Source organism: Pseudomonas sp. B28(2017) (assembly GCF_002113025.1).
Taxonomy (GTDB): Bacteria; Pseudomonadota; Gammaproteobacteria; order Pseudomonadales; family Pseudomonadaceae; genus Aquipseudomonas.
In genome coordinates, this window is sequence record NZ_NEJH01000003.1 from 55393 (window position 1) to 111833 (window position 56441).

At 59.4% G+C, this 56441-nt stretch carries 55 protein-coding genes (2 of these 55 only partly in view); 24 read left to right on the plus strand and 31 right to left on the minus strand.

From position 1 onward, the window contains the following. A protein-coding gene (gene ctaD, locus CAF65_RS09490; RefSeq protein ID WP_085716062.1) for a cytochrome c oxidase subunit I crosses the window boundary here: on the minus strand, positions 1 to 135 show its start. It extends 1458 nt beyond the left edge of the window; the window shows 135 of its 1593 coding nt (coding positions 1-135); the start codon lies at positions 133 to 135; the stop codon falls past the left edge of the window. Between the two features lie 82 nt (positions 136 to 217). Further along, positions 218 to 1345, minus strand: coding sequence for a cytochrome c oxidase subunit II (coxB, locus tag CAF65_RS09495; protein WP_008018431.1), 1128 nt, complete (start codon positions 1343 to 1345; stop codon positions 218 to 220). 370 nt (positions 1346 to 1715) lie between these two features. Here coxB and CAF65_RS09500 point away from each other — a divergent pair, with 370 nt between their 5' ends. After that, a complete protein-coding gene (locus tag CAF65_RS09500) occupies positions 1716 to 2366 on the plus strand; it encodes a hypothetical protein (protein WP_085716063.1) in 651 nt (216 codons plus the stop codon). A gap of 59 nt (positions 2367 to 2425) precedes the next feature. On the opposite strand, the gene CAF65_RS09505 is transcribed toward CAF65_RS09500, so the two are convergent. The 3 genes from CAF65_RS09505 to CAF65_RS09515 form a co-directional block, all read right to left on the minus strand. Continuing rightward, positions 2426 to 3952 (minus strand): SulP family inorganic anion transporter, encoded by a 1527-nt coding sequence (locus CAF65_RS09505; protein ID WP_085716064.1) that lies wholly within the window; start codon positions 3950 to 3952, stop codon positions 2426 to 2428. Between the two features lie 90 nt (positions 3953 to 4042). Beyond that, positions 4043 to 4774, minus strand: coding sequence for a carbonic anhydrase (locus CAF65_RS09510; RefSeq protein ID WP_085716065.1), 732 nt, complete (start codon positions 4772 to 4774; stop codon positions 4043 to 4045). A 243-nt stretch (positions 4775 to 5017) separates the two neighbouring features. Next, positions 5018 to 6076: a PA0069 family radical SAM protein gene (locus CAF65_RS09515; RefSeq protein WP_085716066.1), complete on the minus strand. Its 1059-nt coding sequence runs from the start codon at positions 6074 to 6076 to the stop codon at positions 5018 to 5020. Positions 6077 to 6284: 208 nt separating this feature from the next. Between CAF65_RS09515 and CAF65_RS09520 the strand changes: the two genes are divergently transcribed. Together CAF65_RS09520 and CAF65_RS09525 are read left to right on the plus strand one after the other, a co-directional pair. Continuing rightward, positions 6285 to 6536, plus strand: a complete 252-nt coding sequence (locus tag CAF65_RS09520; RefSeq protein ID WP_085716067.1) for a hypothetical protein — start codon at positions 6285 to 6287, stop codon at positions 6534 to 6536. A 57-nt stretch (positions 6537 to 6593) separates the two neighbouring features. Beyond that, positions 6594 to 7238 (plus strand): dual specificity protein phosphatase family protein, encoded by a 645-nt coding sequence (locus tag CAF65_RS09525; RefSeq protein WP_085716068.1) that lies wholly within the window; start codon positions 6594 to 6596, stop codon positions 7236 to 7238. 41 nt (positions 7239 to 7279) lie between these two features. Here CAF65_RS09525 and CAF65_RS09530 read toward each other — a convergent pair whose 3' ends face one another. Both CAF65_RS09530 and prlC read right to left on the minus strand, forming a co-directional pair. Continuing rightward, positions 7280 to 7567 (minus strand): YheV family putative zinc ribbon protein, encoded by a 288-nt coding sequence (locus CAF65_RS09530; RefSeq protein ID WP_085716069.1) that lies wholly within the window; start codon positions 7565 to 7567, stop codon positions 7280 to 7282. Next, positions 7564 to 9615, minus strand: coding sequence for an oligopeptidase A (gene prlC / locus CAF65_RS09535; protein ID WP_085716070.1), 2052 nt, complete (start codon positions 9613 to 9615; stop codon positions 7564 to 7566). The genes CAF65_RS09530 and prlC overlap by 4 nt, the downstream gene beginning before the upstream one ends. 88 nt (positions 9616 to 9703) lie before the next feature. On the opposite strand from prlC, the gene CAF65_RS09540 reads away from it, so the two are divergent. Together CAF65_RS09540 and CAF65_RS09545 are read left to right on the plus strand one after the other, a co-directional pair. After that, a complete protein-coding gene (locus CAF65_RS09540) occupies positions 9704 to 10249 on the plus strand; it encodes a gamma carbonic anhydrase family protein (protein WP_085716071.1) in 546 nt (181 codons plus the stop codon). Between the two features lie 27 nt (positions 10250 to 10276). Then, positions 10277 to 10927, plus strand: a complete 651-nt coding sequence (locus CAF65_RS09545) for an HAD family hydrolase (RefSeq protein WP_085716072.1) — start codon at positions 10277 to 10279, stop codon at positions 10925 to 10927. 55 nt (positions 10928 to 10982) lie between these two features. On the opposite strand, the gene CAF65_RS09550 is transcribed toward CAF65_RS09545, so the two are convergent. From CAF65_RS09550 to CAF65_RS09590, 9 genes are all read right to left on the minus strand, one after another. Further along, the gene (locus tag CAF65_RS09550) at positions 10983 to 11606 is read right to left on the minus strand and encodes an ABC-type transport auxiliary lipoprotein family protein (protein WP_085716073.1); all 624 of its coding nucleotides are present in this window, start codon (positions 11604 to 11606) and stop codon (positions 10983 to 10985) included. Beyond that, positions 11603 to 12541, minus strand: coding sequence for an MlaD family protein (locus tag CAF65_RS09555; protein ID WP_085716074.1), 939 nt, complete (start codon positions 12539 to 12541; stop codon positions 11603 to 11605). The genes CAF65_RS09550 and CAF65_RS09555 overlap by 4 nt, the downstream gene beginning before the upstream one ends. A 1-nt stretch (position 12542) precedes the next feature. Then, complete coding sequence (locus CAF65_RS09560; RefSeq protein ID WP_085716075.1) at positions 12543 to 13346, minus strand: ABC transporter ATP-binding protein; 804 nt, start codon at positions 13344 to 13346, stop codon at positions 12543 to 12545. Then, on the minus strand, positions 13343 to 14491 hold the full coding sequence (locus CAF65_RS09565) for an ABC transporter permease (protein ID WP_085716076.1): 1149 nt from the start codon (positions 14489 to 14491) through the stop codon (positions 13343 to 13345). Before CAF65_RS09565 ends, CAF65_RS09560 begins: the two co-directional genes overlap by 4 nt. A 54-nt stretch (positions 14492 to 14545) precedes the next feature. Further along, positions 14546 to 15574, minus strand: a complete 1029-nt coding sequence (locus CAF65_RS09570; RefSeq protein ID WP_085716077.1) for a DUF5924 family protein — start codon at positions 15572 to 15574, stop codon at positions 14546 to 14548. Between the two features lie 173 nt (positions 15575 to 15747). Further along, positions 15748 to 17124, minus strand: coding sequence for a pitrilysin family protein (locus tag CAF65_RS09575; RefSeq protein WP_085716078.1), 1377 nt, complete (start codon positions 17122 to 17124; stop codon positions 15748 to 15750). 56 nt (positions 17125 to 17180) lie between these two features. Then, the gene (locus CAF65_RS09580) at positions 17181 to 18839 is read right to left on the minus strand and encodes a Na/Pi cotransporter family protein (protein ID WP_085716079.1); all 1659 of its coding nucleotides are present in this window, start codon (positions 18837 to 18839) and stop codon (positions 17181 to 17183) included. Positions 18840 to 19126: 287 nt separating this feature from the next. Next, positions 19127 to 19894: a TerC family protein gene (locus CAF65_RS09585; protein WP_085716080.1), complete on the minus strand. Its 768-nt coding sequence runs from the start codon at positions 19892 to 19894 to the stop codon at positions 19127 to 19129. Between the two features lie 85 nt (positions 19895 to 19979). Continuing rightward, on the minus strand, positions 19980 to 21287 hold the full coding sequence (locus tag CAF65_RS09590) for a CitMHS family transporter (protein WP_085716081.1): 1308 nt from the start codon (positions 21285 to 21287) through the stop codon (positions 19980 to 19982). A gap of 320 nt (positions 21288 to 21607) precedes the next feature. On the opposite strand from CAF65_RS09590, the gene CAF65_RS09595 reads away from it, so the two are divergent. Then, complete coding sequence (locus CAF65_RS09595; protein WP_085716082.1) at positions 21608 to 22009, plus strand: GFA family protein; 402 nt, start codon at positions 21608 to 21610, stop codon at positions 22007 to 22009. Here CAF65_RS09595 and CAF65_RS09600 read toward each other — a convergent pair whose 3' ends face one another. Together CAF65_RS09600 and CAF65_RS09605 are read right to left on the minus strand one after the other, a co-directional pair. Beyond that, on the minus strand, positions 22010 to 22336 hold the full coding sequence (locus CAF65_RS09600) for a DOPA 4,5-dioxygenase family protein (protein ID WP_085716083.1): 327 nt from the start codon (positions 22334 to 22336) through the stop codon (positions 22010 to 22012). 61 nt (positions 22337 to 22397) lie between these two features. Beyond that, on the minus strand, positions 22398 to 23348 hold the full coding sequence (locus tag CAF65_RS09605) for a LysR family transcriptional regulator (RefSeq protein WP_085716084.1): 951 nt from the start codon (positions 23346 to 23348) through the stop codon (positions 22398 to 22400). A 114-nt stretch (positions 23349 to 23462) separates the two neighbouring features. Between CAF65_RS09605 and betC the strand changes: the two genes are divergently transcribed. From betC to CAF65_RS09620, 3 genes are all read left to right on the plus strand, one after another. Beyond that, entirely contained in the window at positions 23463 to 24977 is a 1515-nt protein-coding gene (gene betC / locus CAF65_RS09610; RefSeq protein ID WP_085716085.1) for a choline-sulfatase, read from the plus strand. A 16-nt stretch (positions 24978 to 24993) separates the two neighbouring features. Next, on the plus strand, positions 24994 to 25914 hold the full coding sequence (gene choX, locus CAF65_RS09615; RefSeq protein ID WP_085716086.1) for a choline ABC transporter substrate-binding protein: 921 nt from the start codon (positions 24994 to 24996) through the stop codon (positions 25912 to 25914). A gap of 137 nt (positions 25915 to 26051) precedes the next feature. Beyond that, positions 26052 to 27620, plus strand: a complete 1569-nt coding sequence (locus CAF65_RS09620; protein WP_085716087.1) for a SulP family inorganic anion transporter — start codon at positions 26052 to 26054, stop codon at positions 27618 to 27620. 77 nt (positions 27621 to 27697) lie between these two features. Here the strand turns inward: CAF65_RS09620 and aroE are convergent, their stop codons facing one another. After that, positions 27698 to 28519, minus strand: coding sequence for a shikimate dehydrogenase (gene aroE / locus CAF65_RS09625; protein WP_085716088.1), 822 nt, complete (start codon positions 28517 to 28519; stop codon positions 27698 to 27700). Positions 28520 to 28532: 13 nt separating this feature from the next. Further along, complete coding sequence (gene hemF / locus CAF65_RS09630) at positions 28533 to 29447, minus strand: oxygen-dependent coproporphyrinogen oxidase (RefSeq protein ID WP_085716089.1); 915 nt, start codon at positions 29445 to 29447, stop codon at positions 28533 to 28535. A 163-nt stretch (positions 29448 to 29610) separates the two neighbouring features. On the opposite strand from hemF, the gene CAF65_RS09635 reads away from it, so the two are divergent. Then, positions 29611 to 30588: an NADPH:quinone reductase gene (locus CAF65_RS09635; RefSeq protein ID WP_085716090.1), complete on the plus strand. Its 978-nt coding sequence runs from the start codon at positions 29611 to 29613 to the stop codon at positions 30586 to 30588. Between the two features lie 61 nt (positions 30589 to 30649). Here the strand turns inward: CAF65_RS09635 and CAF65_RS09640 are convergent, their stop codons facing one another. The 3 genes from CAF65_RS09640 to CAF65_RS09650 form a co-directional block, all read right to left on the minus strand. Further along, positions 30650 to 31207: an L-threonylcarbamoyladenylate synthase gene (locus CAF65_RS09640; RefSeq protein ID WP_085716091.1), complete on the minus strand. Its 558-nt coding sequence runs from the start codon at positions 31205 to 31207 to the stop codon at positions 30650 to 30652. A 54-nt stretch (positions 31208 to 31261) separates the two neighbouring features. Continuing rightward, entirely contained in the window at positions 31262 to 32368 is a 1107-nt protein-coding gene (gene dprA, locus CAF65_RS09645; protein WP_085716092.1) for a DNA-processing protein DprA, read from the minus strand. 81 nt (positions 32369 to 32449) lie between these two features. Beyond that, entirely contained in the window at positions 32450 to 33274 is an 825-nt protein-coding gene (locus CAF65_RS09650; protein WP_085716093.1) for a peptidoglycan-binding protein, read from the minus strand. Positions 33275 to 33461: 187 nt separating this feature from the next. Here CAF65_RS09650 and def point away from each other — a divergent pair, with 187 nt between their 5' ends. From def to CAF65_RS09675, 5 genes are all read left to right on the plus strand, one after another. Further along, complete coding sequence (gene def, locus CAF65_RS09655; protein ID WP_085716094.1) at positions 33462 to 33968, plus strand: peptide deformylase; 507 nt, start codon at positions 33462 to 33464, stop codon at positions 33966 to 33968. Between the two features lie 57 nt (positions 33969 to 34025). Then, positions 34026 to 34985 carry a methionyl-tRNA formyltransferase gene (gene fmt / locus CAF65_RS09660; RefSeq protein WP_085716095.1) on the plus strand — a complete coding sequence of 320 codons (960 nt, stop codon included), beginning with the start codon at positions 34026 to 34028 and terminating at the stop codon, positions 34983 to 34985. Next, a complete protein-coding gene (gene rsmB, locus CAF65_RS09665) occupies positions 34982 to 36292 on the plus strand; it encodes a 16S rRNA (cytosine(967)-C(5))-methyltransferase RsmB (RefSeq protein WP_085716096.1) in 1311 nt (436 codons plus the stop codon). Before fmt ends, rsmB begins: the two co-directional genes overlap by 4 nt. Positions 36293 to 36314: 22 nt before the next feature. Then, entirely contained in the window at positions 36315 to 37691 is a 1377-nt protein-coding gene (gene trkA / locus CAF65_RS09670) for a Trk system potassium transporter TrkA (RefSeq protein WP_085716097.1), read from the plus strand. A 174-nt stretch (positions 37692 to 37865) separates the two neighbouring features. After that, complete coding sequence (locus CAF65_RS09675) at positions 37866 to 38183, plus strand: tetratricopeptide repeat protein (RefSeq protein WP_178076684.1); 318 nt, start codon at positions 37866 to 37868, stop codon at positions 38181 to 38183. On the opposite strand, the gene CAF65_RS09680 is transcribed toward CAF65_RS09675, so the two are convergent. From CAF65_RS09680 to tag, 3 genes are all read right to left on the minus strand, one after another. Further along, a complete protein-coding gene (locus tag CAF65_RS09680) occupies positions 38184 to 38423 on the minus strand; it encodes a pilus assembly protein PilZ (protein WP_085716550.1) in 240 nt (79 codons plus the stop codon). A gap of 160 nt (positions 38424 to 38583) precedes the next feature. After that, positions 38584 to 39471: a lysophospholipid acyltransferase gene (locus CAF65_RS09685; RefSeq protein ID WP_085716098.1), complete on the minus strand. Its 888-nt coding sequence runs from the start codon at positions 39469 to 39471 to the stop codon at positions 38584 to 38586. A 40-nt stretch (positions 39472 to 39511) separates the two neighbouring features. Next, a complete protein-coding gene (gene tag / locus CAF65_RS09690; protein WP_085716099.1) occupies positions 39512 to 40069 on the minus strand; it encodes a DNA-3-methyladenine glycosylase I in 558 nt (185 codons plus the stop codon). A gap of 81 nt (positions 40070 to 40150) precedes the next feature. Between tag and glyQ the strand changes: the two genes are divergently transcribed. The 4 genes from glyQ (at position 40151) to CAF65_RS09710 (ending at position 44575) form a co-directional block, all read left to right on the plus strand. Then, positions 40151 to 41104, plus strand: coding sequence for a glycine--tRNA ligase subunit alpha (gene glyQ, locus CAF65_RS09695; protein WP_085716551.1), 954 nt, complete (start codon positions 40151 to 40153; stop codon positions 41102 to 41104). Next, positions 41101 to 43155, plus strand: a complete 2055-nt coding sequence (gene glyS / locus CAF65_RS09700) for a glycine--tRNA ligase subunit beta (protein ID WP_085716100.1) — start codon at positions 41101 to 41103, stop codon at positions 43153 to 43155. Before glyQ ends, glyS begins: the two co-directional genes overlap by 4 nt. A gap of 4 nt (positions 43156 to 43159) precedes the next feature. Then, a complete protein-coding gene (gene gmhB / locus CAF65_RS09705; RefSeq protein ID WP_178076685.1) occupies positions 43160 to 43705 on the plus strand; it encodes a D-glycero-beta-D-manno-heptose 1,7-bisphosphate 7-phosphatase in 546 nt (181 codons plus the stop codon). 90 nt (positions 43706 to 43795) lie between these two features. Next, complete coding sequence (locus CAF65_RS09710) at positions 43796 to 44575, plus strand: 1-acyl-sn-glycerol-3-phosphate acyltransferase (protein WP_085716101.1); 780 nt, start codon at positions 43796 to 43798, stop codon at positions 44573 to 44575. A 215-nt stretch (positions 44576 to 44790) separates the two neighbouring features. Here CAF65_RS09710 and CAF65_RS09715 read toward each other — a convergent pair whose 3' ends face one another. Further along, positions 44791 to 46323, minus strand: coding sequence for a sensor histidine kinase KdpD (locus CAF65_RS09715; protein ID WP_085716102.1), 1533 nt, complete (start codon positions 46321 to 46323; stop codon positions 44791 to 44793). Between the two features lie 172 nt (positions 46324 to 46495). Here CAF65_RS09715 and CAF65_RS09720 point away from each other — a divergent pair, with 172 nt between their 5' ends. Next, a complete protein-coding gene (locus CAF65_RS09720; protein WP_085716103.1) occupies positions 46496 to 47212 on the plus strand; it encodes a response regulator transcription factor in 717 nt (238 codons plus the stop codon). Positions 47213 to 47274: 62 nt separating this feature from the next. Here the strand turns inward: CAF65_RS09720 and gyrB are convergent, their stop codons facing one another. From gyrB to dnaA, 4 genes are read right to left on the minus strand one after another with little or no spacing between them, the layout of a single operon-like run. Beyond that, on the minus strand, positions 47275 to 49692 hold the full coding sequence (gyrB, locus tag CAF65_RS09725) for a DNA topoisomerase (ATP-hydrolyzing) subunit B (protein ID WP_085716104.1): 2418 nt from the start codon (positions 49690 to 49692) through the stop codon (positions 47275 to 47277). A 5-nt stretch (positions 49693 to 49697) separates the two neighbouring features. After that, complete coding sequence (gene recF, locus CAF65_RS09730; RefSeq protein ID WP_085716105.1) at positions 49698 to 50801, minus strand: DNA replication/repair protein RecF; 1104 nt, start codon at positions 50799 to 50801, stop codon at positions 49698 to 49700. 20 nt (positions 50802 to 50821) lie between these two features. Further along, complete coding sequence (dnaN, locus tag CAF65_RS09735) at positions 50822 to 51925, minus strand: DNA polymerase III subunit beta (RefSeq protein WP_007969885.1); 1104 nt, start codon at positions 51923 to 51925, stop codon at positions 50822 to 50824. Between the two features lie 39 nt (positions 51926 to 51964). Beyond that, positions 51965 to 53488 (minus strand): chromosomal replication initiator protein DnaA, encoded by a 1524-nt coding sequence (gene dnaA / locus CAF65_RS09740; protein ID WP_085716106.1) that lies wholly within the window; start codon positions 53486 to 53488, stop codon positions 51965 to 51967. Positions 53489 to 54054: 566 nt separating this feature from the next. Here dnaA and rpmH point away from each other — a divergent pair. The 4 genes in view from rpmH to yidC are tightly spaced (at most 16 nt apart) and all read left to right on the plus strand, a layout consistent with a single transcriptional unit that may run on beyond the window. Next, positions 54055 to 54189, plus strand: coding sequence for a 50S ribosomal protein L34 (gene rpmH / locus CAF65_RS09745; RefSeq protein WP_003213577.1), 135 nt, complete (start codon positions 54055 to 54057; stop codon positions 54187 to 54189). Positions 54190 to 54205: 16 nt separating this feature from the next. Beyond that, complete coding sequence (gene rnpA, locus CAF65_RS09750; RefSeq protein WP_218191720.1) at positions 54206 to 54607, plus strand: ribonuclease P protein component; 402 nt, start codon at positions 54206 to 54208, stop codon at positions 54605 to 54607. Next, on the plus strand, positions 54600 to 54845 hold the full coding sequence (gene yidD, locus CAF65_RS09755; RefSeq protein ID WP_010207715.1) for a membrane protein insertion efficiency factor YidD: 246 nt from the start codon (positions 54600 to 54602) through the stop codon (positions 54843 to 54845). The genes rnpA and yidD overlap by 8 nt, the downstream gene beginning before the upstream one ends. 2 nt (positions 54846 to 54847) lie before the next feature. After that, positions 54848 to 56441, plus strand: the 5' portion of a protein-coding gene (gene yidC, locus CAF65_RS09760; protein WP_085716108.1) for a membrane protein insertase YidC. It continues 86 nt past the right edge of the window; 1594 of the gene's 1680 nt are visible here — the first part of the coding sequence; it begins with the start codon at positions 54848 to 54850; the stop codon falls past the right edge of the window.

Consider the following 56441-nt stretch of genomic DNA (forward strand, 5'->3'; position numbering starts at 1 on the left):
GGAGAACGCAAACCACAGGTACAGCGTGCCAATGTCCTTGTGGTTGGTGGTCAGCACCCAGCGCATCAGGCCCTTGGCGGGGCCATGGGCGTGATCGGTGGCGGTATGAACATGTTCATCGATTACAGCAGTCATGTCCTGTCTCCTGCAAACAGATGGGCTGGGCAAGCCGGGGTGCGTAGCCCCGACCGGTTCCGTACGTGCGCAATAGACCGGGTCATTTGCTTTCCGCCTGTTTCAGCTCCAGCACTTCTTTAGGCGTGACCATGTCGCCTTTGTTGTTGCCCCAGGCATTACGTTCATAGGTCACGACCGCCGCGATATCGACTTCCGAAAGTTGCTTGCCGAACGCCGCCATCGCGGTGCCGGGCTTGCCATGGAAGACCAGGCTCAGGTGAGCCTCTTTCGGCCCGGTGGCGATTTTCGAGCCCTTGAGTGCCGGGAACATCGGCGGCAGACCCTGGCCTTCAGCCTGGTGACAGGCCACGCAGGTGGTGTGATAGACCTTGTCGCCGCGATCCTTGAGTTCGTCGAGCGTCCATTCCTTGCTGGTCAGCTCTTTGAGCTGCGCGACCTCGACCTTGCGATCAGCCAGCCATTTTTCGTAATCGGCCTTTTCCTTGACCTCGACCACGGTCGGCATGAAGCCGTGATCCTTGCCGCACAACTCGGCGCACTGGCCACGGTAGATGCCGGGCTTGTCGATGCGGGTCCAGGCTTCATTGACGAACCCGGGAATCGCATCGCGCTTGACCGCGAAAGCCGGCACCCACCAGGAGTGGATCACGTCGGCGGAGGTCACCAGGAAGCGCACCTTGGTGCCGACCGGCAGCACCAATGGCTTGTCGACTTCGAGCAAGTAGTGCTCGCTCTTGGCTTCCTTGTTGTGGATTTGATCTTGGGGGGTGGTCAGGTTGCTGAAAAACTCGACGTCCTGGCCCAGGTACTTGTAGTGCCACTTCCACTGGTAGCCCGTGATCTGGATATCGATTTCCGGCTCACTGGCGTCGTACATCCTGATCAGGGTCGCGGTAGCGGGAATCGCCATGGCCACCAGGATCAGGAAGGGCACGATGGTCCAGAGGATTTCAACGGTGGTGCTTTCATGAAATTTGGCGGCCACCTGCCCGGTCGAGCGGCGGTGGAGAATCATCGACCAGAACATGGCACCAAAAACGATGATGCCGATCACCACACAGATCCAGAAAATGGTCATGTGCAGGTCGAATACTGCGTGACTGATTTCAGTCGCTCCAGGCGCCATATTCACAGTCCAGGCCGCTTGCGCCTGGCTGAAAATCGACCACAACAGGAGGCCCATCCAGACATGTGGATGTCGCATCATTGCGGGTTCCCCTTATCGTTCTTGTTATCCCGCCGGCTTTCACCTGCGGCAAGGGAGCGGCTGCATCAGACTACGAACTTGAATCGCCGGGCCTTGCTGCACATGCAGTCGGGCGTCATCAGCTAACTCCATTCCACCCCGAGTATAGACAGCACCTCTGACCTCGCAATGCGAAGGCGTAAATCAACTGAAACAGCATTAACTTGCTTTGCAGGGCACGAATGGAGAAGGATGCAGACGAGTGGTGGCCAATCGATATAACGGGGTTGTCTCAAGGATGAAATAATTATGACAAATGCGTCTTAGCATTTTTCATAAGCCAGCTAAGTTATGTCTTCCCTATTTCATTGCCTTGTTTCCTGGAGTTTTCATGAACACCGCCGCATTGCGCGAGCAGATCCACAAAGCCCAACAACACGAAGCCGAGACCAGCCAGCTGACGCGTCAGCTGGAAAGTAAACTGCCTCATCTACACCCGGCGATCCAGTTGCCGGAAGTGGACGCCAATGGCGTGCTGACGCGTTTTGTCGCCGCTTACATCAATGAAGTGCCCGATCTGCTGGACGCAGCCAATGACGTCGCAAGGGAAGCGGGCATCGAGTCACAGATCAGACCGGTGCTGAAAATCGCCGAGCAGTACTTCCTCCAGCCACCAGCCATCATGGCCGGTCATGTCGGGCTCGACAGCCTGCTGGATGAAGCCTACCTGGCGCACCGGTTTGTCGAAGAGGTCAACGACCTGTACATCAAACATTTCGACCAGCCACTGATCCCCCTGGACATGACTGTCGCCAACCTGATTGCTCACCAATTGATCGGTGAGGAATTTGCCAACCAACTGGACGAGGCGGTGCATCACGCCATCGACGAGATGCTCGACGACGAAAGCTTCGCACTGGAATCTGTGGAAGCCTACCGTGAGAAGCTCAACAGCCCGGACACCGGTGCTGCGTGGAAACGCTGGCCATGCATGTCCCGCCGTTTGGGCGTAGGCCTGGAGCTGGATCAGCCGGCTGCCTGATCCATCGGTGAATAAAATTCCCCTGCAGGAGCGAGCTTGCTCGCTCCTGCACAGGAACCTCAGCCCGCCGCACCAATACCGATGTTGGTCCGCACCCGCCCCTCCAACCTTCGCTTCAATCCCCGCGATTCAATCAACAGCTTCGAGCCCTTGGCCGCATTTGCCCGCCCCCAATCCTCCAGCAGCTCCAGGCACGAGTGATCGATGTAACTCAAATTGTTGAGCGGCACATGCACCGTCATGCCCGGCGCAATGCTGCCTAGCACCTGGGTCAATGCCGGCACTTTGAGGAAGGTCGCCGCGCCCACCAGGCGCAATTCCATTTCCCCCTCCTGAGGCAGGTCGATCAGGCTGATTTTCAAGCGAGAGGCTTTCAGCGCCAGTTTCACCAGCGTCAGGCCGAAGCCAATCAACACGCCAGTCAACAGGTCCGTGAAAACGATGGCGAGCGCAGTTGCCGCGTAAGTGAACATCGGCGCCCGACCATACCGGGCCAAGCCACGAAAAACCTTGAGATCCACCAGTTTGAAGCCGGTGTACACCAGCACGCCCGCCAGGCTTGCCACCGGAATGCTTTGCAGCACGCTGGACAACAACAGCACGAACGCCAGCAGCCACAGGCCGTGGAAAATGGTCGAAAACCGCGTGGACGCTCCGGCCTGTACATTCGCCGAACTGCGCACGATAACGCCGGTCATTGGCAACGCGCCGAGCAGGCCACACAACATGTTGCCGACACCTTGTGCCGACAATTCCCGGTCGAAATCCGAGCGCTGGCCGCTGTGCATGCGGTCAACCGCCGCGGCCGAGAGCAAGGTTTCGGCGCTGGCGATGAAGGCCACGGCAAACGCGGCGATCAGCAAGGTTGGATCAGCCAGGTTGAGCAGATCCGCCGGCTTCAGCCAATCGATGGCCTCCGTCAGGTTGGCCGGCACCGCAACCCGTTTGACCTGCAATGCCAACACCAGGCTGGCAAGCGTGGCCAGACCGACACCGAGTAGCGCGCCCGGAATGAAGCGCAAGGATTGCGGACGGTATTTTTCCCACAGCCACATGACAGCAATCGTCGACAAACCGAGCAAACCGGCTTGCCAGCCAAACGTGGGCAACGCTTGAGCCAGCGCCGCCGGGAAAGCTGCCAGGTTGTCCAGGCCCGAGGGTTTGGGCACGGCATCCAGCATCACATGCACCTGAGACAGGACGATCAGCACGCCAATCCCGGCCAGCATGCCGTACACCACCGCAGGCGCCGTCACCCGAAACCAGCATCCCAGTTTCAAGCGACCGGCCATCAGTTGCAGAAACCCCGCCAGCAACAGAATCGGCCCGAGCATGGCTACACCATGCTGGCGGACCAGTTCAAATACCAGAACGGCCAGGCCTGCCGCCGGGCCGCTGACCTGCAGTGGCGAGCCGGCCAACCAGCCAACGACCAGACCGCCGATGATACCGGTGATCAGCCCCTTGGCCGGTGGCAGCCCCGAGGCAATCGCGATGCCCATGCATAGGGGCAGGGCGACCAGGAACACAACCACCGAAGCCAGCAGCTCCCGCGGCAGAACAGCTTTGAGTCGAGCAGCACGCATGGTGAGTCTCCCGAAGTTTTCTTCAGGCATGGCAAAGCCAGGCTGCCTGAACGGCAGCCTCGGTTAAACCACACAACGATTTAGGAGGATTTAGAAGCGCGCTTTGGGCGTCGCCACGGGAATTGGCAGGCTGCCATTGAGCGGCAGGAAACAACCTTGATCGGCGTCGTACGCTTTGATTTCGCTGGTTTCGATGTTGTAGACCCAGCCGTGGATAAACAGCTGACCGTTGGCCATGCGCGAGGCCACAGATGGATGGGTGCGCAGATGCTGCAATTGGGCGATCACATTCTCTTCGGTGAGGACGTGCATGCTTTCGCTTTCGTTAGCGCAGTTGCAGTTCTCCTGCACCATGGTTTTGGCCACTTCGGCATGACGCAGCCAGGCTTTGACCGTGGGCATTTTTTCCAGGCTGTCCGGGTTGAGCACCGCACGCATGGCGCCGCAGTCGGAATGCCCGCAAATGATGATGTGATGCACCCCCAGAGCCAGTACGGCGTACTCGATGGCCGTGGAAACACCACCGTTCATTTGCCCGTAAGGCGGTACGACGTTACCGACATTGCGGGTCACGAACAGGTCGCCTGGGGAGCTCTGGGTAATCAACTCGGGAACGATGCGCGAATCGGCGCAGGCAATGAACATCGCTCGTGGCCGCTGGGCCGTGGCGAGTTTCTTGAAGAGCTCTTCCTGCTGGGGAAAGACCTCATGATGAAAATGCAAAAAGCCGTCAACGATATGCTGAAACGCTGCATCGGCGGTTTCGGCCTCGGGTTGGGCTGAAGCCGACGCAGCCAACGGCTGTTTATCCTTGTCACTCATGATTCATCCTCATTGGCGGAGTCAGGGAGTCATCCCGTGTGGTTCCGTGTGAAGCCAGTGGCTGGTAAAAAAACATCCAGGTCGAGCATCTCGACCCATCAGTCACTCGGTGAACAAGGTAGCGGCCAAATCTTAATTCAAACTGAATGAACCGCTCTAGAACGTGCGTTCCAGGTCACAAAAAACGTGACCAGCGAAATGCGTGAGCACGCTCTCCAGTACTCAACCATAGGCCAATTGTCCTCAAATCAACGACATTTGGCGACCCGGCGGACAAAAGGCTTCGCAGTCCAGATTGAACCCCTCCCGGTGATTGAGTCCCAACCGTTTGATCGCTTTGGCAAAGCGCTGCGCCAACAAGTCCGCAAACGGGCCTTCACCACGCATCCGCGCACCAAAGCGGCTGTCATAGAGCTCACCACCACGGCTCTGGCGAATCAGGCTCAGGACATGTGCCGCCCGTTGAGGATAGTGGGTCGCCAGCCATTCCTCGAACAGCGGCGCCACTTCAAGCGGCAGGCGCAGCATCATGTAAGCGGCGCTCTGTGCCCCGACGCGGTGGGCCTCGACGAGCAGACTTTCGAGTTCGCTGTCGTTGATCATCGGAATCATCGGTGAACACAGTACCCCCACCGGAATGCCTGCATCGCGCATGGCCCTGATCGCCCGCAACCGGGCCTTGGGCGCTGCGGCGCGGGGTTCGAGGATGCGTTTGAGTTCGTCGTCCAGGGTGGTCAGGCTGATCATTACCGCCACCAGTCTTTGGCTGGCAAGCTCGGTCAGCAGGTCCAGGTCGCGAAGAATCAGCGAGCCCTTGGTGACGATGGTCACCGGGTGCCGGTAACGCAGGAGTACCTCGAGGGTTTGCCGGGTGATCTTGTATTCACGCTCAATTGGCTGATACGGGTCGGTGTTGGAGCCCAGGTTGATCGGAGCACATTGATATCCACGCCGGGACAGTTGTTCTTCCAGCACCTGCGCGGCATTGGTCTTGGCGATCAGCCTGGTTTCGAAATCCAGCCCTGGCGACATGTCCCAATAGGCGTGGCTTGGCCTTGCGTAGCAATAGATACAACCATGCTCGCAGCCGCGATAGGGATTGATCGAACGATCGAACGGCAAATCCGGCGAGGTATTGCGAGTGATGATGGTTTTCGCCGTTTCGATGCGCACCTTGGTGCCCTGGGTGAGCGGTACTTCCTGGTACCAGCCGTCGTCTTCGGCCACCGAATGGTTGGGGGCAAAGCGGTTGTGCGGGTTGGTCGCGGTGCCGCGACCACGTGGGGGCAATGGCGTATGCATGGAGAAGCCCTGATAACTGTATACACATACAGTACATCGGCACTGGCGGTGGGACTAGTGCCGTTGGGCACCTTCTCGGTTTTCGTTTGTTGCACGCCTGTATCGGCCAATCAAGATACACATATTAAATCTGGTCAAAGCTCTGGAAGTGTCATTGTTATTTTTTCGTAACAGTCAATTAACGGACATTAATTAAAAGACTTTGCATATGTCGTATTTCCATCGTCGTGGCATTTTTCTCCAAAAACTTGGCCCTACCATAGTCACCCCAAATGAAGTGCTGGTTTCCATGCAGTTCGCTCTGAAAGAGTCGGGCCAGGATGAAAACGGTGATACGACGGATAAACTGGTTGACTCGAGCACTTTCATTGCATCGTCTAACGATGGTGGTCAATCATTCAGTATTCGTAACGCCAGCATCATTTCACGTTTCATTGACGCCCCCCTCACAGGGCTTTGACTGTTAAGGACTGAATCTATACGCCAACATCTGCCTCCTCCTGAACGGTCACCAAGCATGTCCCTACCGCGCATTTTCCCTGCGATGTGCCTCTCGCTGGTCGCACTTCTCAACCTGATGCCAGCCTTCGCCGACGATGCGGTTTCTCCACGTCCGGCGGATTGGGCTCAACCGGTCGAGGTGCAGTACAACCTTTTTCAGATGTCTCCCACTCTCTATCGCAGTGCATTACCCGACAAGGAAGCGCTGCCGCTTCTGGAAAAGCTCAAGGTCGGCACGGTGATCAATTTCCTGCCGGAACCGGACTCACACTGGTTGTCTTCTCCTGGTATCGAACAGATACAACTGCCCTATCGCACCAACCATGTGGATGACGCAGACATACTCAAAGCCCTGCGCACCATTCAAACCGCCGAAGCCAAGGGACCGGTACTGATGCACTGCAAGCACGGTTCTGACCGGACCGGTTTGATCGCGGCAATGTATCGGGTAGTCGTGCAAGGCTGGAGCAAGGAAGATGCACTGAACGAAATGACCCGGGGCGGCTTTGGCGACAGTACCCACTTCAAGGACGGCATCCGCTACATGATGCAGGCCGATGTCGACAAACTGCGCACGGCGCTGGCCAACGGCGATTGCAGCACCAGCCCGTTCGCCGCGTGCTCAATGAAGAGCTGGTTCAAGTCCGCTCATATCGAATAAAAAAGCCCCCGTTGCATGGCGCAACGGGGGCTTTTTTTCACTCAGTGCTGTTCGTCGGGCTTTTTCTTCAGCTTCGGATTCGGGAAGAACTGAACCGTCTGAACCTTGGTGTCGGCTGGTTTGAGTGCGCTGGTGTTAACCCGCGTACCTAGTTCCTTGGGCACCGACAGTCCTTGCTCATTGAGTGTGTCGGAGTAACCGCAGGCCACGCACTCACGGTGCGGGACCTGGTCTTCACTCCACATCATCAACTTGTCCGGCTCGCTGCATGCCGGGCAGACCGCCCCGGCGATAAAGCGTTTTTTCGTAATCACGGGTCCCTCACTCATGCTGCTGCGTCCTCACTCAGGCCGCTGTGGCGCAAGAGTGCGTCAATCGATGGCTCACGGCCACGGAAGTCGACGAACAGCACCATCGGCTCCTGGGAACCACCGCGCGCCAGGATCGCTTCACGGAAGGCGCGACCGGTGTCGGCGTTGAGCACGCCTTCCTCTTCAAATTTCGAGAAGGCATCGGCCGACAGCACTTCTGCCCATTTGTAGCTGTAGTAACCCGCGGCATAACCCCCGGCGAAGATATGCGCAAAGCTGTTGGGGAAGCGGTTGTAGGCCGGCGGACGCATCACCGACACCTCGTCGCGTACGCCTTCGAGTACTTGCAGCACGCCGCGGCCATCGCCGTGAGTGGCGTGCAGTTCGAAGTCGAACAGCGAAAACTCCAGTTGGCGAACCATCATCAGGCCGGACTGGAAGTTTTTCGCCGCGAGCATTTTCCCGAGCAGGTCCTGAGGCAGCGGTTCGCCCGTTTCGTAATGACCGGAAATCAGCGCCAGGCCTTCCGGCTCCCAGCACCAGTTTTCCATGAACTGACTTGGCAGTTCGACGGCATCCCAGGCCACGCCGTTGATGCCGGACACGCCAGCATGCTCGACGCGGGTCAGCAGGTGATGCAAGCCATGACCGAACTCATGGAACAGGGTAGTGACTTCGTCGTGGGTCAGCAGCGCCGGTTTACCGCTGTCTGCCGGGGTGAAGTTGCACACCAGGTTCGCCACCGGGCTTTGCAATACGCCGCCAGCCGTGCGGCGACGATCGCGGGCGCCATCCATCCAGGCCCCGCCACGCTTGTTGGCACGAGCGTAGAGGTCGAAGAAGAAGCGGCCGATGTGCTGGCCGTTTTCCTTGATTTCAAACAGGCGGACATCCGGGTGCCAGGTGTCGAAGCCTTTGAGTTCGGCAATCTCGATGCCGTACAGGCGCTGCACGATGGCGAACAGGCCGCTGAGCACCTTGTCGATCGGGAAGTAGGCGCGCAGGGCTTCCTGGGCCACGCTGTAACGTTGTTCACGGAGTTTTTCGCCGTAAAAACCGCTGTCCCAGCTTTGCAGGTCCGGGCAACCTTGCTCGGCAGCGTAGGCCTTGAGTTGTTCCAGATCCTGGGCGGCGAACGGCTTGCTGCGCTTGGCCAGGTCACGCAGGAAGCTCAGCACCTGATCGCTGGATTCAGCCATTTTGGTCGCCAGGCTCAGCTCGGAGAAACTGCTGAAACCCAACAGCCTGGCCAGCTCCTGACGCAGGTCGAGGATTTCTTCCATGACCGGGCCGTTGTCGTTCTGGCCGGCATTCGGCCCTTGGTCCGACGCACGAGTGCAGTAAGCCGCGTAGACCTCTTCACGCAGTGCGCGGTCCTGGGCGTAGGTCATCACCGCGTAATAGCTCGGGAATTCCAAGGTGATCAGCCAGCCGTCCAGGCCCTTGGCCTCGGCCGCAGCAGCCATTTGTGCCCTGGCCGAATCGGTCAGGCCGGCGAGGGCGGCTTCATCGGTGATGTGCCTGGTCCAAGCCTGAGTGGCATCAAGCAACTGGTTGGAGAAACGGCTGCCCAGCTCGGACAGCTTGCTCTGCACTTCGGCGTAACGCTTCTGTTCGGCTTCCGGCAGGTCGATACCCGACAGACGGAAATCACGCAGGGAGTGTTCCAGGATAGTTTTCTGCGCCACGTCGAAACCGGCGGCCTCCGGGCTGCTGGCCAGGGCTTCGAAGGCCTGGAACAGTTCGCGGTTCTGGCCCAGCTCGGTGGAGTAGGCGCTCAAGGCCGGCAGGCATGACTCGTAGGCTTCACGCAATTCGGCGCTGTTGCACACGGCATTGAGGTGGCTGACCGGGCTCCAGGCGGCGCCCAGGCGGTCGTTGAGCTCGTCCATCGCCAGCACCAGGCCGGCCCACGTTGGCTGTTCGGCCTGGGTCTTGAGGATCTCGACGATGGCAGCGCGGTTGTCAGCCAGGATCTGTTCAATGGCCGGTTGTACGTGTTCGGCGCGAATGGCGGAGAACGGTGGCAGGTCGTAGGACTGCAAAAGAGGGTTGTTCACGCTCACGGTTGATACCTTGGCTGGAGAAACATGCAGCCATCTTAATTACAATCGACACTCACCGCAGCTATCAGCGACAGAGAGAAACCCTATCGTGAACCTTCGCAAGTATCAGGACCATACGCCGCAGCTCGGCAAAGGCGCTTTTGTCGACAGCTCGGCGGTGGTGATCGGCGACGTTGAAATCGGCGACGACAGCTCGGTCTGGCCGCTGACAGTGATCCGTGGCGACATGCACCGCATCCGCATCGGCGCGCGCACCAGCGTGCAGGATGGCTGTGTGTTGCACATCACCCACGCCGGGCCGTTCAACCCGGACGGTTTTCCGTTGCTGATCGGCGATGACGTGACCATCGCCCACAAGGTCATGCTGCATGGCTGTTCGGTGGGCAGCCGGGTGTTGATCGGCATGGGCAGCATCGTCATGGACGGTGCGGTGGTCGACGATGAGGTGATCATCGGTGCCGGCAGCCTGGTGCCGCCGGGCAAGCATCTGCAAAGCGGCTTCCTGTATGTGGGCAGCCCGGTGAAGCAGATCCGCCCGCTGACGGACAAGGAACGCGCCTTTTTCACCTACAGCGCGGCGAACTACGTGAAGCTCAAGGACCTGCATCTGGCCGAAGGCTACGACCAGCTTTGACCCGGCCCTCTAAATTCAGGATTCGACATGCATTACCAAACCGTTTTATTCGACCTTGATGGCACCCTCACCGACCCGCGCGAAGGCATCACCCGTTCGATCCAGTTCGCCTTGGGCAAACTGGGTATCGATGAGCCGGACCTGGTCAAACTCGAACATTTCATCGGCCCGCCGCTGTTACAAGCGTTCATGCAGTTCTACGACTTCGACGAAGCCAAGGCCTGGGAAGCCGTGAATTTCTACCGCGAGCGATTCAAGGTCACCGGCCTGTACGAAAACCGGGTGTTCGACGGCGTCACGCCGCTGCTGGAAACCCTGAGCGGGCAAGGCCGGCAGCTGTACATCGCGACCTCGAAACCGTGGGTATTCGCCCGGGAAATCGCCCGGCATTTCAACTTTGCCAAGCACTTCAAGGTGATTTACGGCAGCGAACTGGATGGCACCCGGACCAACAAGGTCGAGCTGATCGCTCACCTGATGGCCGAAGAAAATCTGGACCCGGCCAGCACCTTGATGATCGGCGATCGCAAGCACGACCTGATCGGCGCGCGCAGCAACGGCCTGGACGCGGCCGCGGTGGGTTACGGTTTCGGCAGCCACGAAGAACTGAGCGCTGAAGCGCCGGCGTATCACTTTGAAACGCTGTCTGAGCTGCATCAGGCGTTTTTGAGTCGCTAACGACTTACCCCTGTGGGAGCGAGCCTGCTCGCTCCCACAGGGGGTCACACAGACTTCAGGGCCTTGGTGGCGGGGCCAGCCGTTGTCCTTGCTCGACGGTCCAGTTCACCACCTGCGCAGTCAACTGATCGTTAGCCTGACCAAACCCCGCCACTACCGCCGGGACTTGCACGCTGCTCAACGGCTGGCGCACTTCAAAGCGACGACTGGCGAGGATGCGCTGGTCATAACTGCGCACCAGCAATGCATCCAGACGCACGACTACGCCGGCATTCGTACCCTGGTATTCAGTCTGGAACGCCTGCAGGCTGCCGCCCAATTCAAGATCGGTCTGGAAAATACTGTCATCGGTGCTCAACAACGGCACCCGCCCGTCATGCTGGAAACCTTCCAGCAGGCGGTTGCGCACCAGCACCGGCACTGGGTCGCTCCAGCGCGAGCCCTTGTAGTGGCTGATCACATCGCCCTGAGGAATCACTGCAATGTTCGGACTGTTCAACGCTTCGCTGGACTGGAGTTTGGTCAGGCGCAACGACCAGCGTTGCGGCGTGCCATGGCTGGCCGATGCATTCTGGACCGAAGGCAATCGATAGACATCAAAGGGCTCGGGCTTGGGCAGGATCGAACACGAACTGACCAGCGTGAAGCCAGCGAGGAGAGCGAACCGGATCAGCGTCATGGCGTGAATTCCTTGGTCTTGTCACCGCCCAGCAGGTAACCGCTGGGGTTGGCCTCCAGACGTTTGGTAATAACGCGCAACGAGGACAGGGTTTCGCGCATCTCGCGCACGGCCGGGCCCAGGCCATTGAGGCCTTGCATGCCGCTGTTGAGCGAATCCTGATTGGCGCTGATCAGTTTGTTGAGGGTGGCGCTGCTCTCCTGCAGCGACTTCATCGCCTGCTCGGCACTGCCGAACGCCTCCTTGCCATGATCATTGAGCAGTCCGTTGGCATTGCGCATCAGCGCCGTGGTCTGCTCCAGCATGTTGTTGGCCTGCTTGCCGACCGAGGCCAGTTGCTGCATGGCCTGGCGAATATCGCCGCGCTGCTCGGCAATGGTTCCGGTGGTTTGCTCCAGGTGCTGCAGGGTATTGCTGATGCGCTCGATGTTTTCCGTGGAAAACATCAGGTTGACGTTTTGCATCAGCGTGTTCACACCGGACATCAAGTCGTTGCTGTCATTGAGCAAACGGGCGATGGGCGAGGGCGATGCGACGATGGTCGGCAGGTTGCCGTCCTTGCCCTTGAGCGTCGGGCTCTGTGGCGTGCCGCCGCTGAGCTGGATGATCGAAGTCCCGGTGACGCCAGTCAGGGCCAGTTTGGCCAGGGTGTCTTCCTTGACCGGGGTATCGCCGGCCAGGCGAATTCGCGCCAGCACCCGGCGCGGGTCATTCGGGTCCAGGCGCAGCAAGATCACGTCGCCGACCTTGATCCCGCTGTACTGCACCGAACTGCCCTTGGACAAACCGCTGACCGCCTCGTTGAACACGACCTCGTAGTCCTTGAACTCGGTATCGACACTGGACTTGGCCAGCCACAGGCCGAACAGCAGCGCGGCTGTCACCACAATCACGGTGAACAGGCCGATCAATACATGATGGGCTCGGGTTTCCATGTCAGACCTCGTTGAGCTGTTGAGCGGCTGTCAATGCCGCGCGGCCGCGAGGGCCATGGAAGTATTCGTGAATCCACGCATCGTCGGTTTCCGACACCTTGTCGATGGCGTCCGCCACCAGCACCTTTTTCTGCGCCAGCACCGCCACCCGGTCAGTGATGGTGTAGAGCGTGTCGAGGTCGTGGGTCACCAGAAAGACACTCAGGCCCAGGGCATCGCGCAGGGTCAGGATCAATTGGTCGAACGCGGCGGCACCAATCGGGTCGAGACCGGCGGTGGGCTCGTCGAGAAACAGGATGTCCGGGTCCAGCGCCAATGCCCGGGCCAGCGCGGCACGCTTGATCATGCCGCCGGACAGCGAAGAGGGGTACTTCTCTGCGGCCGACAGCGGCAACCCGGCCAGGGCCATTTTCACGGCCGCCAGGTGCTCGGCGTCGTTGCGGCTCAAGCCCGCGTGTTCGATCAGCGGCAGCGCGACGTTCTCGGTCACCGTCAGCGACGAGAACAGCGCGCCTTTCTGGAACAGCACGCCGAATCGCCGTTCCACCCGCGAACGCTCGTCCTCGGACAAGGTTGGCAGGTTTTTCCCGAAGACTTTCACCACGCCTTCGCTGGGCTGGCGCAATCCGACAATGCTGCGCAGCAACACCGATTTGCCGCTGCCGGAGCCGCCGACCACGGCGAGGATTTCGCCCTTGTACAAATCCAGGTCGAGGTTCTCGTGCACGCTCTGGCGGCCAAAGCGGTTGCACAACCCACGCACTTCTATCACCGCCTCGGAGGGCGCTCGGGGGATACGACTCACCAGCCCATCTCCATGAAAAACATCGCGGCGATCGCATCAAACACGATCACCACGAAAATCGACTGCACCACACTCGACGTGGTGTGAGCGCCGACGGATTCGGCGCTGCCGCTGACCTTGAAACCTTCGAGGCAGCCAATGGCAGCAATCAGGAAAGCGAACACCGGTGCTTTGACGATCCCCACCAGAAAGTGCTGAACACCGATGTCTGTTTGCAGTAGCGATAGGAACATCGCTGGCGAGATATCCAGCGCCACTGCGCAGACCACTCCACCGCCGATAATCCCCGACAGCATCGCCAGAAAGGTCAGCATCGGCAGAGCGATCAGCAACGCCAGGACCCGCGGCACCACCAGCAACTCCACAGGGTCGAGGCCCAGCGTGCGGATGGCGTCGATTTCTTCGTTGGCCTTCATCGAACCGATTTGCGCCGTGAACGCACTGGCGGTGCGCCCGGCCATCAGGATCGCGGTCAGTAGCACGCCGAATTCACGCAGGAAGGCAAATCCAACCAGGTCCACGGTGAAGACAGTGGCGCCGAAAGTGGCCAGCACCGTCGACCCGAGGAACGCCACCACGGCGCCCACCAGAAAAGTCAGCAACGCGACGATGGGGGCGGCGTCGAGACCGGTCTGTTCGATATGGGCGATCATCGGCGTGACACGCCAGCGCTTGGGACGGAACAGGCCTCGGACAATGGTTTCGATGATCAGGCCAACGAACCCGAGCAGCTGCAGGGTGTCCTGCCAGACGGTGTCCACCGCGCGGCCGATGCGGGTCAGCAACTGAACGGTAACGCTGATTTCCGGCTCCTTGATCGGTACGCAGAAATCGGTCAGTGAGCAGTAGACCGTTTGCAGCAACGCACGATCGGCGGAGGACAGCGTGCAATCAGGATGTTCGGCAGAGCGACCGAGGCGCTCGGACCCGAGCATTTCCACCAGCAGCGAGGCGCCGGCGGTGTCGAGGGCGCCGAGACCATTGAGGTCGATGGGGGTGTTGGCGTCGTACTGGCCGTGGAGCTTTTCGCATAACAGCTTGAGGTCAGCGTAGTGGGCAAGCGTCCAGTCGCCCGTCACCCGCAACCGCGCAGGTGTGAGCGATGTGTCCAATCGGGCGTTGCCGGCCATCGTGCTGCTGATCATAAGCTCCGTGCTTGTTCTGTGATTTCGCAGCCTTACGTAATAGCACGAACCGTACTACTTTTCTTTGATCGCTGTGCTGTCCGTGACTTTGAAACGCAGCACGCCGATAACCTGGCCATCTTCGGTCAATACTCGAACCTGCCATTTGCCAGCCGGATTGCCCGGGAAGTTCTGCTTGTGGGTCCAGGCCCGGTAACCTTCCTTGCGCCCGCCGCGAATATCCAGGGGGATGCGGTCGACCTCTTTGCCGTTGAACTGCCAGACGTGATAAATCCGCTCGTCCAGGCCACGCGGGGCGTTGATCGCGGTGTATGCGTAGAGCCCGCCATTGCGGATCTGCTCGGCGCTGACTTCGTCGAGACTGGCGCCCGGCGTGCGGTCCTGCATTTGCGTGCTGATGGCCACGTCGGTCATCCACAACGTCGCCGGCGGCACCCACGAGCGCAGCTCCCAACCGACGAAGCCAATGCCCAGGGTGATACTCAAAATCGCCAGCGCACTACGCAGGGTACGAATCGGGAAGATCGACGCCAGGCTCGGGAACGACAGCAGCACCGAGATACCCAGTGCCCATTTGAAACTTTGCGCGGTGGTCAGGTGCATGATCACCGGCAACGCAGTGAGCAACGCGGCAAACAGGGTCAGGGTGTGCAGGGCCAGAAACGCCCAGCGCCGTGGCGCCAGCCACTTGTAGTAGAGCGGGTCGACAATCGAAATCAGCGCCGCGACGCCCAGCAGCCCGGTGAAAACCAACTGGCCGCTGTTCCACGTCGTGGTGATGAAGAAGAACGGCAGGACGAAAAACAGGCTTTCCTGATGGATCATCTGCGTCGCGTAGCGCAGCAACGGTTCCGGGATTTCGCGCTTGAAAATGCGCGTGAACAGCTTGGTCAGGCTGTTTTCCAGCATCAGCCAGATCCAGCTGATCAGCATGATGGTGGTGATCCAGCTCGCCAGGCCTTGCTGGCGATCGACCAGAATGAAACTGCACACCCCGGAGATGAAACCACCGAGCGCAATGACCCCAGGGTAGCGCTTCATCAATTCGAGAATGCGCTGTACGAAAAGGGTCAGGTTTTGCATTCGGCGGGTTCACAGTCGTCGTAGGAAAAAAACCTCGACAGGGTACCCGCGAGGGCGCCCCGTGGCGAGGGTAACCTGTGGAAGCGAGCCTGCTCGCGAAGCGGTGTAGCAGTCGACATCACTGCTGGATGGGCCAACCTCTTCGCAAGCAAGCTCGCTCCTACAGGGAATGTTTACTTTTCGCGATGAAAACGCCACGCCACAAGACTTAAGAGCAGCAACCCCGCCACTGCGACCACCAACCACATCAACTGGTCATAACTGAACAACGGTTTTTCGATCCGCAAATACCCCGGTTGCAACAGCAATTCACGCACGGCCTTGTTCGCCTCTCCCAGCGTCACCCCTTGCAGCTCCCGGGCCGGGTCGGCGAAGCGGCCGTCCTCGTAATCACCGATGGCGCTCCAGTAGTAGTCGGCCAACGCACTGTTACCTTGTACGGCCCAGGCCTGGCGGGCAATCGCGGCCAGTTTCAGGCGGTTGAAGGTGTCGACATTGAGGCCGTCCTTGAGCAGTGCGGCCTTCAAGTCATCTAGCACTTGTTCGGCCTCTGGCACATCGTCGCGCTCAAGGTCGGCATTGAGGCTCATGAAGCCCACGCCGCCGAACACCTGGCGTTCCGCCCACGGGCCATAGGACAGACCGTGAACCAGGCGCAGCTGGCGATAAAGCGCCCAATCCAGATAATCCTTGAGCAAATCGAAGGTTTCGTCATGCCCGTCTTCCAGCACCGGCTCCGGCACCAGCCAGTGCAATTTGGCGCCGTTGCCGACCAAACCGTGGGTCAGGGTGCGTTCGTGGGCGGCGCTGGCCTGGATTTGCGGCAGCGGCGGATGCTCGCCGGGGGTAATCGCTTCCAGCGCGCCATAGGCCCGCTCCAGATAGGCTGGCAGTAACTTGTCGAGGTCGCCGACTACGATCAGGGTCATGTTGTTCGGCGCATACCAGTCCTTGCGCACCCGCTCCAGTTGCTCACGGGTCAGGTCATCGACTTGCGCACGCTCCGGGCATTTGAGGCCCAGCTCCACGGCCAGCTGGTTGCTGGCGGTGTGGCCCAGGTCCTGACGATCGAGCCAGCGTTGCAGGTGCGAGTAATGGCCACCGTCTTCGCGCTCGACCACTTGCTTGGCCGCGTTGATGGCGTTGTCGTCGAAACGGGTCTGGGTCAGCAACGCCAGCAGCAGGTCGAGCACTTTGCGCTGGTTTTTCGCCGGGGCTTCGATGACGAAAGTCGTATCGGCATTGCTGGTGAACGCGTTCCACTCACCGCCCAGGGCCTGCATGCGCTCTTCCAGGCCGCCTTCGCCGCTGGCGTCGATGCCGCTGAACAGCAGATGTTCCAGCAGATGCGGCAATTCCTTTTCTTCGCAGTTGAAATCGTCCAGGCCAACGCCGACCACCAGCCGGATCGCCACATGCCCGCGGTCGGTACCGGGTTTGAGCAGCAACTGCAAGCCGTTGCGCAGCGTGTAGCCCTCGACCTGGAAGCGATCCAGGGCGAATGACGGGAATGAACCAAGCAACAGGCAGGCGAACAACAGACAACGCATAACGAGGTTCCGTACGGCTAGCGTAAGTTCAACAGACTTCAGGCAACTGTGGACGTTCAGGGTGAATGAGTAATGTCAGTCAAATCGTCGACCACCAGTGCGCCGGTGTCGGATGTTTCCAGAACCACGTAGGCACTGCTGCAAAACAGCGAATTCAGACGCTTCATGTCGGCGATCAGCTCCAGGTGCAGCGAACTGGTTTCGATACTTTGCACGATTTTACGTTGCAAGCGGCTGACATGAGCATGGGCCAGGCGCCGTTCCTGTGCGCGGAAACGACGTTTCTCACGCACCAGTTGCCGGGCACTTTCCGGGTCGGCGCTGAGAAACACCGACATCCCGAGCCGCAGGTTGGAAATCAACTGAGTATGCAACCCGGTCAATTCGTCCAGCCCGACTTCGGAAAACGACCGGCGCTGCGAAGTTTTCTGCTGCTGGACCTTGCGCAGCATGCGTTCGATCAAATCGCTGGCGAGTTTCAGGTTGATCGCCAGTTCGATGATTTCCGCCCAGCGTCGGCTGTCCTGATCGCTGAGATCTTCCCGGGGCATTTGCGCCAGATACAATTTGATCGCGCTGTACAGCGCTTCGACATCGTCGGTCAGGCGTCGCATTTCCTGGGTGACGGCGGTTTGCTTTCCGCGCAAAACGTCGAGCATGGCTTCGAGCATGCTGTCGATCAGGTCGCCCATGCGCAGGGTTTCCCGAGCCGCGTTGGCCAACGCCAAACCGGGGGTGACCAATGCCGTTGGGTCAAGGTGCCGGGGCTTGGCCGTGCCGTTGGCCTGCGGGCGCTCCGGCAGCACCCAGGCACAAAACCTGGCCATCGGCCCGACACTGGGCAACAGGATCAGGCAACGCACGGTGTTGTAGAGCAGGTGAAAGCCAATGACCATTTCCTGAGGGCTGAAATCGAGCCCATCGAGCCAGTGCACCAACGGATCGAGCACCGGAATGATCAATAAAAGACCAATCAGTTTGTACAGCAGGCTGCCCAGCGCCACTTGGCGCCCGGCGGCGTTCTGCATGCTGGTGCTGAGGAAGGCGAGCACGCCGCTGCCGATATTGGCGCCGATCACCAGCCCGATGGCCACCGGCAGGCTGATCACATTGGCACCCGCCAGAGTCGCAGTCAGCAGTACGGCGGCCAGGCTGGAATAGGACATCATCGCGAACAGCGCGCCAACCAGAGCGTCCAGCAGGATGTCTCCAGTGAGCGAGGCGAAAATCACCTTCACCCCTTTGGCATGGGTAATCGGGTGCGCCGCTTCGACAATCAGTTGTAACGCCAGAATGATCAAGCCCAGGCCAATGGCGACACGGCCCATCTGCCCGAGTCGGGTCTGCTTGCGCGACAGAAAGAAAATCACCCCGACAAAGATCAGCAGCGGCGACAGCCACGACAGATCGAACGTCAGCACCCGCGCCATCAGCGCCGTACCGACATCGGCACCGAGCATGGTGACCAACGCTGGCGTAAGCGCCATCAGGCCCTGGCCGACAAAAGAAGTGACAAGCATGGCGGTGGCGTTGCTGCTCTGGACCATTGCCGTCACGACGATCCCGGAGACGAAAGCCAGCCAGCGGTTGGACATGTTTTGGCCAATGACATGGCGCAGATTGGTGCCGTAGACCCGCAGGATGCCGGTCCGGACGATGTGCGTGCCCCAGATCAGCAGGGCCACGGCAGAAAGCAAATTGAGCAGGGTGAGCATACCGGCCCCCTGTGGTGTAGCGCCCCAAAGGAGCAAGTTGACGGTGCCGCGCGACGTTCTACGTTCTGTACTTAAGCTGTAGTTGGCTAACGGCCTGCGCGCCAGCATCGCATAGCCAAAGAAGGGATTGAAACAAAACCGTCATGAAATCCGCTTCATGCAACCAGCCCAAAACAAAGTGGGAGCGAGCCTGCTCGCGATGAGGCCATCAGCTTCAACATTGATGTTGACTGACAGAGCGCCATCGCGAGCAAGCCCGCTCCCACAGGGTGTTGCGTACTACCGGGTTACTGGCCCGGAATGTCCTTGCGCAGTTTCACCGGAGCCTGCTGCGCCTTCTTTTTTGCAATGGCTGTGCGCATCCTGATGTTGATCGCTTCCACTGCCAGCGAGAACGCCATGGCGAAGTAGACGTAACCTTTTGGCACGTGCACGTCGAAGGATTCGGCAATCAGCACCGTACCGACGATCAACAGGAACGACAGGGCCAGCATCTTCAGCGATGGGTGCTTGTCGATGAACTCACTGATGGTGCCGGATGCCCACATCATCACCAGCACCGCCACGATGATTGCCGCGACCATGACCGGTACGTGGGACACCATGCCAACCGCAGTGATCACCGAGTCCAGGGAGAACACGATGTCGATGATCGCGATCTGAATGATGGTGTAGAGGAAGTTGCCGCCCTTGCCCGAAGGCTCTTCGTTGGTTTCGTCTTCACCTTCCAGCGCGTGGTACATCTCTTGCGAGCTCTTCCACAGCAGGAACAGACCACCGAAGAACAGGATCAGGTCTCGCCCGGAAATACCCTGACCGAACACCACGAACAGGTCCGCCGTGAGTCGCATGACCCACGTGATCGACAGCAACAACAGAATCCGCGTGACCATGGCCAGCGCCAGACCGAAAATCCGGGTGCGCGCCTGCATGTGCTTGGGCATGCGGCTGACCAGAATCGAAATCATGATGATGTTATCGATACCCAGGACGATTTCCAGGGCGGTCAGGGTAAAGAAGGCAACCCAGATTTCAGGGTTGGTCAGCCATTCCATGTGTATTCCTTTGAGCGATTGTTAAACCACAAAGGGCCCGGGCTTCAAACAGCGAAGCCTGGACCCGAAGTGGTGAGTCTTGGGCTTATAGAGTGCTGAACACCGGGAAAGTCCCCAATAGCAAAGCAGCAATCAGTATGCAGGTACAAACCAGCACGGCCCACTTGAGAGTGAAGCGCTGGTGGTCACCGAAATCGATGCCGGCCAGAGCCACCAACAGATAAGTTGATGGAACCAGCGGGCTCAACAGGTGGACGGGCTGACCGACGATCGAGGCACGTGCCATTTCCACCGCGGTTATACCGTAATGGCTCGCGGCTTCGGCAAGTACCGGTAATACGCCGTAATAAAATGCATCGTTCGACATGAAGAAGGTGAACGGCATGCTCACCAGCGCCGTGATCACCGCCAGGTACGGGCCGAGGAAGTCCGGAATCACCGCCAGCAGGCTTTTCGACATCGCATCGACCATCCCGGTGCCGGTCAGGATACCGGTGAAGATGCCGGCCGCAAAGATCAGCCCGACCACGGCCAGTACGCTACCAGCGTGAGCCGCGACGCGATCCTTCTGCTGTTGCAGGCAAGGATAGTTGACGATCATGGCGATACTGAACGCCACCATGAACAGCACCGGCAACGGCAACAGACCGGCAATCAGGGCGCCCATCAGGGCCAGGGTCAGGGCGCCGTTGAACCAGATCAGGTTCGGACGACGGGCATCCGGGAACTGCGAAACGCTAATTTCACTGTGGTCGATTTCATCGCCCACCAGGTGCAGTTCACCCAGGCGTGCACGCTCACGCTTGCCGTAGAAGTAGGCAATGACCAGGATCGCCACCACACCGGCCAGCATCGCAGGAATCATCGGTACGAAGATGTCGGACGGGTCCACATGCAACGCACTGGCAGCGCGAGCGGTCGGGCCGCCCCATGGGGTCATGTTCATCACGCCACCGGCGAGGATGATCAGACCGGCCATGATCCGCGGGCTCATGCCGATACGGCTGTAGAGCGGCAGCATGGCGGCCACGCAGATCATGTAAGTGGTGGCGCCATCACCGTCCATGGACACGATCAGCGCCAGTACGGCGGTGCCGACCGAAACTTTCAGCGGGTCGCCCTTGACCAGCTTGAGGATCTTGCGCACAGCCGGGTCGAACAGACCGGAGTCGATCATCAGGGCGAAGTACAGGATGGCGAACATCAGCATCACGCCGGTTGGCGCAAGCTTGGTGATGCCTTCGAGCATCATCGGGCCTATCTTCGGCGAAAAACCGCCGAACAGGGCGAAGATGATCGGAATGATGATCAGGGCGATCAGCGCGGAAAGGCGCTTGGTCATGATCAGGAACATGAACGTGATGACCATGGCGAAGCCAAGGAAAGTCAGCATGGGAATACTCCAGGCGTAGCGCGACTAGGGAATGGGCGGACCGGGCGAGATCAGCGCAGTACGGGAAGCACGAGACGTACGGATGGAGTTACAGCGAAGCGGCGGGTAGAGGAGGACATCAGAATCACCATTGTTGTTGTTAAATGGGCCTGGCAAACAATCGAACGCTTGCATTGGCCACCGGTCTTTTGCCGGTAGTGGCGGCGATCCTAATCGGGGAAGCTTTCAGCCAGCTTTCGCCAATGAAAGCAAGGACCGGATGTGCAACCGATCGTCGGATTGGGTTTCAAGTCCCTGAACACAGGGCGGGAGGTCGTAACATGGGCGAACTTCACACCGGCGGCTGCCACTGCGGGCAACTGCGCTATCAATTCAGCGGGCCGCTGCAGGATATCGTCCACTGCCATTGCTCGATTTGCCGACGGGTCAGCGGCGGCATCGTGACCACCTGGATCACCGTGCCGGCATCCGCCTTTCAATGGCTGGCCGGGACGCCGTCGCGGTACGATTCTTCATCCACCTGCGCACGATATTTCTGTGGCCACTGTGGGGCGCAACTGGCGGTGGTGACACACCTGAGCCCGGACAGCATCGACCTGACCATCGCCACCCTCGATCATCCCGAGCAAGCACCGGCCGAGCGACACATCTGGACCGACAGCCGCCTGTCATGGCTGCATCTGGACGAACACTTGCCCGGTGAGGCTGAAGAAACACTCTGATCAGAAAACAGACAGGTCAAGCGGACGGATTGCGCCCATCCAGATCGCGTGCTCGGTGTGATCAAGCAAATCGTCGCCGGTGTCCGGGTGCAGGAACACCACCAGCCCGTTGCGGTTGAGCGCCAGCCACGGCAGCACGTCGCCCAGCACCTGTGGCCCGAATGCCAACTGGCAGCTCCAGTCCGGATGCGGACCTACCGGGCGCTCGTGCACGCGGCCCATTTTCAGTGGAAACAATTGCGCCGCCTGCTCACACAAGGCTCGCGCCTGATCGATGGTGCTGGCGTCGAAATAGACATGGGCGTGGTAGCCCGTTATGCGTTGCATTGGCAATCCTCTAAATCCGGTCGAGCAGATCACGCGGCACAGGCTGCGATCTTTTCACGTTTCACACCGCAATCGAAGGCAATGACAGCCCCGACAACGACTCAGCACTGCTGGCCTGCTCGGCCATCAGCCAGTCCACAAACTGCTGGATCAATGCTCCGCGCCGTTTGCGTTGTGGCAGGACCACGTAGTAGCCCAGCCTGGACATCGCGGTTTCGGCAATCGGTCGACACAACAAACCCTGGGCCAGCAAGTTATCCACAAGGTGGCGCCAGCCAATGGCCACGCCTTGGCCGCCAATCGCAGCCTGAATCAACAAGGTGTAATTGTCGAAGCGCAATTGCCCGGGCGCCGGGGCCGAGGTGATGCCCAACTCGCGGAACACACCGCTCCAGTCGAACCAGTTACTGCTGTGTTCCCCGCGCAGGTGCAGCAACGGAAACTCCAGCAATGCCTGGGCCGGCAAGGGCAAAGTCCGCTCGCTCAACAACTGTGGGCTGCACACTGGAAACACTTCCTCGCTGAACAGCCAATGGCTTTCACCCTGCTTGAAGCGGCCATCGCCAAACAGTACCGCCACATCGATATCGGTACGTAGCATGTTATGGCTGCGTTCACTGGTGACCAGGCTGACGTCCACCTGCGGATTGGCCGCGTGAAAGCGATGCAGTCGCGGCATCAACCAATAGGCGGCGAAGGCAAAATCGGTGGCAACCTGCAACACTTCATGCTGCCGTTGTGCGCTGATTGCGCTCAATCCTGCGTCGATATTCTGCAAACCGAGCTGAACCTGCTCGTAAAGAATCTGTCCGGCCTCGGTCAGTTCTATGCCGCGATAAATGCGGTCGAACAGGCGTGTCGCCAGCTGTTCCTCCAGGCGCTTGATCTGCTGGCTGATAGCCGGTTGTGTGGTGCCCAGTTCAACCGCCGCAGCCGTGAAGCTGTGCTGTCGGGCCGCCGCTTCGAAGGCACGAAGCAGATCCAGTGACAGGTCACCAAGGGTGTCATACATAAGCTGTGCTTATCCTAGTCATTGCCGTACATGGGCTTTACCGCAGCAAGCGAGGGTTTCATTCTCGAAGCCAGCACTCTCGCATAAACATCCACTATGGAATGCCGCGATCACATGAAGCGCAAGAACATTCTTTTCATCATGGCCGATCAAATGGCCGCGCCAATGTTGCCGTTCTACGGTCCATCGCCGATCAAGCTGCCCCATCTGAGCCGCCTCGCCGAACAAGGCGTGGTGTTTGACTCGGCTTATTGCAACAGCCCACTGTGTGCGCCGTCGCGTTTCACCCTGGTCAGCGGCCAGTTGCCGAGCAAGATCGGCGCCTACGACAATGCCGCCGATTTCCCCGCCGACGTACCGACTTATGCCCATTACCTGCGTCGCCTCGGCTACCACACCGCCCTCTCGGGCAAGATGCATTTCTGTGGGCCGGACCAGTTGCATGGCTACGAAGAACGCCTGACCAGTGATATTTACCCGGCCGACTACGGCTGGGCAGTGAACTGGGACGAGCCGGACGTACGCCCGACCTGGTATCACAACATGTCGTCGGTGCTGCAAGCCGGCCCGTGCGTGCGCACCAATCAGCTGGATTTCGACGAAGAGGTGGTGTTCAAGGCCCAGCAGTACCTGTTCGACCATATCCGCGAAGATGGCGACCAGCCGTTCTGCCTGACCGTTTCGATGACTCACCCACACGACCCGTACACGATTCCCAAAGCCTTCTGGGATCTGTACGACGACGCTGACATCCCGCTGCCTGCGACGCCGGAGCAGTACGATCTCGATCCGCACTCGCAACGTTTGCTCAAGGTCTATGACCTGTGGGACAAGCCTCTGCCTGTGGACAAGATACGCGATGCCCGCCGCGCCTATTTCGGCGCGTGCAGCTATATCGACAGCAACGTCGGCAAACTCCTGCAAACCCTCGAAGATACCGAGCTGATCGATGACACCATCATCGTGTTCTCCGGTGACCACGGCGACATGCTCGGCGAGCGCGGGCTCTGGTACAAAATGCACTGGTTCGAAATGGCCGCACGGGTCCCCTTGTTGATCAGCGCGCCGGGGCAATTCGGTGCCGGTCGGGTCAGCGCCAGCGTTTCGACCGCCGACCTGCTACCGACACTCGTCGAACTGGCCGGTGGCTCACTGGAGCCGGGCTTGCCGCTGGATGGCCGCTCGCTGGTTCCGCACCTGCAAGGGCTGGGCGGACACGACGAGGTATTCGGCGAATACATGGCCGAAGGCACCATCAGCCCGTTGATGATGATCCGCCGAGGTGCCTACAAATTCATCTACAGCGAAGACGACCCTTGCCTGCTCTTCGATGTACACAATGACCCTCACGAACGGGAAGAACTCAGCCATTCGACGCAACATCGCCAGTTGTTCGACGATTTTCTCGCCGAAGCGCGGGCCAAGTGGAATATTCCGGCGATTCACCAGCAAGTGCTCGCCAGCCAGCGACGTCGGCGTTTCGTGGCCGAGGCGCTGACCCTCGGCAAGCTGAAGAGCTGGGATCACCAGCCGCTGGTGGACGCCAGTCAGCAATACATGCGTAACCACATCGACCTCGACGATCTGGAGCGTAAAGCACGTTATCCACAACCCTGCCAAAACCAATAATGTTAAGGGGAAGTCCATGCAAAAGTTATCCATAGTACTGACGGTCGGGCTCCTGGCACTGGGCAGTGCATCGGCGTTTGCCGATCAGAGTTGCGAAACGGTGAAGATGGCCGATCCGGGCTGGAGCGACATCGCCGCAACCAATGCCATCACCGGGTTTCTGCTGGACGGCATGGGCTACAAGGCCAAGGTCGACACACTCGCGGTGCCGATCACCTTTGGCGGGCTCAAGGACGGCCAGGTCGATGTATTCCTGGGTAACTGGATGCCGGCGCAGCAGGGCTTCTATGACAAATTCGTCGCCAGCGGTGATGTCACGCAATTGGCGAAGAACCTCGACGGCACCGAATTCACCCTCGCCGTGCCGGACTACGTATGGGACGCAGGTGTGCATGACTTTGCCGACCTGAACAAATACGCCGACAAGTTCGACCGCAAGATCTACGGCATAGGCTCCGGCGCACCGGCGAACATCTCGCTGCAAGAGATCATCAAGAAAAACGATTTCGACATGGGCCAGTGGAAACTGGTCGAGTCCAGCGAACAGGCAATGCTGGCGGAAGTGTCCCGCGCAGTGAAAAAACAGAAATTCGTGACTTTCCTCGGTTGGACCCCGCACCCGATGAACGTGCAACTGAAAATGCATTACCTCAAGGGCGGCGAGAAATACTTTGGTGACACCGGGACCGTCCACACCCTGACCCGCAAAGGTTATGCACAGGCCTGCCCGAACGTCGGCAAACTGCTGACCAACCTGAGCTTCACCCAGGACATGGAGAACAGCATCATGGCCGAGGTGGTGAACAACAAGGTCAGCAACGCCGACGCGGCCAAAGCGTGGATCAAAGCCAACCCGGCGGTGCTGGATAAATGGCTCGACGGCGTGAAGACCGTGGATGGGCAAGATGCGTTGCCGGCGGTCAAAGCCAAGCTTTAAGGCTCAAAGACGCCTTCGCGAGCAAGTCCGCGCACTCCCTGTGGGAGCGAGCCTGCTCGCGAATGGATGTTTGCCCTTGCGCTGCAGCCTCTGAAATACCACCCTGACGCAATTACAGTCGTTCACCGAGAGGCCCCATGGCCCTTCCCAGCCGCCATTCACTCTTCCCGTTCCTCACCTGGCTACCCCGGCAAACCCGCGCCAGCGTCGGCCGAGACCTGATCGTCGGCCTCAGCGGCGCGATTCTCGCGTTGCCGCAATCCATCGCCTACGCACTGATTGCCGGCCTCCCACCGGAATACGGCCTGTATGCCGCAATCATCCCGGTGCTGATCGCCTGCCTGTGGGGTTCGTCGTGGCATTTGATCTGCGGTCCTACGGCGGCCATCTCGATTGTCCTGTACGCCAGCGTCAGTCCTCTGGCCGTTCCAGTGTCGCAGGACTACGTCATGCTGATCCTGTTACTGACATTTCTTGCCGGCATCTTTCAGTGGCTGCTGGGCTTGCTGCGGTTTGGCGCGCTGGTGAATTTCGTCTCTCACTCGGTGGTACTCGGCTTCACCCTTGGTGCTGCCGTGGTGATTGCCATCGGTCAATTACCTAACCTGCTGGGGCTGGACTTGCCCAGCCAGGCCACCGCGCTGGACAGTTTCATCACGTTGTTGCGCCATCTCGGCGAAATGGACAAACCTTCGCTGGCGCTGGGGCTGGCGACGGTCGTGGTGGGCGTGATCCTCAAGCTGTGGTTGCCACGCTGGCCGACGCTAATGATCACTCTGGTGCTGGGTGCATTGCTGGTCTGGCTTTGGCCATCGATGTTCGGCCATGTGCAACTGGTCAGCGCCTTTACCGGCAAGCTGCCGCCATTCAGCCCGTTGCCGCTGGACCTTGACCTGATCCTGCGCCTGCTGCCAAGCGCCGTGGCAGTGGGCATGCTCGGGCTGGTGACCAGCCTGTCGATTGCCCGCTCGATCTCCGCACGTTCGCAGCAATTACTTGATGCCAACCAGGAAGTTCGCGCCCAGGGCTTGTCGAATATCGTCGGTGCGTTTTTTTCCGGCTCCTTGTCTGCCGGTTCTTTTACCCGCACCGGACTGAGCTACGAGGCCGGTGCCTGTTCGCCGCTGGCGGGGATTTTTTCCGCACTGTGGGTAGCGCTGTTCGCCATTTTTGGCGCGCGACTGATCGAACACATACCGATTCCGGCCATGGCGGGCAGCATTCTGTTGATCGCCTGGGGACTGCTGGACCATCGCGGCATACGTGCGTTGCTGCGGGTCAGCCGTGCCGAATTTCTGGTCATGGCGCTGACCTGCGTCGCCACGCTGCTGCTGGAGTTGCAGACGGCGATCTACGCCGGTGTGCTGGCCTCGCTTTTTTTCTACCTCAAACGCACATCGCAACCACGGGTGCAGCACGTGCAAGATGGCGAGGAAGACATTCTGCGGGTAGGGGGCTCGATCTTTTTCGGTGCCAGCCATTACCTGCAAGTACGCCTGCAACGCATGCACGGCGCGCGCGTGGTGATCGAGGCGCAGCAGATCAACTTCATCGACTATTCAGGGGTGGAAATGCTGCATCAGGAAGCGCGGCGCCTGCTGCGCCAGGACCGCAGCCTGACATTGCGCCGGGCCCGGCCGCAGGTGGTGGAAGAGTTGAGGAAGCTGGAAGGGGCGGAGAAATGCCCGATCCGGTTTGAGGATTAATCCGACTTCACTCGCTCCCACATTTGATCTGTGTCATTCACAAATCCAGTGTAGGAACAGGCTTGCTCATCAAGCTGTTAAAGGGCCAGTTGCCGACGCAACTCAGCCAGCACCGGCGCCGTATCCGGTCGCACTCCGCGCCACAGGAAAAACGCTTCCGCCGCTTGCTCGGCCAGCATCCCCAAGCCATCCATCGCCACCGCGGCCCCGTGTTCGCTGGCCCAGCGGCAGAACGAGGTCGGTTCCTTGCCGTACATCATGTCGTAGCACACCGTTTTTCCGGGTTCGATCAGGCTGGGCGCAATCGGCGGCACATCGCCCGTCAGGCTCGCGGAGGTCGCATTGATGATCAGGTCCACCGACTCCTGCAACCAGTCGTAACCGCTGGCCGAGACCGGCCCCAGATCGCCAAACAGCTCCGCCAGCAGTTCGGCCTTGTCCAGCGTGCGGTTGGCGATGATCACCGATGCCGGTTGCTCGGCCAGCAGCGACTCCAGCGCACCACGCACCGCACCACCAGCACCGAGCAACAGGATGCGTTTGCCCTTGAGACTGAACCCGGCATTGACCGTCAGATCCCGCACCAACCCAGCACCGTCGGTGTTGTCGCCCAGCAGACTGCCATCGGCCAGTTTGCTCAAGGTATTGACCGCGCCGGCACGCTGCGCCCGCGCCGTCAGACTGTTCGCCAATCGAAAGGCTTCTTCCTTGAACGGCACCGTCACATTGGCGCCGCGCCCTTCAAGGAAAAAAGTCCGGGCACAAGTGGAAAAGTCGTCGAGTGGTGCCAGCAGCGTGTTGTAGTCCAGCTTCTGCGCGGTCTGCTCGGCGAACAGGCGATGGATCAGCGGTGACTTGCTGTGGCCAATCGGGTTACCGAATACGACATAACGATCCATCAGGTTTCCTCGTTCAGGCTTCGGCCAACCAATCGCGGTCTTGCAGAAAATATTCGGTCAGGCGCGCTTCTTCGCTGCCAGGCTCGGCCTTCCAGTCGTAACCCCAGCGCACTTGCGGCGGCAGGGACATCAAAATCGATTCGGTGCGACCACCTGACTGCAGGCCGAACAATGTGCCGCGGTCATAGACCAGGTTGAATTCAACGTAGCGACCACGGCGGAATTCCTGGAACTCACGCTGTTTGACGGTGAACGCATCGTTCTTGCGGCGCTGCACGATCGGCAGATAGGCGTCGATGTACGCGTCACCGATAGCGCGCATGAAGGCGAAGCTGGTGTCGAAGTCCCACTCGTTCAGGTCGTCGAAAAACAGCCCACCGATGCCACGCGGCTCGTGACGATGCTTGATGTGGAAGTAGCTGTCGCACCAGGCCTTGTAGCGCGGGTAAACATCCGGGCCGAACGGCGCGCAGGCTTGCTCGGCGACGCGGTGCCAGTGAATGCAGTCTTCTTCGTTGCCGTAATACGGGGTCAGGTCGAAGCCGCCGCCAAACCACCAGACCGCTTCTTCACCTTCTTTTTCAGCGATGAAAAAGCGCACGTTGGCGTGGGAAGTCGGCACATGCGGGTTGTGCGGGTGAATCACCAGCGACACGCCGAGGGCTTCGAAGCCACGGCCGGCCAGTTCCGGACGATGAGCGCTGGCGGACGGTGGCAGACCACTGCCGAAGACATGGGAAAAGTTGACGCCTCCCTTTTCAATCACCGTGCCGTTTTCGATCACGCGGGTACGACCGCCACCACCGGCCGGCCTGGTCCAGGCGTCTTCGACGAATTGCGTGCCACCGTCTTCAGCTTCCAGGGCGGAGCAAATACGGTCTTGCAGGTCGAGCAGGTAGGCTTTTACGGCCTCGGTGCGGGTCGTCATGTCATCACCTTGAATCGGGCAATACTACGCGGCGCTCCATTGGAGCTCAGCCTGCGCAAATGGGTCCGTAGCATACCATCGCAAGTCGACCCGTCGCAGTTGACGAAGATCAAGCTTAGGAGTCCGATAGGGAGCTTGGTAAAATGACCTATGGAGAGTTCTGATGGCAAAGCGTATCCAGTTCCGTGCCCATGGCGGCCCCGAAGTGCTCGAGTATGTGGATTACCAACCCGCCGAGCCAGGTTCCAAGGAAGTGCGCGTGACCAACAAGGCCATCGGCCTGAACTTCATCGACACCTATTACCGCAGCGGTCTGTACCCGCCACCATCCCTGCCATCGGGTGTCGGCTCGGAAGGGGCGGGCGTGGTTGAGGCAGTGGGCAGTGAAGTGACCCGCTTCAGGATCGGCGATCGTGTGGCCTATGGCAGCGGCCCTCTGGGCGCCTACAGCGAGGTTCACGTCTTGCCCGAGGCCAATCTGGTAAAACTGCCGGACGCCATCAGCTTCGAGCAGGCCGCCGGAGTGATGCTCAAGGGCCTGACCGTGCAGTACCTGCTGCGTCAGACTTATGAACTCAAGGGTGGCGAAACCATCCTGTTCCACGCCGCGGCGGGCGGTGTCGGCTCCCTGGCTTGCCAATGGGCCAGGGCCTTGGGCGTGAAGCTGATCGGTACGGTCAGTTCGGCGGAGAAAGCTGCACTGGCAAAAGCCAACGGTGCCTGGGCGACCATCGACTACAGCCACGAAAACGTCGCCCAGCGCGTGCTTGAATTGACCGACGGCAAAAAAGTCCCGGTGGTGTACGACGGCGTTGGCAAGGACACCTGGCTGACTTCACTCGACAGTGTCGCGCCGCGTGGGCTGGTGGTGAGTTTCGGTAATGCGTCCGGCGCGGTCGACGGCGTGAACCTGGGGATCCTGGCGGGTAAAGGCTCGCTGTACGTGACCCGGCCAACCCTCGGCACTTATGCGAACAACGCCGAGAACCTGCAACGCATGGCCGACGAGTTGTTCGAGATGATCATCAGCGGCAAGTTGACCGTGGACATCAGCCAGCGTTATCCGCTGGTCGACGCGGCGAAGGCGCAGACCGAGCTGTCGGCACGACGCACGACGGGCTCGGTGGTGTTGTTGCCTTAACATTTTCAGCGCCTGCTCGGACCTCATCGCGGGCCTGCCCGCGATTGGGGTCAACTCGGTCTCAATCGGGGCGCACAACCTTGCCGGTCGCCAGATCGCGAATCAAGCTCGGGTTCTTGCGTCCGCCCAGATTTCCGCCCAGCACCAGATCCACCTGGCCACGGAAATACTGCTCGACGCGAATCCGTGTACGTGCCGCCGGGCGCCCCTGCGGGTTGGCCGACGTCGACACCAGCGGCCCGACCAGCGCGCACAAATCCCGCACCAGCGGGTGATCGCTGACCCGCAGCGCCACGGTTTCATGCACGCCGGTAATCCACTCCGGCAGCAGGTTCTGGTGCGGCACCAACCAGGTGTTCGGCCCCGGCCAGGTGCTGGCCATGCGGTCCATCCACAATTCGGGGAAGTCTTCGAAGAGGAAATCGAACTGACGGATGTTGTCGGCAACCAGAATCAGCCCCTTATCCACAGACCGGCCCTTGATCAGCAGCAGACGCTCCACCGCTTCCTCGTCCCACGGGTCGCAACCCAGGCCCCAGACTGCTTCGGTTGGGTAGGCAATCACCGCCCCGGCGCGAATTGCTTGCGCGGCTTGTTGCACACGCCAACTGTTGACCATGAAAAACACTCCAGAATAAGGCTCTGCGCAGTTTACCGATCTTGTTTATAAAACCTAGCTCACCCGTGCAAACCAGCGCCCGCTTTCGCAAACGGCGCGACCGTCCATTTCCAGTTCCGTCAACGCCACCAGCACTTTCGGCAGGGCCCAGCCGCTTGCGTCGGCCAGCGCTTCACTGGTGTGAGGCGCGGCATGCAGCAGCTTCAGTAGTGGGTGAGCCGATACTGCGGTGCAGGTTTCTGTGGATAACGGCAGTCGTTGCCAGCCGCGCAAGGCTTCGAGGATATGTTCGATGGTTTCCACCAGCACCGCACCGTCACGGATCAACTGATGGCAGCCGCGGGCGCCGGGATGATGGATCGACCCGGGCATCGCAAACACCTCGCGTCCCTGTTCCGCCGCCAGCCTCGCGGTGATCAGTGAACCACTGGCAACACTCGCTTCGACCACCAGCACCCCGAGTGACAAACCACTGATGATCCGGTTGCGCCGAGGGAAGTTGCCGGCGCTGGGGCCCGCATCCAGCGGAAACTCGGAAAGCACTGCGCTGCCCGAAGCAATCATGGCGTCCGCCAGGCATCGATTTCGCTGTGGATAAAACTTCTCGAGCCCCGTACCGAGCACACCGACCGTTTGCCCGCCGACGTCCAGCGCGGCCTGGTGCGCGGCGGCGTCAATGCCCAGGGCCAGGCCGCTGGTGATGACAAAACCGGCACCGGCCAGGCTGCGGGAAAACGCGGCAGCGGTGTCCATACCCGGCCGGGACGCGCGACGGCTGCCAACCATCGCCAGTTGTGGTTTTTCCAGAATGCCCGGGTTGCCCGCGACAAATAACAGCGGTGGTGCATCGCTGATTTGTGCCAGCAGTGCCGGATAGTCCGGTTGGTCCCACATCAGTAAATGCTGGGCCGGACGCTCTAACCAGGCCAATGCATGGCTGGCGCCGTCGCGAATGTCAGTGCTTCGTCTGACCTCGGAACAGGCCAGTGGCAAACCCAGCGCGCGCCAGGCACTGGCGGGCGCACTGAGCGCTTTGGATGCCGAGCCGAAGGCTTCGAGCAACTTCTTGAAGCGCGCAGCACCGAGTTCCGGTAAACGGTGCAGACGTAATCGAGCTTCCAGTTCCGCGGGGGAAACCGGTGTAACAGTAGGCATCGACATGGATCATCCTTGATCGTTATGAGCACCCGTACAAACGGGAATAAGCTGTGGATAACTCTGTTGGTAACTTGTGAGGCAAACTTAGGGATTTCGCACCTTGTCCATCACCGACAGCGAGCGCGAGGCGTTGAGCACCAGCCCATAACTGAGTTTGTCGTAAGTACGGAAAACCATCAGCAGACCCGCGCGCTCATCGGGAATCTTCAACGGCTGGCCGGTGATCCGGTCCCGCACGGTTTCGCCGGTTTTCATCACCGCCAGAACATTGCCTTCGACCAATCCATCGCGCTGCCCCTTGTTCAGCGTGACCACGTCCAGTGCGCCGATCTGCGTCACCCCACGCGGCACATCGATGATCAGGCCGTTGATCTCGGTACCCGGCGCGCTGGGCATGAACGTCGAATTGATCGAGCGTTCTTCGCCGCTGAACAGGCGGTCGCCGAGGCGGACTTCCTGGGTCGTGCGCTGCAACACCAGGGTGGCGACGTCGCCTTCAGTGGCCACGACCTCGCCGCCACCGATGTCGTCGGCGTTGATCCCCAGGAACTCCTTGCTCTGCGGATCGGTGTAGACCTTGCCCTGGCGGAAGATGCCGTACTCCGGTTGCGCCGGGTCGAAATGGCCTCGGGCAAAGATCCGGTCACCGGTGCCGCTGAGCACGCGCTCGGCATCGCCGGCGACAATGTAGGGCGCCGTTTCGAAATCCTCGGCCTTGTCGACGATGCGGTTGCTCAGCAGAAAACTGTTGATCGATTTCAGCGCAATGCCGGGGATAGCCTCGGTCACGGGGCTGCTGCGCACCTGAGGCGACAGCTTTATGGTGGGAATATCTTCCCTGGGTTGCACTTGCCCGTGTACCAGACCGGCCGAAGCCAGGAGCAGCAGGGCGAGTAGTGATTTCCTCATGCGGTGAATCCCTTTATTATATGCGTTCGCGTGAAACGCCAGAGCCCTCGGTGGCTCGCTCCCGGCTTGCTTGTCAAAACTTGCTTGTCAAAAGAAGGGAGCTACGTTTTACAACGGTAGCCTGCATTTCTTCGGACCCGCCAGGCCATCGACCCGACCTTACTTCACACGTGCACTAATCAAGCTTATGGCCATTTTAAACATCCTCGAATTCCCTGATCCGCGTCTGCGCACTATCGCCAAGCCAGTGGCCGTAGTGGACGACGAAGTGCGTCAGTTGGTCGACGACATGTTTGAAACAATGTATGAAGCGCCTGGCATCGGCCTCGCCGCGACCCAGGTCAACGTGCACAAACGTATCGTCGTGATGGACCTCTCCGAAGACCGCACCGAGCCTCGAGTGTTCATCAACCCCGAGCTCGAACCGCTGACCGACGAGATGGGCCAGTATCAGGAAGGCTGCCTGTCGGTGCCGGGTTTCTACGAAAACGTCGATCGCCCGCAACGGGTCAAGGTCAAGGCGCTGGACCGCGACGGCCAGCCTTACGAACTGATCGCTGAAGAATTGCTCGCCGTGTGCATCCAGCACGAATGCGACCACCTCAATGGCAAATTGTTCGTCGATTACCTGTCCACGCTCAAACGCGACCGCATCAAGAAGAAACTGGAAAAGCTTCATCGCCAGAACGCCTGATGCCCATCTTCAAAGGCTTGCTGCGGCAAGCCTTTTTCTTTTCAAGAGACGTCACCCATGACTGAGCCACTGCGCATTGTCTTTGCCGGCACCCCGGAATTCGCCGCCGAACACCTCAAGGCCCTGCTGAGCAGCCCTTACGAGATCGTCGCGGTCTACACCCAACCGGATCGGCCGGCCGGTCGCGGGCAAAAACTGATGCCGAGCCCGGTCAAGCAGCTGGCGCTGGAAAACAACATCCCGGTGTTGCAGCCGCCGACCCTGCGCAACGCAGACGCGCAAGAGGAACTGGCTGCGCTGAAACCGGACTTGATGGTGGTGGTCGCTTACGGCCTGATCCTGCCGCAAGTGGTGCTGGATATTCCGCGCCTGGGTTGCATCAACAGCCACGCCTCGCTGCTGCCACGCTGGCGTGGTGCAGCGCCGATCCAGCGCGCCGTGGAAGCGGGCGACGCCGAAAGCGGCGTGACCGTGATGCGCATGGAAGCCGGCCTCGACACCGGGCCGATGCTGCTCAAGGTCACCACCCCGATCAGTGCCGAAGATACGGGCGGCAGCCTGCATGATCGGCTCGCCGAAATGGGCCCGCCGGCCGTGGTCCAGGCAATTGCCGGCCTCGCCGCCGGAACCCTGGAAGGCGAAGTCCAGGACGACAGCCTGGCCACCTACGCACACAAATTGAACAAGGACGAAGCACGCATCGACTGGACTCGCCCGGCAGTTGAGCTGGAACGCCTGGTCCGCGCCTTCAACCCGTGGCCAATCACCCACAGCACCTTGAATGGCGAAGCCCTGAAAGTGCTGGCCGCGAACCTCGCCGAAGGCAAAGGCACCCCGGGTGAAATCCTCGGCGCCAGCAAGGACGGTCTGACCGTCGCCTGCGGCGAACAAGCCTTGTGTCTGACCCGCCTGCAATTGCCCGGCGGCAAAGCCTTGAACTTCAGCGACCTGTTCAACAGCCGCCGTGAGAAATTCGCCATCGGCACTGTCCTCGGTCAAGCGGCGGACGCTCAATGAATCCGCGTCTGGCCGCCGCCAAGGCACTCGCAGCCGTCCTGAACGGAAAAGCATCGCTCAACAGTTCGCTGCCCACGCAACTGGACAAGGTCGAGGACCGTGATCGCGGCTTCACCCAGGACCTGGCGTTCGGCACCGCACGCTGGCAGCCACGCTTGTCGGCGCTGGCGGCCAAACTGTTGCAGAAGCCGTTCAAGGCCACCGACGCCGATGTCGAGGCGCTGTTGCTGGTCGGTCTCTATCAACTGCTCTACACCCGCGTCCCGGCCCATGCCGCGATTGGCGAGACGGTCGGTTGCGCCGACAAGTTGAAAAAACCATGGGCCAAGGCCTTGCTCAACGCTGTTCTGCGTAACGCTCAGCGCGAAAGCGAAACGATTTTCGCCGAACTGGAACGCGATCCGGTGGTGCGCACTGCCCACCCGCGTTGGCTGCAAAAATCCCTGAAGGCATTCTGGCCAGAGCAGTGGGAAGCCATTTGCGCCGCCAACAACGCGCATCCGCCGATGATTCTGCGGGTCAACCGTCGCCATCACACCCGGGATGCCTACCTCGGTTTGCTGACAGATGCCGGTATCGCCGCCACGCCGTGTGTCCACAGCCGCGACGGCATCGTGCTCGAAGCGGCCACCGATGTGCGCAGCCTGCCGGGTTTCGCCGAAGGCTGGATCAGCGTGCAGGACGAAGCCGCGCAACTGGCCGCTGATCTGCTGGATCTGGCACCGGGCCAGCGGGTGCTGGACGCCTGCTGCGCACCGGGCGGCAAGACCTGCCATATTCTCGAGGCCGAGCCAGAACTGGCCGGCGTCGTGGCGGTAGACCTGGAAGCCAAGCGCCTGGTGCGGGTTCGGGAAAACCTCGAACGCCTGAAACTGAGCGCCGAACTGATTGCCGCCGACGGTCGCGACACTCAGGCGTGGTGGGACGGCAAGCCGTTCCAGCGCATCCTGCTGGACGCACCCTGTTCGGCCACCGGCGTGATTCGTCGTCACCCGGACATCAAGCTGACCCGCCAACCCGACGACATCGCCGCACTGGCGCTGCTGCAAGGCGAGTTGCTCGACGCCATGTGGAGCACGTTGGAGGTCGGCGGCATTCTGTTGTACGCCACCTGTTCCACGCTGCCGACCGAGAACACCGAAGTCATCGAAGCCTTCCTTGCCCGCACGCCGGGTGCCCGTGAACTGGACCTTGCCACGGCGGCCGGTATCAAGCAGCCCCATGGTCGCCAGTTGCTGGCCCAGGAAGGCGGCCACGACGGGTTCTACTACGCCAAGCTGATCAAGATCGCCGCTGCGCGCGGTTAAATGGATTCAATGGAGTGAGTGGATGAAAATCATCATCCTGGGTGCAGGGCAGGTTGGCGGTTCGCTGGCGGAACACCTGGCCAGTGAAGCCAATGACATTACTGTGGTCGACACCGATGGCGAACGCCTGCGTGACCTGGGCGACCGCCTGGACATTCGCACCGTACAAGGTCGCGGCTCATTCCCGACGGTGTTGCGCCAGGCCGGAGCCGATGACGCCGACATGCTGGTCGCCGTGACCAACAGCGATGAAACCAACATGGTCGCCTGCCAGGTCGCCCACACCCTGTTCCATACCCCGACCAAGATCGCCCGGGTTCGCGAAGCCGCGTACCTGACCCGCGAAGAGCAATTGTTCCAGAACGAAGCGATTCCGGTGGACGTGCTGATCAGCCCGGAACAAGTGGTTACCAACTACATCAAGCGCCTGATCCAGCATCCGGGCGCCTTGCAGGTGATCGACTTCGCCGAAGGCAAGGCGCAACTGGTGGCGGTGCGGGCGTACTACGGCGGGCCGCTGGTGGGTCAGCAATTGCGGCAGTTGCGTGAACACATGCCGAACGTGGAAACCCGCGTCGCGGCGATTTTCCGTCGTGACCGGCCGATCCTGCCGCAAGGCGACACGGTGATCGAGGCCGACGACGAAGTATTTTTCATCGCTGCCAAAGCGAACATTCGCGCGGTCATGAGCGAAATGCGCCGTCTCGACGAAACCTATAAACGCATCGTCATCGCCGGTGGCGGGCAGATCGGCGAGCGTTTGGCCGAGGCCATCGAAAGCCGTTATCAGGTAAAAGTCATCGAGATGAACCCGGCACGCTGCCGCCATCTCTCGGACCACCTCGACAGCACCGTGGTGTTGCAAGGCAGCGCCTCGGACCGTGACCTGCTGCTGGAAGAGAACATCGCCGACGCAGATCTGTTCCTCGCCCTGACCAACGACGACGAAGCCAACATCATGTCGTCGCTGCTGGCCAAGCGCCTGGGTGCGAAGAAGGTGATGAGCATCATCAACAACCCGGCCTATGTCGATCTGATCCAGGGTGGCGACATCGACATCGCCATCAGCCCGCAACTGGCGACCATCGGCACCTTGCTGGCCCACGTGCGCCGGGGTGACATCGTCAGCGTGCACTCACTGCGCCGGGGCGCGGCGGAAGCCATCGAGGCGATTGCCCACGGCGATGCGAAATCGAGCAAGGTGATCGGCAAGGCCATCGAGAACATCGGCCTGCCGCCGGGCACCACCATCGGTGCGATTATCCGCGACGAAGAAGTGATCATCGCCCACGATGACACCGTGATCGAAACGGGCGACCATGTGATTTTGTTCCTTGTGGATAAAAAGCATATTCGCGATGTGGAAAAGCTGTTCCATGTGGGGTTGAGCTTCTTCTGATCCGGATTTTTCGGTGATCAGATTGGCCTCATCGCGAGCAAGCTTGCTCCCACAGGGTTCTCGGTCGTACACGGCATTTGTGTTTCTGAAGATCAACTGTGGGAGCGAGCTTGCTCGCGATAGCGGACTTCCAGATCCCGGATATCCTCCTGACACACCTCAAAAAGGAATCCACTGATGATCGAATCCCTGGAAAAAATGCTCGCCAAGGGTGTGGATAACGCTTTGCTGCGCTTCGGCCTGGGCAAGGGTTATCTGGATCTTGGAGAGAACGCCAAGGCTGCGGAGCATTTTCAGCGCTGCGTCGAGTTCGATCCGAAGTATTCGGCGGCATGGAAACTACTGGGCAAGGCCCATCTGGCGCTGGCGGACTTTGCAGCCGCGCGGCAGGCCTGGGAGCAGGGCCTGGAAGCTGCTCGCGGCCATGGCGACAAACAGGCAGAGAAGGAAATGACGGTGTTCCTGAAGAAGCTCGAGCGTCAGGCGCACTGATCAGAGATAACGCAAACCGATGCCCTCGGCATCGACCAGCACCACTTCCATGCGTACCCGCGGCGCGCCTGTGGGTAAGTCCTGCACCTGTCCGTAGACCACCGCACCCCGGGGCAGCGCCGACAGTTTCGGATGCTTGACGTAAACACCGGTGGTCGACAGGTTGCGCGTCTGGCCCAGGCAATCGCCGAAGCTTTCGTGACTGATCCTGATGCGAAACGACTTGCGGTGTTCGGACATCTTCTGCGCCCTTTGATGAACGGTTGTGGAACGTGTAGGAGCGAGCAAGCTCGCGATGGGTGCCAGGGCGCCGCGTTCAACCTGGCAGCCCACATCATCGTTAACGTCCATCGCGAGCAAGCTCGCTCCTACAGGTTAACCACAGAGTGTGCCAAGTCAGTCAATACCAACGCTCTTCACCCGGTGGACGCTTCTTGAAGCGCTTCATGCTCCACATGTACTGGCTCGGGTAAGCCCCGACATAACGCTCGACCACTTTACTCATGGCCGCACAGGACTCCGCCGTATCGGTGCTGTACATGGCCTCTGGCGCGGCTTCGAGGATCACTTTGTAGCCTGAACCGTCCGGCAGGCGCAGGGCGTGCAGGAACACGCCGACTGCTTTGCCGCCAGCCAGCATGTTCGGCACGAACTTGCTGGTCAGCGCCTGAGTGGCGAAGAACGGCACGAAGATCCCGGCGGATTCGGCCGGTTCCGGGTCAGCAGGAATGCCCACTGCACCACCTTTGCGCACTTCCTTGATGACACTGAGGATGCCTTCCTTGGTGGAAGCAGCGACCTTGTTACCCAACTGCACCCGCTGCTTTTGCAGCAATTCATCCACCGCCTTCAATTTCGGCGGACGGTAAAAAATGATCGGTTTGCACTGGCTGCAATAGAAGTGATTGAGCACTTCCCAGTTGCCCAGGTGGCTGGTGATGCCAACCACGCCTTTGCCGGAGGCCAGGGCGTCCTTCAATATGTCGAGGCCTTCGACTTCGCGCACCAGGTCGATGGAGCGCTGGGCCGGCCAGATCCAGGCACAGGCGCTTTCGGTCAGGGACTTGCCGATGTCTTTCAGGCTCTGGCCCACCAGGCGTTCACGCTCGGCGGGGTCCATGTCCGGAAAGCACTTGGACAGATTGATCCGTACCACGTCGCGGGAACGGTTCGGGGTTTTCCACATGACCCAGCCAATCGCCGAGCCCACGGCCTGCACGGCCCCCCACGGAAGCAGGGCAAACAGCCGCAGAGCGCCTACCAGCAAGGCGCCTTTCAACTTATCCACAGGTCACTCCTGATCTTGTGCTGTGCGCGAGGCGGCCATTCTAACCGCCGTTCGCCAGCTGCGCGTAGCGGTCGCAATCGCGGGTGTGATCCATGACCATGCCCGAGGCCTGCATCAGCGCATAGCAAATGGTCGGCCCGACGAACGTGAAACCGGCTTTTTTCAGGCCTTTACTCATTTCCACGGCAGTCGATGTCACGGCCGGGACTTCGCTGCGATCCTTGAAATGATTGATCACAGGCTTGCCTCCGACGAACGACCAGAGAAATTCCACCGGGTCCTCCAGCGCCAGCCAGGCCTGGGCATTGCGCCGGGCCGCGTTGAGCTTGAGGCGGTTGCGGATGATGCCCGGATCGAGCATCAACTCGTCGATTTCGGCATCGCTCATCTGCGCCACGCGCTGGACATCAAAACCAAACATCACCTGACGATAATGCTCGCGTTTACGCAGCACGGTGATCCAGGAAAGCCCGGCCTGGAACCCTTCGAGCAAAAGCAACTCGAACAATCCCTGCGCATCGCGTAGCGGCGTGCCCCACTCCTGATCGTGATAAGCCATGTACAGCGGATCTTCGGAACACCAAAAGCAGCGTGGCATAAGGCTCCAGGGGGCGTGCGCAGCCATGAATCGGGTATACTCCCGCTCTTTAAATCGCAGCCCAAGAAACAGGTGAATTTCGTGAGCCAGCCTACGCCAGCCGTGCGTACCTTCCAAGACTTGATCCTCGCCCTCCAGCAATACTGGGCCGAGCAAGGTTGCGTGGTACTTCAGCCCTACGATATGGAAGTAGGCGCCGGCACTTTCCACACTGCAACATTCCTGCGCGCCATTGGCCCGGAAACCTGGAACGCCGCCTACGTGCAGCCAAGCCGCCGTCCGACTGACGGCCGCTACGGCGAAAACCCGAACCGTCTGCAGCACTACTACCAGTTCCAGGTCGTCCTGAAGCCGAACCCGGACAACTTCCAGGAACTGTACCTGGGCTCCCTCAAGCGCGTCGGCCTGGACCCGCTGGTCCACGACATCCGTTTCGTCGAAGACAACTGGGAATCGCCGACCCTCGGCGCCTGGGGTCTGGGCTGGGAAGTCTGGCTCAACGGCATGGAAGTGACCCAGTTCACCTATTTCCAGCAAGCGGGCGGCATCGAGTGCTACCCAGTGACCGGCGAGATCACCTACGGTCTCGAGCGTCTGGCCATGTACCTGCAAGGCGTGGACTCGGTCTACGACCTGGTCTGGGCTGACGGCCCGTTCGGCAAAGTGACCTACGGCGACGTGTTCCACCAGAACGAAGTGGAACAGTCGACCTACAACTTCGAACACGCCAACGTCGACAAGCTGTTCGAACTGTTCGATTTCTACGAAAGCGAAGCCAAGCGCCTGATCGAACTCGAGCAGCCGCTGCCGTTGCCGAGCTACGAAATGGTGTTGAAGGCTTCCCACACCTTCAACCTGCTGGATGCGCGCCGGGCAATCTCGGTGACTGCACGTCAGCAATACATCCTGCGTGTACGCACCCTGGCGCGTTCCGTTGCGCAAGCCTACCTGCTGGCTCGCGCCAAGCTGGGCTTCCCGATGGCAACCCCGGACCTGCGTGATGAAGTACTGGCCAAGCTGGAGGCTGCACAATGAGTGCTCTGGATTTTCTGGTTGAACTGGGCACTGAAGAACTGCCACCCAAAGCCCTGAACACCCTGGCCGAGGCGTTCCTCGCCGGTATCGACAAGGGCCTGCAAGCTGCCGGCCTGAACTACGAAACCAAAACCGTTTACGCCGCCCCGCGCCGCCTGGCCGTGCTGATCACCGCACTGGCCACCCAGCAGCCGGATCGGAGCATCAACCTCGACGGCCCGCCACGCCAGGCGGCATTCGATGCCGAAGGCAACCCGACCCAGGCGGCCCTGGGTTTTGCCAAGAAATGCGGCGTCGAGCTGAGCGAAATCGACCAGAGCGGCCCGAAACTGCGCTACAGCCAGAGCATTTCCGGCAAGCCGACAGCAAGCCTGCTGCCGACCATCGTCGAAGATTCCCTGAACGACCTGCCGATCCCGAAACGCATGCGTTGGGGTGCGCACAAGGAAGAGTTCGTTCGTCCGACCCAATGGCTGGTAATGCTGCTCGGTGACCAGGTCATCGACTGCACCATCCTCGCCCAGAAGGCCGGCCGCGATTCCCGCGGTCACCGCTTCCATCACCCGCAAAGCGTGCGCATCGGTTCGCCGTCCAGCTACCTGGCCGACCTGCGTGCCGCCTACGTACTGGCCGACGCCAACGAACGTCGCGAAATCATCAGCAAGCGCACCGAAGAACTGGCTACCCGCCAGGAAGGCACGGCAATCGTTCCGCCAGCCCTGCTCGATGAAGTGACCGCGCTGGTCGAATGGCCAGTACCGCTGGTGTGCTCGTTCGAGGAGCGCTTCCTCGACGTGCCGCAAGAAGCACTGATCACCACCATGCAGGACAACCAGAAGTATTTCTGCCTGCTGGACGCCGACGGCAAGTTGCTGCCACGTTTCATTACCGTGGCCAACATCGAAAGCAAAGACCCGCAGCAGATCATCGCCGGTAACGAGAAAGTGGTTCGCCCACGCCTGACCGACGCCGAGTTCTTCTTCAAGCAAGACAAGAAGCAGAAACTCGAAGACTTCAACCAGCGCCTGCAAAACGTTGTATTCCAGGAAAAACTCGGCAGCGTCTACGACAAGGCCGAGCGCGTATCCAGGCTGGCCGCGTTCATCGCTCAGCGCATCGGCGGCAATGCTGCGTGGGCAGCCCGCGCGGGCCTGCTGTCGAAGTGCGACCTGGCGACCGAGATGGTCGGCGAGTTCCCGGAGATGCAAGGTGTCGCCGGTTACTACTACGCCCTCAACGACGGTGAGCCGGAAGATGTCGCACTGGCCCTGAACGAGCAGTACATGCCGCGCGGTGCTGGCGCTGAACTGCCGAGCACCCTGACCGGTGCGGCCGTGGCCATCGCCGACAAGCTCGATACCCTCGTGGGTATCTTCGGCATCGGCATGCTGCCGACCGGCAGCAAAGACCCGTATGCCCTGCGCCGTGCCGCACTGGGCGTGTTGCGCATCCTGATCGAGAAACAACTGGACCTGGACCTGACCGACGCCGTGGCCTTCGCCGTGGATGCGTTCGGTGCCAAGGTCAAGGCTGCCGGCCTCAATGACTCGGTGCTGGAGTTCATCTTCGACCGTCTGCGTGCCCGTTACGAAGACGAAGGCGTCGACGTTGCCACCTACCTGTCGGTACGTGCCCTGAAGCCTGGCTCGGCCCTCGACTTCGACCAGCGCGTGCAAGCGGTAGAGGCCTTCCGCAAACTGCCGGAAGCCGCAGCCCTGGCCGCCGTTAACAAACGAGTGTCGAACCTGCTGAGCAAGGTCGAAGGCTCGGTGCCTACCGTCGTAGAAGCCAAGTACTTCGACAATGCCAACGAGTTCTCCCTGTACTCGGCGATCCAGCAGGCTGACCAGGCTGTGCAGCCAATGGCCGCCTCGCGCCAATACAGCGAATCCCTGGCACGCCTGGCTGCACTGCGCGAGCCGGTGGATGCGTTCTTCGAAGCCGTGATGGTCAACGCGGAGGACGCAAAGGTTCGCGCCAACCGTTATGCATTGCTGGCGCGTCTGCGTGGGTTGTTCCTCGGCGTTGCCGACATTTCGCTGCTGGGCTGAGGAGTTGCTGTTGAAACTGCTGATTCTCGATCGGGACGGAGTGATCAATTACGACTCCGACGCTTACATCAAGTCGGTGGAGGAGTGGATTCCACTCCCCGGCTCGATCGAAGCCATCGCGCAGTTGAGCAAGGCCGGCTGGACGGTAGCGGTCGCTACCAACCAGTCGGGCATCGCTCGCGGCTATTACGACCTCGCCACCCTGGATGCCATGCACGAGCGGTTGCGCGCGCTGGTGGCGGAGCAGGGCGGTGAAGTCGGCCTGATCGTCTACTGCCCCCACGGGCCGGACGAAGGCTGCGATTGCCGCAAGCCGAAACCCGGGATGTTGAAAACCATCGCCGCTCATTACAACGTGTCGCTGACCGATCTCTGGTTCGTCGGCGACAGCCTTGGTGACCTGGAAGCCGCCAAAGCCGTCGATTCACAGCCAGTTTTGGTAAAGACCGGGAAAGGCGAAAAGACTTTGGGCAAGACCCTTCCGGTTGGCACATTGATTTTTGACGATCTGGCGGCGATTGCCGCAGAACTTGTGCACAAATGCACTTAACCAAGTGTGCGCTTCTGAAATTCCTGGCATAGGATGATAGGGAAGTGCGCTTTACATAGGCGGGTATTTCCCGCAACGGTAAACGTCACCATGTCGATATTGCAGGCCATCAGAACCTTCCTCTTTTACCTGCTGCTGGGCACCAGTTCCTTGCTGTGGTGCAGCCTGAGCTTTTTTATCGCGCCGTTTCTGCCTTTCAAGGCACGTTATCGCTTCATCAACGTGTACTGGTGCCGCTGCGCCTTGTGGCTGAGCAACGTGTTTCTGGGTATTCGCTACGAAGTGAAGGGTGCCGAGAACGTACCGAAACAGCCTTGCGTCATTCAGTCGAACCACCAAAGCACGTGGGAGACTTTTTTTCTCTCCGCCTACTTCTCACCGCTGAGCCAGGTGCTCAAACGTGAGTTGCTCTATGTGCCGTTCTTCGGTTGGGCCATGGCCATGCTGCGACCGATCGCCATCGATCGCGACAACCCGAAAGCCGCGCTCAAGCATGTGGCGCAGAAAGGTGATGAGTTGCTCAAGGACAATGTCTGGGTGCTGATCTTCCCCGAAGGCACGCGCGTTCCTTACGGCACCATCGGAAAGTTCTCGCGCGGTGGCAGCGCATTGGCGGTCAACGCCGAATTGCCCGTACTGCCGATTGCGCACAACGCAGGCAAGTTCTGGCCGAAAAACGGTTGGGCGAAGAAGCAGGGTGTCATCACTGTGATCATTGGCGCACCGATGTATGCCGAAGGCACAGGACCACGAGCCATTGCTGAATTGAACGACCGGGTCCAGGCGTGGAACGAACAGATGCAACGGGAAATGGGCTCGCTGCCACCTGCTCCGCAAGCGCCGGTTTCAAACGATCAGGTGACTGTCTGAGATTCTGTGGATAACCTGTGTACCACCTCATTGAAAATCGTCGTTATTTGCACGTAACCTTATGATTTTTATTAAAATTTATTTGAATTATAAAAACCATAAAAACGTGCATAAGTTTTTTTAGGACGTAAAAAAGCCGGCTGATATAGCCGGTTTTTTATGCTCGGAGCAATCGCAGACTACCGTCATGATCGAGCAACCTGGATCGTTCGCTTTCATTCCGTTAACAAAGGAAATTGCAGCCTGAATGTCGTGCCCAGCCCCACCTCGCTCCTGCACTCGATTCGCCCGCCGTGCCGATCCACAACGGCTTTGACCATCGACAATCCCAATCCCACGCCATCGATGCCCTGGGCGGAAGAAAAGCGCCGATATTGGCTGAACAATTCGGGTAACTCCTCAGCGGCAATACCTTTGCCCTGATCGATGAGCTCGCAGATCAGCCAGCTGTCGTGTTGACTGACATGCAAACGGATACGAGTACCTGAAACACTGTACTTGATGGCATTTTCCAGCAGGTTGAACAACGCCCGGGTCAGCAGCGCCTGATCCGCCAGTACCAGACTTTCCTGTGCCTCCTCTTCTACTTGATGAACCAGTTCGATCTGTTTCAACTGCGCGATGGGCAGCGCCTGATCGAACACATCCAGCACCAGCATCGCAAACAGGCTCGGCTGAAACTGATAAGCCTCGGATTCGGCCCTCGCCAGCTGAACGAAACCGTCACTCATTTCCAGGGCCCGGCGTACCTGTAGCTCGATTTGATCAAAGAGTGGCGAATCACCGCCCACTTGATGACGATGGACATCGAGCAACGCAAGGATGGCCGAGTGGGGCGCCCGCAGGTCGTGAGACAGAAACCGCAACAGGACCGCGCGCTGCTCCTCCGCCTCGCGTTCAACACTCAAATCAGTCAGGTTCCATAGCCAGCCGACCGGAACCTCACCATCTACCGGCAATAACTCGGCACGCTCCAGACGCAGGCTGCGCTCCTTGAGGTCGCGAAACTCCAGCAACGGCAATGTCGATAAAGACGAACCCGGCTTGTGGCTCATATCCGGATAACCGAGCTGTTTGAGTCGTTCCAGTACATCATCGCCGACCAGATATCCACCAAACAGGTCACGGGCCTTGCGGTTGCCGAGCAGGATCTGCCCCTGGGGATCGCTGATCAACGTGGCCACCGGCAAGTATTCCAGGCCATCGGCGATGAATCGGTGGGTATCGCGGGTCAGGCTCATGGCTTGTTCCAGCGCCATGATTTGTTTCTGCAGACGGTCGCCACCGGAGTACTGGGCACGACGGCGCTCCGGAAACACTTTCGGCTCGCTGTCCAGCCGCGCCAATTCCCATCCGAAATAGGTCAGTACCACACTGAGGCGCCGCCAGTTCCAGATCAGATAGCCAAACAGCATCCCCAACACTGCAGGCGTCGGTGACCACCACCATTTCTTGAACTCCGCGAGTCCGGCACTGGTCAGCAACGTACACGCCATCCCCGTAAGCGTCAGCCAGAGCGCCAGGCGCGGACGCCACAGCAATAGCCCGAGTACGCACGTCACCAGACCAAGGGAAAGCAATGCGCTCAAGCCAGGGGATGCATCGTCCAGGTTAACTTGCGCGCGGTAGGACAGCAGTGTCGTCAGCGGCAACAGCACAAGACTTATCCACAACCACTCGCGCACCAATTGCCGAAACAATCGCTGTACCTGGCTTGGCTCGCGGCTTTCATGGCGTTGGTCAAACATGGCCAACAGGGCAGGGCGGAGTGAATGATTTCATGGTTCCTGCGTCTAAGGTCTCGACTCAAGGAATCATAGCGGACGCCGCGACCAACGGCGGGCCACTTGCTTTCACTGTGTCAATTGAGCCGCTATCGTCGATAAACAGCTGCCCAAGCGCGACAAGGAATCACTGTGTATGCGCATTGCGATTCTGGACGATGAGCCCGCCGAATTACGCCGGGTCGAACAAACCCTGCAACAGATGGCCGAAGCCGGGGAGCAGCCGTGGTCGCTGCACAGCTTCGAACGAACCGAGGAGCTGATGCGTCAACTGCGTCGGGAAACCTTCGACCTGCTGATCCTCGACTGGCAACTGCCCGACCTCACAGGGTTTTCATTGCTGCTATGGACCCGCGAACACATGGAAGTGCCGCCTGCGACAATCATGCTCACCAGTCGTGACAGCGAAAGCGATATCGTTCAGGCCCTGAATGCCGGCGCCGATGACTACGTCAGCAAACCGTTCCGCCCCAATGAACTGAAGGCCCGTGTTGGTGCGGTACTGCGCCGACATGGCCAGCAGCGCGCAGCTACCGAGGGATTAAGCTTCAATGATCTGGTTTTCGACGACGCCGAGCTGACCGTCACCCGCGACGGCAAACCGATCGTCATGACCGAACGCGAGTACCGCCTGGCGCATTGCCTGTTCAGCAACCTCGGTCGACCGCTATCGCGGGATTACCTGTACGAACGATTCTGGTCCCATGAAGAAATGTCGTCGTCACGACCGCTGGACACTCACATCTATCGCCTGCGCAACAAGCTTGGGCTGACGGCGGATCGCGGTTGGCAGTTGCTGACGATTTATGGGTATGGGTATCGGTTGGAGAGTGTGACGCCGGTGAGTGAGTGAAACGCAGGCAATAAAAAAGGCCAATGCAGATGCATTGGCCTTTTTGTTGGCGTCGACCGGGATCAGAAATCCAGGTTGGACACCGCCAGGGCGTTGCTTTCGATGAAGTCACGACGAGGCTCGACCGCATCACCCATCAGGGTGTTGAAGATCTGGTCCGCGCCAATGGCGTCTTCGATGGTCACTTTCAGCATGCGGCGCACGCTTGGGTCCATGGTGGTTTCCCACAGCTGATCCGGGTTCATCTCGCCCAGACCTTTGTATCGCTGGATGGTGTGACGCTTGGTGCTTTCGGCCATCAGCCAGTCCAGGGCTTCCTTGAACTCGGTGACCGATTTACGGCGTTCGCCACGCTGGATGTACGCGCCATCGTCGAGCAGGGTGCTCAGTTGAGCGCCCAGGGAAACGACAGTCTTGTAGTCGTTGCTGCCGAAGAAATCGCGGTTGAAGGTGACGTAGTTGGACAGGCCGTGGGAGATCAGTTCGACCTCTGGCAGCCACACGCCACGCTCGCGGTCTTCGCGCAGGCTGGCCTTGTAGACCAGGCCCGACTTCTCGACGGTGCGCAGACGCACTTCGTACTGGGCCAGCCAATCCTGCATCGCTGCGTGATCGGACAGTTGCTCCATGCTGACAGCCGGCAGGTAGATGAAGTGCTCGGTCAGTTCCTGTGGATACAGGCGCGACAGGCGCTTGAGGGTCTTCATCACCAGACGGAAGTCATTCACCAGACGCTCAAGGGCTTCGCCGGAGATACCCGGCGCATCCTCGTTCAGGTGCAGGCTCGCATCTTCCAGGGCCGACTGCGTCATGTACTCTTCCATGGCGTCGTCGTCTTTGATGTATTGCTCTTGCTTGCCTTTCTTCACTTTGTACAGCGGCGGCTGAGCGATGTAGATGTAGCCACGCTCGATCAGCTCCGGCAACTGGCGGAAGAAGAAGGTCAGCAGCAGGGTACGGATGTGTGAACCGTCGACGTCAGCATCGGTCATGATGATGATGTTGTGATAGCGCAACTTGTCGATGTTGTATTCTTCGCGACCGATGCCGCAACCCAGCGCGGTGATCAAGGTGCCCACTTCCTGGGAAGAGATCATCTTGTCGAAGCGCGCCTTCTCGACGTTCAGGATTTTACCCTTGAGGGGCAGAATCGCCTGGGTCTTGCGGTTACGTCCCTGCTTGGCAGAGCCGCCCGCGGAGTCACCTTCCACAAGGTACAGTTCGGACAGGGCAGGGTCCTTTTCCTGGCAGTCGGCCAGTTTGCCTGGCAGGCCGGCGATATCCAGCGCGCCTTTGCGACGAGTCATCTCGCGGGCTTTACGTGCCGCTTCACGGGCACGCGCCGCGTCGATCATCTTGCCGACGACCAGCTTGGCTTCGTTAGGGTTTTCCAGCAGGAAGTCGGAGAAGTACTTGCCCATTTCCTGTTCGACCGCGGTCTTCACTTCGGAAGACACCAATTTGTCTTTGGTCTGGGAGCTGAACTTCGGATCCGGCACTTTCACCGAAATGATCGCGGTCAGGCCTTCACGGGCGTCGTCACCTGTGGTGGCGACCTTGTGCTTCTTCGCCAGGCCTTCGGCTTCGATGTAGGTGTTCAGGTTACGCGTCAACGCGGAACGGAAACCTACCAGGTGAGTACCGCCGTCACGCTGCGGAATGTTGTTGGTGAAGCACAACAGGTTCTCGTTGAAGCTGTCGTTCCACTGCAGGGCGATTTCCACGCCGATGCCGTCTTCACGCTGGATGTTGAAGTGGAACACCTGGTTGACCGGGGTCTTGTTGGTGTTCAGATATTCAACGAACGCACGCAGGCCGCCTTCGTATTTGAACAGCTCTTCCTTGCCGCTGCGCTCGTCCTTGAGGACGATACCGACACCGGAGTTGAGGAAGGACAGTTCACGAATCCGCTTGGCCAGGATGTCCCAGCTGAAGTGGATGTTCTTGAAGGTTTCGCTGGAAGCCTTGAAGTGGATCTGTGTACCGGTGGTTTCGCTGTCGCCAACGATTTTCATCGGCTCTTGCGGAACACCGTGGACGTAAGTCTGTTCCCAGATCTTGCCGCTACGGCGAACGGTCAGGACCAGCTCTTCCGACAGGGCGTTAACTACCGACACACCCACACCGTGCAGACCGCCGGAAACCTTGTAGGAGTTGTCGTCGAATTTACCGCCGGCGTGCAGCACGGTCATGATGACCTCGGCTGCCGAAACGCCTTCTTCTTTGTGTACGTCTACCGGGATGCCACGGCCGTTGTCGCGAACGGTGATGGACTCATCCGGGTGGATGGTGATGCTGATGTCGTCGCAGTAGCCGGCGAGCGCTTCGTCGATCGAGTTGTCGACCACCTCGAACACCATGTGGTGCAGGCCGCTGCCATCGTCGGTATCACCAATATACATACCGGGACGTTTGCGTACGGCATCCAGGCCTTTCAGCACTTTAATGCTCGTTGAGTCGTACGTATTTTCTTCGCTCAATGCCTTCACTCCCGATGGTCGTGGGTCTGGGTGATACGGCCCTGTTCCACGTGGAACAGAGCGACTGGCGTTTCCGTCTGCCAGCCTTCCCTCAATAATTCGTGATCTACACAGGTGATAAATACCTGGCAGCGTAAGTCTTCCAACAAGCGGCAAAGCGCGCGACGGTGGTGCTCGTCCAGTTCGGACGGCAAGTCATCCACCAGATAAATACACTGACCGCGTCGAGCCTGGCTGACCAGGTGCCCCTGGGCAATCCGTAATGCGCAAACCACCAACTTCTGCTGGCCACGGGACAAGATGTCCGCGGCGTTGTGCGCGCCCAGTCTGAGACGCAAATCAGCACGTTGTGGTCCGGCTTGGGTATGTCCCATTTGCTGGTCTCGCTGAAGAGATCCGGCGAGCACGGCACTCAGTTCACGGTCCTTGTCCCAGCCGCGGTAATAGCTGAGCGTCAAGCCTTCAAGCTCAACCAGTTCGCTCAAGGTTTGTTCAAAGACTGGTTTCAAGGCTTTGATATAAGCGCGGCGGTATTCATCAATTTCAGCGCTGGCCTGGCACAGTTCCCTGTCCCAAACCGCTTGCGAAACGGCGTCAAGTGTACCATGCCGCAGCCAAGAGTTTCTCTGGCGCAGGGCCTTCTGCAAGCGCTGCCAGGTTGACATGAAGCGCGGTTCCACGTGGAACACCCCCCAGTCTAGAAACTGTCGGCGAATCTTCGGCGCACCTTCCAGCAATCGAAAGCTGTCCGGATTGATCAGTTGCAGTGGCAGGATCTCTGCCAGTTGCGCGGCGCTGCGTGCATTCTGCCCATCGATACGGATCTGAAATTCGCCTTGGCGATCCCGGGAAATGCCCAAGGCACTTTGCCCGCCCTCCGCCAGTTCAACCTGGCCAAAGACCGTGCATGCCAGTTGTTCGTATTGAATGACCGGCAACAGGCGGGTGCTGCGAAACGAACGGGCAAGCCCCAGCAGATGGATGGCTTCCAGAACACTGGTTTTGCCGCTGCCGTTGGCGCCGTAAAGAATATTGATGCGGGAGGAGGGGGAGAAGGTCACCGGGTGCAGATTGCGCACCGCGGTGACCGAGACGCGACTTAAGGACATCTAGCTTCTGCTGAGCATGATTACAGACGCATCGGCATGACAACGTAGGCCGAGTCGTCGTTATCCGATTCCTGCACCAGTGCGCTGCTGTTGGAGTCGGACAGGATCAGACGAACCTGCTCGGTGGTCATCACGCCCAGTACGTCGAGCAGGTAGCTCACGTTGAAGCCGATTTCCAGAGAGCCACCGTTGTATTCAACGCCCACTTCTTCTTCCGCTTCTTCCTGCTCCGGGTTGTTCGCCTGGATCTTCAACTGACCGCTGGCCAGTTGCAGACGGATACCACGGTACTTTTCGTTGGACAGAATCGCGGTACGGCTGAACGCTTCGCGCAGAGCCTGGCGATCGCCAAGAACCAGCTTGTCGCCGCCTTTTGGCAGAACGCGTTCGTAGTCCGGGAATTTGCCGTCGACCAGCTTCGAGGTGAAGGTGAATTCACCAGTGGTGGCGCGGATGTGGTGCTGACCCAGTACGATGCTGACATTGCCGTCCGGCTCTGTGAGCAGGCGTGCCAGCTCGAGGATACCTTTGCGCGGCACGATGACCTGGTGACGATCCGGCTGGCCGATATCGGCCTGCATCGAGCACATGGCCAGACGGTGACCGTCGGTGGCGACGGCACGGATCACACCAGCAGAGACTTCCAGCAGCATGCCATTGAGGTAGTAACGCACGTCCTGCTGGGCCATGGCGAAGCTGGTGCGCTCAATCAGGCGACGCAGTTTGCTTTGCTCCAGGCTGCAGGTCAGCGAACCCGGGCCTTCTTCCACGGTGGGGAAATCGTTTGCCGGCAGTGTCGACAGGGTGAAGCGGCTACGACCGGCCTTGACCACGAGCTTCTGCTCATCGACCTTGATATCGATCAGCGCATCGTTCGGCAGGCTTTTGCAGATATCCATCAGCTTGCGCGCCGGCACGGTGATGGAACCCGGATCCGCCGGCTCTTCGAGTTGAACACGACCGACCAGCTCGACTTCCAGGTCGGTACCGGTCAGCGACAATTGCTGGCCTTCGACAACCAGCAGCACGTTGGAGAGCACCGGCAAGGTCTGTCGGCGCTCAACGACGCCTGCGACCAGTTGCAGGGGTTTCAACAGGGCTTCGCGTTGAATGGTGAAATGCATGGTCTAGTCCCTTGCCTTAATTAGCTGCGCTGGTGTTCATCAAGTGGTCAGCGTACGCAGCAGGTTCTTGTAGTCCTCGCGGATGTCCGCGTCGGATTCCTTAAGTTCGTTGATCTTGCGGCATGCGTGCAAAACCGTCGTATGGTCGCGACCGCCAAACACATCACCGATTTCCGGCAAGCTGTGGTTGGTCAGTTCCTTGGACAACGCCATGGCGACCTGACGCGGACGAGCGACCGAACGCGAACGGCGTTTGGACAGCAAGTCGGAGATCTTGATCTTGTAGTACTCGGCGACAGTGCGCTGAATGTTATCCACAGAGACCAGTTTATCCTGCAACGCCAACAAGTCCTTCAGGGATTCGCGAATCAGCTCGATGGTGATATCGCGGCCCATGAAGTGCGAGTGGGCGATCACGCGTTTGAGCGCACCTTCCAGCTCACGGACGTTGGAGCGAATACGTTGGGCAATGAAGAACGCGGCGTCGTGAGGCAGCTCGACTTTGGCCTGATCGGCCTTTTTCATCAGGATTGCCACGCGGGTTTCCAGCTCCGGAGGCTCGACCGCTACGGTCAGGCCCCAGCCAAAGCGGGATTTGAGGCGTTCTTCAAGGCCTTCGATTTCTTTCGGGTAGCGGTCACTGGTGAGAATGACCTGCTGACCACCTTCGAGCAGGGCGTTGAAGGTGTGGAAAAACTCTTCCTGGGAACGCTCCTTGCGGGCGAAGAACTGAATGTCATCGATCAGCAAAGCATCCACTGAACGGTAGAAGCGCTTGAACTCGTTGATCGCATTCAGTTGCAGGGCCTTGACCATGTCCGCCACGAAACGCTCGGAATGCAGGTACACGACCTTGGCATTCGGGTTCTTCTTTAACAGGTGGTTACCCACTGCGTGCATCAAGTGGGTTTTACCCAGGCCGACGCCTCCATAAAGGAAGAGAGGGTTGTAACCGTGCTTGGGGTTGTCTGCCACCTGCCAGGCGGCGGCGCGCGCCAACTGGTTGGATTTACCCTCAACGAAATTCTCGAAGGTAAAGGTGCGGTTCAGGTAACTGGTGTGCTTGAGCGCACCTTCGACCTGCACGGTACGTTGCTCGGCACGAACCGGAGCCTGTTGCGAACTGGCGCCGGCCATCGGGTCGAAGCTGTCACGGGAAGGTTCTTCCTCGGTGACCTCTGCCACTTTTTGCGTGGCACGCTTGGTCGAAGCCGCGGCAGGTGCTGGCGGCGGCGGGCTGGCGGGCGCTTGAGTAGCCTGGGCCTGGGAAGCCGCGGCAGCCAGGGGAGCGTTTGGCGCGGCACGGGGTGCCGAACTGCGTTTGCTGCCTATTAATAAGGAAAGCGCAGGCGCCATGCCATTGCCGTGCTCGTCGAGCAATTCGAGAACACGCCCCAGGTACTTTTCGTTGACCCAGTCCAGAACAAAACGATTGGGTGCATACACACGCAACTCGTCGCCTTCGGCTTCGACCTGTAGTGGACGGATCCAAGTGTTGAATTGTTGGGCAGGCAGCTCATCGCGCAGAAGCTCCACGCACTGCTGCCAAAGTTCCACTGACACGGATATCCCCTAAGTTGAAAGCCGGTGAGGCAAAAACAAGCGGCCATTGTAACGACCAGACGCCGACTTATCCACACGAAGGTGGTTCATCGACCAAGAAGAATCGCCCATTTATACGCAAAAAAGACGACCAGTGGTCTGTGCATAAGCTCTGTGGATAACCGGGGTTAAGGTCATTGCACAAATGGGGGCGAAACTCGGTGGATAACCAGCCTGTGGATAAACCGCCCCTCCGCACACAGGTTATCCGACAGCGCAACACAGGCTGAACACCGTTTTCCACTGTAGTTGTCATTCTCTGTACATCAGGTAAAACAAGGGCTTAAATGACTTATCCACAGATGGGAGAGTGCCTAGCTTTTATAAGCTTTACAGAAAAGCTTTAAATACTTTCCTTTCTTATTTTTATATTTGCCGACGGTTCGTTCAGCGCAAAACCTCTGGAGATCTATTTATAAGGAAACGCTGGTTGGAAATTGACCTGAGGGCTTGCTTTCTCTAGAATCCCCGGTCTCTTAAAACGGGGGCCATTCCGGCCCGTTGTGGACGAATCAGGTAACACGACAATGAAACGTACTTTCCAACCAAGCACTATCAAACGCGCTCGTACCCACGGTTTCCGTGCTCGCATGGCTACCAAGAACGGTCGTGCCGTCCTGTCGCGTCGTCGCGCCAAAGGTCGTGCGCGTCTGGCAGTTTGATAATCCGGCACTGGAGGTGAGTCAGGACTTCAGTCGGGAAAAGCGTCTGCTTACCCCCCGGCATTTCAAGGCAGTCTTTGACTCCCCTACCGGCAAGGTTCCGGGGAAAAATCTCCTGCTCCTTGCGCGCAACAACGATCTTGATCACCCCCGTCTCGGGTTGGTTATCGGGAAAAAGAGCGTAAAGCTCTCCGTCGAGCGCAATCGCCTCAAACGTCTGATGCGCGAATCGTTTCGCCTGAACCAGGATTCACTGGTCGGTTGGGACATTGTTATCGTCGCGCGCAAAGGTTTGGGTGACGTAGAAAACCCCGAATTGATTCAGCATTTCGGCAAGCTCTGGAAACGCCTGGCTCGCAATTCGCCAGTACCAGCAGTCAAAACCGAAACTGTAGGGGTAGACAGCCCAGATGCGTAAACTGGCACTCGTTCCGATCCAGTTTTATCGCTATGCCATTAGTCCCCTGATGGCCAGTCACTGTCGTTTCTACCCCAGTTGTTCCTGCTACGCGTTAGAAGCCATCGAAAATCATGGCCTTCTTCGCGGTGGCTGGCTGACCTTTCGTCGTTTAGGTCGCTGTCATCCGTGGAATCCCGGTGGTTATGACCCGGTTCCACCTATCCCTACCTCCCGTTCTTCTTCGATGGCCGAGTAATCATGGATATCAAACGCACGATCCTGATCGTCGCCCTGGCAATCGTGTCCTACGTTATGGTTCTTAAATGGAACCAGGACTATGGCCAGGCTGCCCTGCCGACTCAGAATGTTGCCACCAATACGACTGCATCGGGCCTGCCGGATACGGCATCTGGCTCCAACGCTTCCGCCAGTGACGACATTCCACGTGCTGCAAGCGACACCAGCGCACCTGCCGAAACGCCGGTAGCTGTGAGCAAGGACCTCATCCAGATCAAAACGGATGTACTGGACCTGGCTATCGACCCGCAAGGTGGCGATGTTGCCCAACTGACCCTGCCGCTGTATCCGCGTCGTCAGGATCACCCGGAAATTCCGTTCCAGCTGTTCGATAACGGCGGCGAACGTACTTATCTGGCGCAAAGCGGCCTGATCGGCACCAACGGTCCGGATGCCAATCCGGCCGGTCGTCCGGTTTACTCCGCGGAGAAGAAGGTTTATCAACTGGCTGACGGTCAGGACCAATTGGTCGTAGACCTGAAGTTCAGCAAGGACGGCGTCAACTACATCAAGCGTTTCACCCTGAAACGCGGCCTGTACGACGTAACCGTTTCCTACCTGATCGACAACCAGAGCGCCCAGCCCTGGACTGGTGCGATGTTTGCCCAGTTGAAACGTGACGCCAGCGCCGATCCTTCGTCAACCACGGCTACCGGCACCGCGACTTACCTGGGCGCGGCCCTGTGGACAAGTTCCGAGCCGTACAAGAAAGTGTCCATGAAGGACATGGACAAGGCACCGCTCAAGGAAACCGTCACTGGCGGTTGGGTTGCCTGGTTGCAGCACTACTTCGTGACCGCATGGATTCCGGCCAAGGGCGAAAACAACATCGTCCAGACCCGTAAAGACAGCAAAGGCAACTACATCATCGGCTACACCGGCCCATCAATGAGTGTTGCGCCAGGTGCCAAGGCCGAGACCAGCGCTGTTCTGTACGCCGGTCCGAAAAGCCAGGCCGTGCTGAAACAGTTATCCCCAGGTCTGGAACTGACGGTCGACTACGGCATTCTGTGGTTTATCGCCCAACCGATCTTCTGGTTGCTGCAACACATCCACGCCATTGTGGGTAACTGGGGCTGGTCGATCATCTTCCTGACCATGCTGATCAAAGGGATCTTCTTCCCGCTGTCGGCTGCCAGCTACAAATCCATGGCGCGCATGCGTGCAGTGGCACCGAAACTGGCCGCGCTGAAAGAGCAACATGGCGATGACCGGCAGAAAATGTCGCAAGCCATGATGGAGCTGTACAAGAAAGAGAAGATCAATCCGCTGGGCGGTTGCTTGCCAATCCTTGTGCAGATGCCGGTTTTCCTCTCGCTGTACTGGGTTCTGCTGGAAAGCGTCGAGATGCGTCAGGCGCCGTTCATGCTGTGGATTACTGACCTGTCGATCAAGGATCCGTTCTTCATTCTGCCGATCATCATGGGTGCAACCATGTTCATCCAGCAGCAGCTGAACCCGACTCCACCGGATCCGATGCAGGCCAAGGTAATGAAGCTGATGCCAATCATCTTCACCTTCTTCTTCCTGTGGTTCCCGGCGGGTCTGGTGCTGT

What these genes read in the sequence shown, in the direction of transcription:
- fmt (WP_085716095.1), top strand. Translation starts at nt 34,026, where the DNA reads ATGACTGAGCCACTGCGCATTGTCTTTGCCGGCACCCCGGAATTCGCC.
- CAF65_RS09590 (WP_085716081.1), bottom strand. Translation starts at nt 21,287, where the DNA reads ATGCTGACTTTCCTTGGCTTCGCCATGGTCATCACGTTCATGTTCCTG.
- CAF65_RS09600 (WP_085716083.1), bottom strand. Translation starts at nt 22,336, where the DNA reads ATGCAACGCATAACGGGCTACCACGCCCATGTCTATTTCGACGCCAGC.
- CAF65_RS09715 (WP_085716102.1), bottom strand. Translation starts at nt 46,323, where the DNA reads ATGTTTGACCAACGCCATGAAAGCCGCGAGCCAAGCCAGGTACAGCGA.
- CAF65_RS09585 (WP_085716080.1), bottom strand. Translation starts at nt 19,894, where the DNA reads ATGGAATGGCTGACCAACCCTGAAATCTGGGTTGCCTTCTTTACCCTG.
- CAF65_RS09520 (WP_085716067.1), top strand. Translation starts at nt 6,285, where the DNA reads ATGTCGTATTTCCATCGTCGTGGCATTTTTCTCCAAAAACTTGGCCCT.
- aroE (WP_085716088.1), bottom strand. Translation starts at nt 28,519, where the DNA reads ATGGATCGTTATGTCGTATTCGGTAACCCGATTGGCCACAGCAAGTCA.
- CAF65_RS09575 (WP_085716078.1), bottom strand. Translation starts at nt 17,124, where the DNA reads ATGCGTTGTCTGTTGTTCGCCTGCCTGTTGCTTGGTTCATTCCCGTCA.
- CAF65_RS09570 (WP_085716077.1), bottom strand. Translation starts at nt 15,574, where the DNA reads ATGCAAAACCTGACCCTTTTCGTACAGCGCATTCTCGAATTGATGAAG.
- hemF (WP_085716089.1), bottom strand. Translation starts at nt 29,447, where the DNA reads ATGACGACCCGCACCGAGGCCGTAAAAGCCTACCTGCTCGACCTGCAA.
- CAF65_RS09650 (WP_085716093.1), bottom strand. Translation starts at nt 33,274, where the DNA reads ATGAGGAAATCACTACTCGCCCTGCTGCTCCTGGCTTCGGCCGGTCTG.
- yidD (WP_010207715.1), top strand. Translation starts at nt 54,600, where the DNA reads ATGCGTAAACTGGCACTCGTTCCGATCCAGTTTTATCGCTATGCCATT.
- CAF65_RS09555 (WP_085716074.1), bottom strand. Translation starts at nt 12,541, where the DNA reads ATGGAAACCCGAGCCCATCATGTATTGATCGGCCTGTTCACCGTGATT.
- CAF65_RS09720 (WP_085716103.1), top strand. Translation starts at nt 46,496, where the DNA reads ATGCGCATTGCGATTCTGGACGATGAGCCCGCCGAATTACGCCGGGTC.
- CAF65_RS09680 (WP_085716550.1), bottom strand. Translation starts at nt 38,423, where the DNA reads ATGTCCGAACACCGCAAGTCGTTTCGCATCAGGATCAGTCACGAAAGC.
- CAF65_RS09550 (WP_085716073.1), bottom strand. Translation starts at nt 11,606, where the DNA reads ATGACGCTGATCCGGTTCGCTCTCCTCGCTGGCTTCACGCTGGTCAGT.
- rsmB (WP_085716096.1), top strand. Translation starts at nt 34,982, where the DNA reads ATGAATCCGCGTCTGGCCGCCGCCAAGGCACTCGCAGCCGTCCTGAAC.
- CAF65_RS09605 (WP_085716084.1), bottom strand. Translation starts at nt 23,348, where the DNA reads ATGTATGACACCCTTGGTGACCTGTCACTGGATCTGCTTCGTGCCTTC.
- CAF65_RS09595 (WP_085716082.1), top strand. Translation starts at nt 21,608, where the DNA reads ATGGGCGAACTTCACACCGGCGGCTGCCACTGCGGGCAACTGCGCTAT.
- betC (WP_085716085.1), top strand. Translation starts at nt 23,463, where the DNA reads ATGAAGCGCAAGAACATTCTTTTCATCATGGCCGATCAAATGGCCGCG.
- CAF65_RS09545 (WP_085716072.1), top strand. Translation starts at nt 10,277, where the DNA reads ATGCATTACCAAACCGTTTTATTCGACCTTGATGGCACCCTCACCGAC.
- coxB (WP_008018431.1), bottom strand. Translation starts at nt 1,345, where the DNA reads ATGATGCGACATCCACATGTCTGGATGGGCCTCCTGTTGTGGTCGATT.
- dnaN (WP_007969885.1), bottom strand. Translation starts at nt 51,925, where the DNA reads ATGCATTTCACCATTCAACGCGAAGCCCTGTTGAAACCCCTGCAACTG.
- tag (WP_085716099.1), bottom strand. Translation starts at nt 40,069, where the DNA reads ATGCCACGCTGCTTTTGGTGTTCCGAAGATCCGCTGTACATGGCTTAT.
- CAF65_RS09640 (WP_085716091.1), bottom strand. Translation starts at nt 31,207, where the DNA reads ATGGTCAACAGTTGGCGTGTGCAACAAGCCGCGCAAGCAATTCGCGCC.
- CAF65_RS09505 (WP_085716064.1), bottom strand. Translation starts at nt 3,952, where the DNA reads ATGCGTGCTGCTCGACTCAAAGCTGTTCTGCCGCGGGAGCTGCTGGCT.
- CAF65_RS09710 (WP_085716101.1), top strand. Translation starts at nt 43,796, where the DNA reads ATGTCGATATTGCAGGCCATCAGAACCTTCCTCTTTTACCTGCTGCTG.
- choX (WP_085716086.1), top strand. Translation starts at nt 24,994, where the DNA reads ATGCAAAAGTTATCCATAGTACTGACGGTCGGGCTCCTGGCACTGGGC.
- CAF65_RS09500 (WP_085716063.1), top strand. Translation starts at nt 1,716, where the DNA reads ATGAACACCGCCGCATTGCGCGAGCAGATCCACAAAGCCCAACAACAC.
- CAF65_RS09565 (WP_085716076.1), bottom strand. Translation starts at nt 14,491, where the DNA reads ATGATCAGCAGCACGATGGCCGGCAACGCCCGATTGGACACATCGCTC.
- CAF65_RS09510 (WP_085716065.1), bottom strand. Translation starts at nt 4,774, where the DNA reads ATGAGTGACAAGGATAAACAGCCGTTGGCTGCGTCGGCTTCAGCCCAA.
- def (WP_085716094.1), top strand. Translation starts at nt 33,462, where the DNA reads ATGGCCATTTTAAACATCCTCGAATTCCCTGATCCGCGTCTGCGCACT.
- trkA (WP_085716097.1), top strand. Translation starts at nt 36,315, where the DNA reads ATGAAAATCATCATCCTGGGTGCAGGGCAGGTTGGCGGTTCGCTGGCG.
- glyS (WP_085716100.1), top strand. Translation starts at nt 41,101, where the DNA reads ATGAGTGCTCTGGATTTTCTGGTTGAACTGGGCACTGAAGAACTGCCA.
- CAF65_RS09580 (WP_085716079.1), bottom strand. Translation starts at nt 18,839, where the DNA reads ATGCTCACCCTGCTCAATTTGCTTTCTGCCGTGGCCCTGCTGATCTGG.
- CAF65_RS09620 (WP_085716087.1), top strand. Translation starts at nt 26,052, where the DNA reads ATGGCCCTTCCCAGCCGCCATTCACTCTTCCCGTTCCTCACCTGGCTA.
- CAF65_RS09515 (WP_085716066.1), bottom strand. Translation starts at nt 6,076, where the DNA reads ATGCATACGCCATTGCCCCCACGTGGTCGCGGCACCGCGACCAACCCG.
- dprA (WP_085716092.1), bottom strand. Translation starts at nt 32,368, where the DNA reads ATGTCGATGCCTACTGTTACACCGGTTTCCCCCGCGGAACTGGAAGCT.
- CAF65_RS09635 (WP_085716090.1), top strand. Translation starts at nt 29,611, where the DNA reads ATGGCAAAGCGTATCCAGTTCCGTGCCCATGGCGGCCCCGAAGTGCTC.
- CAF65_RS09530 (WP_085716069.1), bottom strand. Translation starts at nt 7,567, where the DNA reads ATGAGTGAGGGACCCGTGATTACGAAAAAACGCTTTATCGCCGGGGCG.
- recF (WP_085716105.1), bottom strand. Translation starts at nt 50,801, where the DNA reads ATGTCCTTAAGTCGCGTCTCGGTCACCGCGGTGCGCAATCTGCACCCG.
- CAF65_RS09525 (WP_085716068.1), top strand. Translation starts at nt 6,594, where the DNA reads ATGTCCCTACCGCGCATTTTCCCTGCGATGTGCCTCTCGCTGGTCGCA.
- rpmH (WP_003213577.1), top strand. Translation starts at nt 54,055, where the DNA reads ATGAAACGTACTTTCCAACCAAGCACTATCAAACGCGCTCGTACCCAC.